This window comes from Billgrantia desiderata, assembly GCF_900108215.1.
Taxonomy (GTDB): domain Bacteria; phylum Pseudomonadota; class Gammaproteobacteria; order Pseudomonadales; family Halomonadaceae; genus Halomonas; species Halomonas desiderata.
In genome coordinates this window covers 1-57671 of sequence record NZ_FNVC01000029.1, presented here as the reverse complement: position 1 = coordinate 57671, position 57671 = coordinate 1, and the positions used below count along the sequence as shown (strand labels likewise).

The 57671-nt window shown below is 65.9% G+C and carries 46 protein-coding genes (1 of these 46 running past the window's edge); 34 read left to right on the top strand and 12 right to left on the bottom strand.

Annotated elements, in window-relative coordinates; translation table 11 throughout:
* The 16 genes from C4S71_RS19830 to C4S71_RS19755 all read left to right on the top strand — a co-directional run.
* On the top strand, window positions 1-74 hold the 3' portion of the coding sequence (locus C4S71_RS19830; protein ID WP_086511009.1) for a carbohydrate ABC transporter permease. 859 nt of this gene lie to the left of the window's left edge; the window shows 74 of its 933 coding nt (coding positions 860-933); the start codon falls outside the window, past its left edge; the stop codon is at window positions 72-74.
* Entirely contained in the window at window positions 71-898 is an 828-nt protein-coding gene (locus C4S71_RS19825) for a carbohydrate ABC transporter permease (RefSeq protein WP_086511010.1), read from the top strand. Before C4S71_RS19830 ends, C4S71_RS19825 begins: the two co-directional genes overlap by 4 nt.
* A gap of 5 nt (window positions 899-903) precedes the next feature.
* Entirely contained in the window at window positions 904-2520 is a 1617-nt protein-coding gene (locus tag C4S71_RS19820) for a glycoside hydrolase family 43 protein (protein ID WP_086511011.1), read from the top strand.
* A gap of 51 nt (window positions 2521-2571) precedes the next feature.
* On the top strand, window positions 2572-3612 hold the full coding sequence (locus C4S71_RS19815) for an ABC transporter ATP-binding protein (RefSeq protein WP_086511012.1): 1041 nt from the start codon (window positions 2572-2574) through the stop codon (window positions 3610-3612).
* Window positions 3613-3633: 21 nt separating this feature from the next.
* Entirely contained in the window at window positions 3634-4536 is a 903-nt protein-coding gene (locus tag C4S71_RS19810) for an aldose 1-epimerase (protein ID WP_103970299.1), read from the top strand.
* Window positions 4537-4679: 143 nt separating this feature from the next.
* Window positions 4680-6014 (top strand): maltoporin, encoded by a 1335-nt coding sequence (gene lamB / locus C4S71_RS19805; protein ID WP_234238407.1) that lies wholly within the window; start codon window positions 4680-4682, stop codon window positions 6012-6014.
* Between the two features lie 79 nt (window positions 6015-6093).
* A complete protein-coding gene (locus tag C4S71_RS19800; RefSeq protein ID WP_103970298.1) occupies window positions 6094-7500 on the top strand; it encodes a sugar porter family MFS transporter in 1407 nt (468 codons plus the stop codon).
* A 303-nt stretch (window positions 7501-7803) separates the two neighbouring features.
* On the top strand, window positions 7804-8574 hold the full coding sequence (locus C4S71_RS19795) for an SDR family NAD(P)-dependent oxidoreductase (protein ID WP_103970297.1): 771 nt from the start codon (window positions 7804-7806) through the stop codon (window positions 8572-8574).
* The gene (locus tag C4S71_RS19790; RefSeq protein ID WP_103970296.1) at window positions 8574-10103 is read left to right on the top strand and encodes a sugar ABC transporter ATP-binding protein; all 1530 of its coding nucleotides are present in this window, start codon (window positions 8574-8576) and stop codon (window positions 10101-10103) included. The genes C4S71_RS19795 and C4S71_RS19790 overlap by 1 nt, the downstream gene beginning before the upstream one ends.
* Entirely contained in the window at window positions 10096-11097 is a 1002-nt protein-coding gene (locus C4S71_RS19785; protein WP_234238404.1) for an ABC transporter permease, read from the top strand. The genes C4S71_RS19790 and C4S71_RS19785 overlap by 8 nt, the downstream gene beginning before the upstream one ends.
* A 52-nt stretch (window positions 11098-11149) precedes the next feature.
* The gene (locus C4S71_RS19780; RefSeq protein ID WP_103970294.1) at window positions 11150-12100 is read left to right on the top strand and encodes an ABC transporter substrate-binding protein; all 951 of its coding nucleotides are present in this window, start codon (window positions 11150-11152) and stop codon (window positions 12098-12100) included.
* Window positions 12101-12163: 63 nt separating this feature from the next.
* Window positions 12164-13219 carry a sugar phosphate isomerase/epimerase family protein gene (locus tag C4S71_RS19775; protein WP_103970293.1) on the top strand — a complete coding sequence of 352 codons (1056 nt, stop codon included), beginning with the start codon at window positions 12164-12166 and terminating at the stop codon, window positions 13217-13219.
* Window positions 13220-13231: 12 nt separating this feature from the next.
* Window positions 13232-14395 (top strand): Gfo/Idh/MocA family protein, encoded by a 1164-nt coding sequence (locus tag C4S71_RS19770; protein ID WP_103970292.1) that lies wholly within the window; start codon window positions 13232-13234, stop codon window positions 14393-14395.
* Window positions 14396-14494: 99 nt separating this feature from the next.
* A complete protein-coding gene (locus tag C4S71_RS19765; protein ID WP_200825333.1) occupies window positions 14495-16294 on the top strand; it encodes an IlvD/Edd family dehydratase in 1800 nt (599 codons plus the stop codon).
* 36 nt (window positions 16295-16330) lie between these two features.
* On the top strand, window positions 16331-17218 hold the full coding sequence (locus C4S71_RS19760; protein WP_103970290.1) for an SMP-30/gluconolactonase/LRE family protein: 888 nt from the start codon (window positions 16331-16333) through the stop codon (window positions 17216-17218).
* A 139-nt stretch (window positions 17219-17357) separates the two neighbouring features.
* Window positions 17358-18476: an alkene reductase gene (locus C4S71_RS19755; RefSeq protein ID WP_103970289.1), complete on the top strand. Its 1119-nt coding sequence runs from the start codon at window positions 17358-17360 to the stop codon at window positions 18474-18476.
* A gap of 24 nt (window positions 18477-18500) precedes the next feature.
* Here the strand turns inward: C4S71_RS19755 and argE are convergent, their stop codons facing one another.
* Window positions 18501-19652, bottom strand: a complete 1152-nt coding sequence (argE, locus tag C4S71_RS19750; RefSeq protein ID WP_103970288.1) for an acetylornithine deacetylase — start codon at window positions 19650-19652, stop codon at window positions 18501-18503.
* A 235-nt stretch (window positions 19653-19887) separates the two neighbouring features.
* Here argE and katG point away from each other — a divergent pair, with 235 nt between their 5' ends.
* Both katG and C4S71_RS19740 read left to right on the top strand, forming a co-directional pair.
* A complete protein-coding gene (gene katG, locus C4S71_RS19745) occupies window positions 19888-22113 on the top strand; it encodes a catalase/peroxidase HPI (protein WP_103970287.1) in 2226 nt (741 codons plus the stop codon).
* A 127-nt stretch (window positions 22114-22240) separates the two neighbouring features.
* Entirely contained in the window at window positions 22241-24745 is a 2505-nt protein-coding gene (locus C4S71_RS19740) for an EAL domain-containing protein (RefSeq protein ID WP_103970286.1), read from the top strand.
* A 91-nt stretch (window positions 24746-24836) separates the two neighbouring features.
* On the opposite strand, the gene C4S71_RS19735 is transcribed toward C4S71_RS19740, so the two are convergent.
* The 4 genes from C4S71_RS19735 to C4S71_RS19720 form a co-directional block, all read right to left on the bottom strand.
* Entirely contained in the window at window positions 24837-25715 is an 879-nt protein-coding gene (locus C4S71_RS19735) for an alpha/beta fold hydrolase (RefSeq protein WP_160113416.1), read from the bottom strand.
* Between the two features lie 98 nt (window positions 25716-25813).
* Complete coding sequence (locus tag C4S71_RS19730) at window positions 25814-26182, bottom strand: YciI family protein (protein WP_103970284.1); 369 nt, start codon at window positions 26180-26182, stop codon at window positions 25814-25816.
* Window positions 26183-26262: 80 nt separating this feature from the next.
* Window positions 26263-29559 carry an AAA family ATPase gene (locus C4S71_RS19725; RefSeq protein ID WP_103970283.1) on the bottom strand — a complete coding sequence of 1099 codons (3297 nt, stop codon included), beginning with the start codon at window positions 29557-29559 and terminating at the stop codon, window positions 26263-26265.
* The gene (locus C4S71_RS19720; RefSeq protein ID WP_103970282.1) at window positions 29556-30878 is read right to left on the bottom strand and encodes an exonuclease SbcCD subunit D; all 1323 of its coding nucleotides are present in this window, start codon (window positions 30876-30878) and stop codon (window positions 29556-29558) included. The genes C4S71_RS19725 and C4S71_RS19720 overlap by 4 nt, the downstream gene beginning before the upstream one ends.
* 132 nt (window positions 30879-31010) lie before the next feature.
* On the opposite strand from C4S71_RS19720, the gene nfi reads away from it, so the two are divergent.
* Window positions 31011-31706: a deoxyribonuclease V gene (gene nfi / locus C4S71_RS19715; protein WP_103970281.1), complete on the top strand. Its 696-nt coding sequence runs from the start codon at window positions 31011-31013 to the stop codon at window positions 31704-31706.
* Window positions 31707-31767: 61 nt separating this feature from the next.
* A complete protein-coding gene (locus C4S71_RS19710) occupies window positions 31768-32334 on the top strand; it encodes a DUF1415 domain-containing protein (protein ID WP_103970280.1) in 567 nt (188 codons plus the stop codon).
* Here the strand turns inward: C4S71_RS19710 and C4S71_RS19705 are convergent.
* Window positions 32331-33221: an aldo/keto reductase gene (locus C4S71_RS19705; RefSeq protein ID WP_103970279.1), complete on the bottom strand. Its 891-nt coding sequence runs from the start codon at window positions 33219-33221 to the stop codon at window positions 32331-32333. The genes C4S71_RS19710 and C4S71_RS19705 overlap by 4 nt on opposite strands.
* A 157-nt stretch (window positions 33222-33378) precedes the next feature.
* On the opposite strand from C4S71_RS19705, the gene C4S71_RS19700 reads away from it, so the two are divergent.
* Window positions 33379-33810: an OsmC family protein gene (locus tag C4S71_RS19700; protein WP_035591632.1), complete on the top strand. Its 432-nt coding sequence runs from the start codon at window positions 33379-33381 to the stop codon at window positions 33808-33810.
* Between the two features lie 50 nt (window positions 33811-33860).
* Here C4S71_RS19700 and C4S71_RS19695 read toward each other — a convergent pair whose 3' ends face one another.
* A complete protein-coding gene (locus C4S71_RS19695) occupies window positions 33861-34532 on the bottom strand; it encodes a gamma-glutamyl-gamma-aminobutyrate hydrolase family protein (RefSeq protein WP_103970278.1) in 672 nt (223 codons plus the stop codon).
* The gene (locus tag C4S71_RS19690) at window positions 34529-35548 is read right to left on the bottom strand and encodes an amidoligase family protein (protein WP_103970277.1); all 1020 of its coding nucleotides are present in this window, start codon (window positions 35546-35548) and stop codon (window positions 34529-34531) included. Before C4S71_RS19690 ends, C4S71_RS19695 begins: the two co-directional genes overlap by 4 nt.
* Before the next feature lie 128 nt (window positions 35549-35676).
* Between C4S71_RS19690 and C4S71_RS19685 the strand changes: the two genes are divergently transcribed.
* From C4S71_RS19685 to C4S71_RS19660, 6 genes are all read left to right on the top strand, one after another.
* Window positions 35677-38025 (top strand): mechanosensitive ion channel domain-containing protein, encoded by a 2349-nt coding sequence (locus C4S71_RS19685; protein ID WP_086511040.1) that lies wholly within the window; start codon window positions 35677-35679, stop codon window positions 38023-38025.
* A gap of 274 nt (window positions 38026-38299) precedes the next feature.
* Entirely contained in the window at window positions 38300-39079 is a 780-nt protein-coding gene (locus C4S71_RS19680; protein ID WP_086511041.1) for a ThuA domain-containing protein, read from the top strand.
* The gene (locus tag C4S71_RS19675; protein WP_086511042.1) at window positions 39076-40125 is read left to right on the top strand and encodes a Gfo/Idh/MocA family protein; all 1050 of its coding nucleotides are present in this window, start codon (window positions 39076-39078) and stop codon (window positions 40123-40125) included. The genes C4S71_RS19680 and C4S71_RS19675 overlap by 4 nt, the downstream gene beginning before the upstream one ends.
* A gap of 179 nt (window positions 40126-40304) precedes the next feature.
* Window positions 40305-41282 (top strand): LacI family DNA-binding transcriptional regulator, encoded by a 978-nt coding sequence (locus tag C4S71_RS19670; protein WP_103970276.1) that lies wholly within the window; start codon window positions 40305-40307, stop codon window positions 41280-41282.
* Window positions 41283-41421: 139 nt separating this feature from the next.
* Complete coding sequence (locus C4S71_RS19665) at window positions 41422-42963, top strand: hypothetical protein (protein ID WP_103970275.1); 1542 nt, start codon at window positions 41422-41424, stop codon at window positions 42961-42963.
* 135 nt (window positions 42964-43098) lie between these two features.
* Window positions 43099-43794 (top strand): CBS domain-containing protein, encoded by a 696-nt coding sequence (locus tag C4S71_RS19660; RefSeq protein WP_103970274.1) that lies wholly within the window; start codon window positions 43099-43101, stop codon window positions 43792-43794.
* A gap of 83 nt (window positions 43795-43877) precedes the next feature.
* On the opposite strand, the gene C4S71_RS19655 is transcribed toward C4S71_RS19660, so the two are convergent.
* Both C4S71_RS19655 and C4S71_RS19650 read right to left on the bottom strand, forming a co-directional pair.
* Window positions 43878-45002, bottom strand: a complete 1125-nt coding sequence (locus C4S71_RS19655) for an aminotransferase class V-fold PLP-dependent enzyme (RefSeq protein ID WP_103970273.1) — start codon at window positions 45000-45002, stop codon at window positions 43878-43880.
* 226 nt (window positions 45003-45228) lie between these two features.
* Window positions 45229-45738 carry a class I SAM-dependent methyltransferase gene (locus tag C4S71_RS19650; protein WP_234238383.1) on the bottom strand — a complete coding sequence of 170 codons (510 nt, stop codon included), beginning with the start codon at window positions 45736-45738 and terminating at the stop codon, window positions 45229-45231.
* A gap of 361 nt (window positions 45739-46099) precedes the next feature.
* Here C4S71_RS19650 and C4S71_RS19645 point away from each other — a divergent pair, with 361 nt between their 5' ends.
* The 5 genes from C4S71_RS19645 to thiO all read left to right on the top strand — a co-directional run bounded on the left by C4S71_RS19645 (window position 46100) and on the right by thiO (window position 51825).
* Window positions 46100-47218, top strand: coding sequence for an ABC transporter ATP-binding protein (locus tag C4S71_RS19645; RefSeq protein ID WP_086512005.1), 1119 nt, complete (start codon window positions 46100-46102; stop codon window positions 47216-47218).
* A gap of 52 nt (window positions 47219-47270) precedes the next feature.
* Complete coding sequence (locus C4S71_RS19640; RefSeq protein WP_086511998.1) at window positions 47271-48332, top strand: ABC transporter substrate-binding protein; 1062 nt, start codon at window positions 47271-47273, stop codon at window positions 48330-48332.
* Window positions 48333-48432: 100 nt separating this feature from the next.
* Complete coding sequence (locus C4S71_RS19635) at window positions 48433-49698, top strand: ABC transporter permease (RefSeq protein WP_200825332.1); 1266 nt, start codon at window positions 48433-48435, stop codon at window positions 49696-49698.
* A 3-nt stretch (window positions 49699-49701) separates the two neighbouring features.
* Entirely contained in the window at window positions 49702-50526 is an 825-nt protein-coding gene (locus tag C4S71_RS19630; protein ID WP_103970272.1) for an ABC transporter permease, read from the top strand.
* Between the two features lie 108 nt (window positions 50527-50634).
* On the top strand, window positions 50635-51825 hold the full coding sequence (gene thiO / locus C4S71_RS19625; protein ID WP_103970271.1) for a glycine oxidase ThiO: 1191 nt from the start codon (window positions 50635-50637) through the stop codon (window positions 51823-51825).
* Here the strand turns inward: thiO and pta are convergent.
* Together pta and C4S71_RS19615 are read right to left on the bottom strand one after the other, a co-directional pair.
* On the bottom strand, window positions 51751-53925 hold the full coding sequence (gene pta, locus C4S71_RS19620; RefSeq protein ID WP_103970270.1) for a phosphate acetyltransferase: 2175 nt from the start codon (window positions 53923-53925) through the stop codon (window positions 51751-51753). The two genes, thiO and pta, sit on opposite strands and share 75 nt — an antisense overlap.
* Window positions 53922-55100: an acetate/propionate family kinase gene (locus C4S71_RS19615; RefSeq protein WP_103970269.1), complete on the bottom strand. Its 1179-nt coding sequence runs from the start codon at window positions 55098-55100 to the stop codon at window positions 53922-53924. The genes pta and C4S71_RS19615 overlap by 4 nt, the downstream gene beginning before the upstream one ends.
* A 160-nt stretch (window positions 55101-55260) precedes the next feature.
* Between C4S71_RS19615 and C4S71_RS19610 the strand changes: the two genes are divergently transcribed.
* Entirely contained in the window at window positions 55261-56196 is a 936-nt protein-coding gene (locus C4S71_RS19610; RefSeq protein WP_103970268.1) for a DMT family transporter, read from the top strand.
* A 119-nt stretch (window positions 56197-56315) separates the two neighbouring features.
* Window positions 56316-56921, top strand: a complete 606-nt coding sequence (locus tag C4S71_RS19600; RefSeq protein ID WP_234238377.1) for a porin family protein — start codon at window positions 56316-56318, stop codon at window positions 56919-56921.
* The last annotated feature ends 750 nt before the right edge of the window (window positions 56922-57671 follow it).

Sequence of the window (57671 nt, the reverse complement as noted above, 5' to 3'; positions counted from 1 at the left end):
TGGTGCTGTTCGTGCTCGCCATCGGCATTGCGCTGTTCTACCAGCGCGCCACGGCGAAGGAGGAGCGGACATGAGCAGCGCAACCTTCCGCAACACCCTGCGCGTGATCGTGTTGATCCTGGTGGCCAGCCTGGTCATCGGCCCGCTGCTGGCGTCCTTCTTCGGCGGCTTCAAGACCAACGCCGAGCTGCGCACCAACCCGCTGTGGCTGCCCGACGCCTGGAATCCGCAGAACTACGTCGCGATCTTCCTCGACGGCAATTTCTGGCGCTACATGGGCAACTCGTTCTTCATCTCGTCGATGACGGTGCTGCTGACCCTGGTAGTGGGCGCGGCGGCGGCCTACGTGTTCTCGCAGATCCGCTTCTTCGGCTCGCGGATGATCCACTCCTACCTGCTGCTGGGGCTGATGTTCCCCTTCGCTGCGGCGATCCTGCCGCTGTTCATCAAGGTGCGCGACCTGGGTCTGCTGGATACCTACTGGGCGGTGATCCTGCCGCAGACCGCCTTCGGCCTGTCGCTGGCGATCCTGCTGTTCAAGGCGTTCTTCGATCAGCTGCCCAAGGAGTTGTTCGAGGCCGCCTACGTCGATGGCTGCAGTTACCTGCGCTTCTTCTGGTCGTTCACCCTGCCGCTGTCGACGCCGATCCTGGCCACCGTGGGGGTGTTCGTCTTCGTGCAGAGCTGGAACAACTTCCTGCTGCCGCTGGTGGTGCTCAACGACCGCTCCATCTACACCTGGCCGCTGGGCATGATGCAGTTCCAGGGCGAGTACCTGACCCAGTGGAACATGATCCTGGCGTTCGTGACGCTGACCATCACGCCGGCGGTGATCTTCTTCCTCGCCGCGCAGAAATACATCGTGGCCGGACTGACCGGCGGCTCCGTCAAGGGATGACACCGATGACCGATACCATCCGCAACCCGATTCTCCCCGGCTTCAACCCCGATCCCTCGATCTGCCGGGTCGGTGAGGACTACTACATCGCCACCTCCACCTTCGAGTGGTACCCGGGAGTGCAGATCCACCACTCGCGGGACCTGGCCAACTGGCGGCTGGTGAGCCGGCCGCTGGCCCGGGCCGCCCAGCTCGACATGCGCGGCAATCCCGACTCCTGTGGCATCTGGGCGCCTTGCCTGACCCATGCCGACGGCTTGTTCTGGCTGATCTACACCGACATGAAGCGCTACGAGGGCAACTTCAAGGATGGCCACAACTATCTGGTCACCGCGCCCGCCATCGAGGGACCCTGGAGCGACCCGGTGTATCTCAATTCCAGCGGCTTCGATCCCTCGCTGTTCCACGATGACGACGGCCGCAAGTGGCTGGTCAACCTCAAGTGGGACTACCGCCAGCGCGAGGGCGGCGATCGCTTCGGCGGCATCCTGCTGCAGGAGTACGACGTCGAGCGCAGGCAACTGGTCGGCCCGATCCGCAACATCTTTGCCGGCACCGAGATGAAGCTCACCGAGGGGCCGCACCTCTATCGCCGCGACGGCTGGTACCACCTGCTGGTGGCCGAGGGCGGTACCGGCTACGACCACGCCGTGACCATGGCGCGCTCGCGCGAGATCGCCGGCCCCTATGAGGTACACCCGGACAACCCGGTGCTGACCACGCGCCAGGATCCGGACAATCCGCTGCAGCGTGCCGGCCACGCCGATCTGGTCGATACGCCGGAAGGCGAGACCTATATGGTGCACCTGTGCAGCCGGCCGCTGCCCGGCACGCGCCGCTCGCCGCTGGGGCGCGAGACGGCGATCCAGCGGGTCGAGTGGGGCGAGGACGGCTGGCTGCGCCTGGCCCATGGCGGCAACGTTCCGGCGCTGGAGGTGGCCCTTGCTGGCGTCGAGACCGGCGTGGCGCAGTGGGAGCCGGCCGAGGAGGAAACCTATGCGTTCGCGCCCGGCGCGCTGCCGGCGGATTTCCAGTGGCTGCGCACGCCCGAGCCCGAGCGGCTGTTCTCGCTCGATGCGCTGCCCGGTTATCTGCGTCTTTACGGCCGCGAGTCGGTGGGTTCCTGGTTCGAGCAGGCGCTGGTGGCAAGGCGCCAGGACAGCTGGCACTGCAGCGCCGAGACCGAACTCGAGTTCGAGCCCGACGACATCCAGCAGTTCGCCGGGCTGATCGCCTACTACAACCGCTTCAAGTTCCACTATCTCGCAGTGAGCCTGAACGATGAGGGCAACAAGGTGCTCAGCGTGATGAGCTGCCACGACGAGTGGCCCAGCGGGCAGCTCGACATCGTCGAGGGCGGCGTGGCGCTCGAGCCCGGCCTGCCGGTACGTCTCGGCCTCGACATCCGTGAGCGCGAGCTGCAGTTCCGCTTCGCCCAGGGCAGCGCCGGGTGGCGGCCGATCGGCCCGGTGCTGGACGCCGGGCTGCTCTCGGACGAAGGCAGCGGTCGCGCCCACGGCTACTTCACCGGCAACTTTCTGGGTATGGCGGCGCATGACATCAGCGGACGCGCCACGCCGGCGGACTTCGCCGGGTTCCGCTATCGCCGCAATACCCGCTGAACCCGATTACGCCCACAACCAAACACAACAGGCGGCAAGAAGAGACATGCTATGGCTGACGTAACCCTGGTCGACATCGAGAAGACCTTCCGTGGCAAGACCACGGTGATCCCCAACCTCAACCTGCGCATCGAGGACGGCTCCTTCACCGTGCTGGTGGGCCCCTCCGGCTGCGGCAAGTCGACCCTGCTGCGCATGATCGCCGGGCTCGAGACGGTGACCCGCGGTGCCATCTCCATTGGCGGGCGCGACGTCACCACCGCCGAGCCCAGCGAGCGCAACATCGCCATGGTGTTCCAGTCCTACGCGCTCTATCCGCACATGACGGTGGCACGCAACATCGACTTCGGCATGCGCCTGGCCAAGGTGCCCACCGAGGAGCGCATGGCGAAGGTGGCCGAGGCGGCACGCCTGCTCAACCTGGAAGAGCTGCTCGAGCGTAAGCCAGCCGAGCTCTCCGGCGGCCAGCGCCAGCGCGTGGCCATCGGTCGCGCCATCGTGCGCAACCCCGGGGTGTTCCTGTTCGACGAACCGCTCTCCAACCTCGACGCGGCGCTGCGCAACCGCATGCGCGTGGAGCTGGCCGAGCTGCACCAGCGACTCGACGCCACCATGATCTATGTCACCCACGATCAGGTCGAGGCAATGACCCTGGCCGACTGCATCGTGGTGATGAACGCTGGCCAGATCGAACAGGTCGGCACGCCGATGAACCTCTACCAGCGCCCCGAGACGCTGTTCGTGGCCGGCTTCATCGGCTCGCCGAAGATGAACCTGATCGAAGGGGAGGTGGCCAAGGCCCATGGCGCCACCACGCTGGGCATTCGCCCGGAGCACCTCGAGGTGAGCCACGAGGCAGGGGAGTGGCGCACCCGGGTGCGGGTGGTGGAGATGCTCGGTGCCGACGCTTTCGCCTATGTCGACAGCGATGCTACCGGCCCGCTCACCGTGCGTCTGCCCGGCGACGCCGAGGTGCGCAGCGGCGACATTCTCTACCTGACGCCGCGCTACGAGCTGCTGCATGCCTTCGGCATCGATGGACGACGCTTGCCGGACGAGGCCCTGGCCAGACCTCGGGCCACCATGGCCTGAACAGAGAGCGAGAACAGCGCAATGACGACGATCACTCTCGACAACGGCAGGCTGCGACTGGTGGTCAACCCGCTGGTCGGTGGCTCCGTGGTGCGTTTCGACAGGCTCACCGAGCATGGCCCCGAGCCGCTGATGCGTCCGGGCAACGACGCCGAGCGCGACCCCAACCGGCTGGCCATGTATCCGCTGGTGCCGTGGTCCAACCGTATCGGCGGGGGCGGTTTCACCTGGCAGGGGCGCCACTACCCGCTCGCGGCCAACCTGGCCGGTGAGCCCCTGCCGATCCACGGCGACGGTTGGCAGCGGGAATGGCGGGTGGAGCGGCAAGCGCAGCACGAACTGCGCCTGACGCTGCGCTCGTTTGAGCAGCCGCCGTTCGACTACCTGGCGGAGCTGAGCTATCGCCTGGCGGATGACACCCTCGAGGTGGTCCTTGCCGTGACTCATCGGGGAGAGACACCGGCTCCCTATGGCCTGGGCCTGCATCCCTGGTTCCCGCGCAGCGCCGATGTGCGGCTCGAGGCTACTGCCGAAGGCGTGTGGGAGGTCGACGCCGACCAATTGCCTACCGAATGGCGCCGGCTCGAGGCGACCGAGAGCTGGAACTTCTCGCGGGGTAAGGGGCTGCCGAGCGGCAAGATCGACAATCTCTTCACCGGCTGGCACGGCCGGGCCGAGCTGCGCTGGCCTGAGCGCGGCGTGACGCTCGAGGTGCGTGCCGACACCTCGCGCTACCTGGTCTTCTCGCCGGGCAAGCAGGCGGATTTCTTCTGCTTCGAGCCGGTTTCCCATGGCGTCGATGCCCACCGTTTCGCTGACTCCCCCACCCAGGGCCTTACCTCTGAAGAATCAGGCCTGGTGATCCTGGAAGAGGGGGAGCGCTGCGAGATGTGCTGCCACTTCCGCTGTCACCCCGCTGACTGAACTCACGTTCGGTACCCGCTCTTTCGATACCCGCTTTTTCGATACCTGCTTTTGACGACAAAGGAGACGACACGCATCGCTTAACCACTTAGTTCAGACTTATTACCAACAACAAGCAGCGCCATCATTCACAGGAGCAAACAATGAAGACAACAGTGAAAACGCCACCTCATGCCAGACACACTCTCTCCCGCCTGGGCCTGATCGGGCTCGGCTGCCTGGCCTTCGCCAGCGCACAGGCACAAGAGGGAGCGATGTCCGGCATCGACTTCACCGGCTATGCGCGCTCCGGCGTCGGCAATACCGCAGGCGGCGGCGACCAGGCCTGCTTTCGGGCCAACGGTGCGGGGGCCAAGTATCGTCTGGGCAACGAGTGCGAGACCTATGCCGAGCTGGGGCTGGGTGCCACTCTGTTCGAAGAGGGCGACAGGTCGTTCTACTTCAACAGCATGGTGGGGTATTTCACCAACCAGCTGAACGATGCCGAGGATACCGAGGTTTCCCTGCGGCAGCTGTACGTTCAGGGCAACAACGTGATCGACGCCCTACCCGGCGCCACCTTATGGGCGGGCAAGCGCTTCTACCGCCGCCATGACGTACACATCAACGACTTCTTCTACTGGGACTCCACTGGCCCCGGTGGCGGTATCGAGAACATCGACGTGGGTACCGGCAGGCTGCATCTGGCGTGGATGCGTGCCACGGGCACCGACGACACCGAATACCCCGATGCCGACAACCGCATCTCCAACGACACTCTCGACATCCGCTGGTCGGACATTCCCGTCAATCCCGGCGGGAGCCTGGTGCTGGGCTACAACTACGGTCGCGCCCAGCTCAGCGAAGCCCAGGAGGCCTACTACCAGGGCAGCGAGGCCAAGCGGGGCCACATGGTAACTCTGCAGCATGAGCAGGAGAGCTGGTTCGGCGGCACCAACAAGCTGGCGCTGCAGTACGCCACCGACGGCATCATCAATGCGGGCACCGGCCAGGGGCGCATGAATGCCGGGGTCTCTCCAGACGTGCCCGGCGGCGAGATGTGGCGTGTGATCAATCACGGCAACGTCTGGCTCGCGCCAGACAGGTTCGACTTGCTGTATGCGGCCATCTACGAGGAGAAGCGCTTCGACGACGACTCCGGGGCCACCTGGATGTCGCTCGGCGTGCGTCCGACCTACTACTGGACCGACAACCTGAGCACGGCGCTGGAGATCGGCCATGACTATGTCGATCCCGAGAACGGCGATCCCAGCCACCGCTTGACCAAGGCCACCCTGGCGCAGCAGTGGTCGGCGGGGGTAGGCGGCTTCGCACGTCCGGTCATTCGCGCCTTCGTCACCTATGCGGACTGGAACGGCGACGCCTTCCAGGCGGATCGCACCAGTCGCTCGATCGATGCGGGCGCGGCGGGCGATGCCATCAACATTGATGACAGCGACGGCGTGACCTTCGGTCTGCAGATGGACGTGTGGTGGTAACGCACGCCAGGACACCCTTCATCGCGGGGCTTCCTCCCCTTGGCGCCCGCACGGGCGCCCTTTTTGCGGAGTACATGTCATGCAGGAACGCAAGGTAATGAGCCGCTCGGCCTATATCTTCATGATCTGCTGTATCGCCGCCATCGGCGGCTTTCTGTTCGGCTTCGACAGCGGTGTCATCAACGGCACGGTCGATGGCCTGCAGGCCGCTTTCGGCTCCGACAGCGTGGGCACCGGCTTCAACGTCGCCTCGATGCTGCTCGGCTGTGCCGTGGGCGCCTTCTTCGCCGGGCGCCTGGCGGACCGCTTCGGCCGCCGTACGCTGCTGATCGTGGCGGCGGTGTTCTTCCTCGTCAGCGCCTGGGGCTCGGGCATTGCCGGTGGTTCCCTGGAGTTCGTCTTCTATCGGGTGCTGGGCGGCATGGCGGTGGGGGCGGCCAGCGTGATGACCCCGGCCTACATCAGCGAAGTGGCACCTGCCGCCTATCGCGGGCGGCTCGCCACCATCCAGCAGGTGGCGATCATCTCGGGGCTGTTCGTGGCCTTTCTCAGCAACTACGTGCTGGCCCATGTGTCGGGCTCGGCCATGGCCGAGCTGTGGCTGGGCTTCGCCACCTGGCGCTGGATGTTCTGGATCGAGCTGCTGCCGGCGGCGGTGTTCCTGCTGGCGCTGCTGTTCATTCCCGAGAGCCCGCGCTACCTGATCAGCAGCGGCAAGCAGAGTGAGGCACGCCGCGTGCTGGGGCTGGTGATGCCCGAGGGCGAGGTGAGCGCCAAGCTGGCAGAGATCGATGCGACCCTGGCCCGCGATCACAAGCCGCGCCTGCGCGACGTGCTCGACCGTACCACCGGCAAGGTGCACGGCATCGTCTGGGTGGGTATCGGGCTGGCCGTGTTCCAGCAGTTGGTGGGCATCAACGTGGTGTTCTACTACGGCGCCGTGCTGTGGCAGTCGGTGGGCTTCTCCGAGGGCGATGCGCTGCTGATCAACGTCATCTCGGGGGCGGTCAGCATCGGCGCTTGCCTGCTCGCCATCGCCCTGATCGACAAGATCGGACGCAAGCCGCTGCTGTGGGCGGGCTCGGTGGGCATGGCCCTGACCCTGGCCTGCATGGCCTTTGCCTTCTCCACGGCGACCCTGGTCGATGGCCGCCTGCGCCTCGGCGATGACATGGGGGTGTTCGCCCTGCTGGCCGCCAACGCCTACGTGTTCTTCTTCAACGTCTCCTGGGGCCCGGTGATGTGGGTGATGCTCGGCGAGATGTTCCCCAATCAGATGCGTGGCTCGGGCCTGGCCATCGCCGGGCTGTTCCAGTGGCTGGCCAACTTCGGCATCACCATGACCTTCCCCATCATGCTGGCCACGATCGGCCTGGCCGGCGCCTACGGCTTCTATGCCCTGTGCGCAGTGGTGTCGGTGTTCTTCGTGCTGCGCCTGGTCAAGGAGACGCGGGGCAAGGAGCTCGAAGAGATGGCTTATGAGTGACGCTGCCGCGTAGCCCGAGCGCACGAGAAGCACCAATCGAGCCGACATCGCCGACTCTCCGGGCGGCGATGTCGGAGTAGGCATGCCTCGGCATCCTGGCACGTGTGTCCTGAGTTGGTTGTCAGACTGAACGAATTGATGAGTATCAGTCCTTCCTAAAGAGGACTGCGATATCGGATGTACGACGACAAATATACTGTTATGGAAGGATAAACAGGGATCGCGACTAACGTCTCATTGACGATTTTTGGTGGGGTGACCAATCTAGTTAGTAAATAAAAAAAACTAAGTGGGAGGTGAAGCATGAACAGCGACGTGACGCGCTACCCCAGCCTCGAGCAGCAGGTGGTCTTCATTACTGGTGGCGGCAGCGGCATCGGCGCTGCGATGACCCGGGCCTTTCACCGCCAGGGGGCCAGAGTCGCCTTCGTCGATATCGACGATGCCGCCAGTCAGGCGCTGGTGGAGGAGCTGCAGGCAACGACCGGCCGAGCTCCGCATTACCACCGCTGCGATATCCGTGACGTGGCGGCGCTGCAGGCAACGATTGCCACCGTGGGCCGCGAATTGGGCCCCATTCATACCCTGGTCAACAACGCCGCCAATGACGACCGCCATGATTGGCAGGATATCGACGTGGCCTATTGGGACGACCGTATGGCGCTCAATCTGCGTCCGATGTTCTTTGCCGCCCAGGCGGCGGCACATCAGATGATCGAAGCCGGCGGCGGGGCGATCATCAACTTCGGCTCCATCAGCGTCAAGACGGCCATTCCCCGGCTGGCGGCCTACGTCACGGCCAAGGCGGCGGTGCATGGGCTGACGCGCAGCCTGGCGCGGGACCTGGGCGAGCGCAATATCCGCGTCAACACCGTGGTCCCGGGATGCATCATGACCCAGCGTCAGCTCGACAAGTGGATCGGTCCCGATGACGAGGCGCGCATCCGTGAGCATCAGTGTCTCAAGGTTCGCCTGTTGCCCGATCATGTGGCCCCCATGGTCCTTTTCCTGGCGGCGGACGACGGCGCCCAGCTGACCGGCCATGAGTTCACCGTCGATGCGGGGTGGGGCTGATGCACACACGGAATCATCCGCTGCTGTCGGCTCGCCGGATCTGCCGCTCGTTTGGCCAGAACCAGGTGCTGTTCGACATCGATCTCGAGCTGGTGCCGGGCGAGGTCCATGCGCTGCTGGGTGAGAATGGCGCAGGCAAGTCGACGCTGGTGCGCATTCTTGCGGGCTATCTGAGTCCCAGCGAAGGTGAGATCCGCCTCGAGGGCGAACTGCGCCGCTACCGCAGCAGCGGCGATGCCGAAGCCGATGGCGTGGTGATGATTCACCAGGAGCTGGCCTTGGCCGAGCAGCTGACCGTGGAGGAGAACGTCTTTCTGGGTCGCGAGATTCGACGCGGCCCCTTCCTCGACCATCGGGCCATGCGCGAGCGCTGCCGTACGGCGCTGGCCGAGCTCGAAACCCGGGTCGACCCGCGGGCCAGGGTCAAGGACCTCAGCACGTCCGATCAGCAGATGGTGGAAATCGCCAAGGCGATCACGCGCGACGTGCGCGTGCTGATCATGGACGAGCCCACGGCGGCCCTCACCGAGCATGAAGTTGAGGTGCTGTTCGCCCTGATCGAAAGGCTGCGCGAGCGCGGCGTGGCGATCCTCTACATCTCTCACAAGCTACGCGAGATCGAGCGGATCGCTGACAGGGTCACGGTGCTGCGCGACGGCCGGCTGATCGACAGTGCACCGATGGCCGGGCGCAGCAAGGAGGAGTTGGCGCGGCTGATGGTGGGTCGCGAGATCAGCGACATGTACCCCGAGCGTACCGCGCTGGCCAGCGACGCGGAGGTGGTGCTGGAGGCCCGCGACATCGTCGTTCCCGGTGCCGTGAAACAGGCGAGCTTCACCCTGCGCCGCGGTGAGGTGCTGGGCTTCGGTGGAGTGGTGGGGGCCGGGCGCACGGCACTGATCGAAGCGGTGCTGGGACTGCGTGCCCGCAGTGGCGGTGAGGTGTTGCGCAACGGCCAACCGGTGGCACTGCGCCACCTGCGCGATGCGGTGCGCCAGCGCATCGCCTATCTCACCGAAGACCGCAAGGGCAAGGGCCTGGTGCTCAACATGGGGCTGCGCCCCAATCTCACCCTACTCAACCTGCGCGCCTACTGCCGCCCGCTGATCGACCGTCGCCGCGAGGAGCAGGCCTTCAAGGAGGCCGTCGAGCGCTTCGACATTCGCTTGCGCACCCAGGCGGCGACTGCCGCCGAGCTCTCCGGTGGCAATCAGCAGAAGCTGCTGCTGGCCAAGGTCATGTCCATCGATCCCGAGATCGTCGTCATCAACGAGCCGACCCGTGGCATCGACGTGGGCACCAAGCACCAGATCTATCACTTCGTGCGGGAACTCACCGAGGCCGGGCGCTCGGTGATCCTGGTTTCCTCCGAGATGGCCGAGCTGATCGGCCTCTCGCATCGGGTGGCGGTGATGTGTGCCGGGGTACTGACAGGCGTGCTCGAGGGCGAGCAGATCAACGAACAAGAAATCATGCAGTACGCATCCGGGATCAAGGGGGTGGGAGCCGATGAACAACGCCGTGCCTGACAACAAATCGCTCACGCAGAGCAGGGTCTCCATCGACCTCAAGACATGGGGGCCTTTCATCGCCTTGCTGGCCCTGGCGATGCTGGGCGTATTGATCAACCCCGCCTTCCTGGGGCTGGACAACCTCTCCAACATGCTCACCCGCAGCGCCTTCATCGGCATCATCGCCATCGGCGCCACCTTCGTGATCACTGCCGGTGGGCTGGACCTTTCGGTGGGCTCGATGGCGGCCTTCATCGCCGGGGTGATGATCATCCTGATGAACAGCCTGGTCGAGCAGTTCGGCCCGGGTCTCACCACCATATTGCTGGGCATCGGCGCCTCGCTGCTGCTGGGCCTGTGTGCCGGTTTCATCAACGGCATGGTGACCACCAAAGGCAAGATCGAGGCCTTCATCGTCACCCTCGGCACCATGGGCATCTATCGTTCGCTGGTGACCTACCTGGCAGATGGCGGGACCCTGTCGTTGGACTGGGGGGTGCGTGACATCTATCGGCCGGTCTACTACGGCCATCTGATGGGCATTCCGATTCCGGTGCTGGTGTTCCTGATGGTGGCAGTGGCCGGCTACATTCTGCTCAACCATACCCGCTTCGGCCGCTACTGCTTTGCCATCGGTTCCAACGAGAAGGTGGCCGAATACAGCGCCATCCATGTCGATCGCATCAAGACCATGACCTACATGCTGCAGGGCGTATGCGTGGCGCTGGCGACCATCATCTACGTGCCGCGGCTGGGCTCTGCCTCTGGCGCCACCGGGGTGCTGTGGGAACTCGAGGCGATCGCGGCGGTGATCATCGGCGGCACCGTGCTCAAGGGCGGGCACGGCCGCATCTGGGGCACGGTAGTGGGAGCGATCATGCTGACCATGATCGGCAACATTCTCAATCTGACCGATGCCATCTCCAACTATCTCAACGGTACGGTGCAGGGAATCATCATCATCGTCGCGGTGTACCTGCAGCGCGCATCGTGGAGGAAGTCGGCGCCATGAGGCGCTCTTATAGCAGCACGATAACAAGCACAAACAGCTAAGGAGCATCAGCATGCCAACCAAGAGGACCCTAGCAGCCTTCGCTGCCGCTGCAGCGTTGGGACTGCCCACTTTCGCCGCCGCTCAGGAGTATACGATCGGCGTCTCCATTCCTGCCGCCACCCATGGCTGGACCGGCGGGGTCAACTTCCATGCTCAGCAGGCGAAAGAGCGCCTCGAGTCGCTCTATCCCGAGATTTCCATCACCATCACCACGGCGAGCGATCCGGGTGGCCAGGCCAACGATCTCGAGGATCTGGTCTCACAGCGCAACATCGATGCGCTGGTGGTGCTGCCCTTCGAATCGGGCCCGCTGACCGACCCGGTGCGGCGGGTCAAGGATGCCGGCGTGTTCGTTACCGTGGTCGACCGCGGCCTCGAGCAGGAGGGTATCGAGGATCTCTACGTCGCCGGTAACAACCACGAGCTGGGACGTGTCTCCGGTGAGTACATTCGTGAGCAACTCGACGGCCAGGGCGACATCGTGGTGCTGCGCGGGATCCCCACGGTGATCGACGACGAGCGCGTGCAGGGCTTCCAGGAGGCCATCGAGGGCTCCGAGATCAACATCCTCGACATGCAGCACGCCAACTGGAACCGTGACGACGGCTTCGAAGTGATGCAGGATTTCCTGGCGCGTTTCGATCGCATCGATGCGGTGTGGGCCCAGGACGACGATATTGCCATCGGGGTGATCGAAGCGGTACGTCAGGCCGGGCGCGAAGACGAACTCTTCATCGTCGGCGGTGCCGGCATGAAGGACATCATCAGGCGAGTCATGGAAGGCGATCGGCTCGTGCCGGTCGACGTGCTCTATCCGCCGGCGATGATCGCCACCGCCATGGACCTGACGGTGCAGCATTTCGTCTCCAATGGTCCGGTGGTCGGTCAGTACATTCTCGGCTCCCCGCTGATCACTCAGGAGAATGCCGAGCAATACTACTTCCCCGATTCACCGTTCTGATCGATCCGAGCGGGCGCTCGGCGCCCGCTCGGTTCACCTGTCGATCATCATCGGAGAGCCATCATGAACACAATCAAAGGACCGGCGATCTTCCTTGCTCAGTTCGCCGGAGACGACGCACCCTTCAATAGCCTGGACAGCATCGCCGCCTGGGCGGCGAACCTGGGCTACAAGGGAGTTCAGCTTCCCAGCTGGGATGCGCGTCTGATCGATCTGAAACGTGCCGCCGAGAGCCAGACCTACTGCGACGAGATCAAGGGCACCCTGGCCGAGCACGGTTTGGCACTGACCGAACTCTCCACCCACCTGCAGGGCCAACTGGTTGCCGTACATCCGGCCTATGACGAGATGTTCGACGGTTTTGCCGCGCCTGAAGTGAGGGGCAATCCACGGGCGCGCCAGGCCTGGGCGGTGGAGCAGCTGCATTTTGCCGCACGTGCTTCACGCAACCTGGGGCTGACCGATCACGGCACCTTTTCCGGCGCCCTGGCCTGGCCCTATGTCTACCCGTGGCCACAGCGTCCGGCTGGCCTGATCGATACCGCCTTCGACGAGCTGGCCAGGCGTTGGCGGCCCATTCTCGATGCATTCGACGAAGTCGGGGTCAATCTCTGTTACGAGATCCACCCCGGTGAGGATCTGCATGACGGCATCACCTTCGAGATGTTCCTGGAGCGGGTTGGCCATCATCCGCGCTGTCATATTCTCTATGATCCCAGCCACTTCGTTCTGCAGCAGCTAGACTACCGCGGGTTCCTGGACGTCTACCGCGAGCACATCCAGATGTTCCATGTGAAAGACGCCGAATTCATCCCCAGCCCGAGACAGGGCGTCTACTCCGGCTACCAGAGCTGGGTCGAGCGCGCCGGCCGTTTTCGCTCGCTGGGCGATGGCCAGGTGGACTTCAAGCACATCTTCTCGTGGATGGCGGCCAACGACTATCACGGCTGGGCGGTGCTCGAGTGGGAGTGCTGCCTCAAGCATCCCGAAGCTGGCGCGCGGGAGGGCGCGGCCTTCATTCGCGACCATATCATCGAAGTCACCGAACGGGCCTTCGACGACTTCGCCGATGGCGGTGCCGACGAGGCGGCCAACCGTCGCCTGCTGGGCCTCGACTGAGGGAAATAAGACATGAGCCAATATCACGACACACCACGCCGGCTGCGTCTGGGCATGGTCGGCGGTGGCCAGGGCGCTTTCATCGGCGGGGTACACCGTATTGCCGCCAGGCTCGACGACCACTATGAGCTGGTTGCCGGCGCTTTCGCCTCCGACCCCGGGCGCAGCCGCGCAGCCGCCGCCGAGCTGCATGTGGCCGAAGAGCGTGCCTATCCCGACTACCGCACCATGGCCGAGGCCGAGCGTCGGCGCGAGGACGGTATCGACGTGGTCGCCATCGTTACCCCCAACCACCTTCACTTCGACGTGGCGCGCACCTTTCTCGAGGCCGGTATCCATGTGATCTGCGACAAGCCGATGACCACCAACCTGGAGGATGCCCAGGCGCTGGCCGCTCTGGTCGAGCGTAGCGGGCTGTTTTTCGGCTTGACCCACAACTACTCCGGCTACCCATTGGTGCGTCAGGCCCGCGACATGGTCGCCGCCGGTGAGCTGGGTGAACTCAGGGTGGTGCAGGTCGAATACCCCCAGGATTGGCTCTCCACCCGCCTGGAGGAGAGCGGCGTGAAGCAGGCCGAGTGGCGCACGGACCCTCAGCGCAGCGGACCTGCCGGCTGTCTGGGCGACATCGGCACCCATGCCTATCACCTGGCACGCTTCGTCACCGGGCTCGAGCTGGAGTCGCTGGCGGCGGATCTGCACACTTTCGTCGAGGGTCGTGCCCTCGACGACAACGTGCACATGATGCTGCGCTTCAAGGGCGGTGCGCGGGGCATGCTGTGGTCGAGCCAGGTATCGCCGGGCAACGAGAACGGCCTGCGGCTGCGGGTGTACGGTAGTCGTGGCGGCCTCGAGTGGAGTCAGGAGGAGCCCAATCGGTTGCTGCATTCGCCGCTGGGCGAGCCGTCACGCATCCTGACGCGCAACGGACCAGGTCTGGGGGAAGCGGCCTTGACCGCGGCGCGCATACCGCCGGGGCATCCGGAGGGGTATCTCGAGGCCTTCGCCCAGCTGTATGGTGATTTTGCCGAGCAGATCCGGGCTCGCCAGGCCGGCCGTTCGGCAGACGCCTTGGCCCTGGGCACGCCGGGGGTGGGCGATGGTGTCGATGGCTTGCAGTTCATTACCCGGGCGCTGGAATCTTCGCAGTCGGGCGGTGCCTGGGTGACTTTCTGAACAATTGGTGATGAGCATGTGGTGCGTGGGGATCCCGTAAGGTTTCCATGGCTGGCTCGGACGCGGAAACTATAGGTGAATATGACTCAGGGGAAGACCATGACCCAACGCAAGATCACGCCCGACCAGTTGCGCTCGCGCTGGTGGTTCGACAACCCCGAATCGCCGGGTACCACGGCGCTGTGCATCGAGCGCTACATGAACTACGGCATCACCCTGGAGGAGCTCGCCGGCGGCAAGCCGATCATCGGCATCTGCCAGTCGGGCTCCGACCTGACGCCGTGCAACCGCCATCACATCGAGCTGGTCAAGCGGGTCAAGGAGGGCATTCGTGCCGCCGGTGGGGTGCCGTTCGAGTTCCCGCTGCACCCGATCCACGAGAACGCGCGGCGGCCCACTGCCGCGCTCGACCGCAACCTGGCCTACCTGGGCCTGGTCGAGGTGCTGCACGGCTATCCGCTCGACGGGGTGGTGCTCACCACCGGCTGCGACAAGACCACCCCGGCGAGCCTGATGGCCGCCGCCACGGTCAACATTCCCGCCATCGTCCTTTCCGGCGGGCCGATGCTCAACGGCTGGCGCGGGCCGGACCGGGTCGGCTCCGGTACCATCATCTGGGAGCTGCGCAAGCGGCTCGCGGCCGGCGACATCGACTATGCCGAGTTCCTCGCCCGAGCCACCGACTCGGCGCCCTCGGTGGGGCACTGCAACACCATGGGCACCGCCTCGACCATGAACTCCATGGCCGAGGCGCTGGGCATGAGCCTGCCCGGTTCGGCGATGATCCCCGCGCCCTACAAGGAGCGCGCCATGGTGGCCTACGACACCGGTGCGCGCATCGTCGACATGGTGTGGGCCGACCTGCGACCCAGCGACATTCTCACCCGCCAGGCGTTCGAGAACGCCATCGTGGTGTGCTCGGCGCTGGGGGGCTCATCCAACGCACCGATCCACATCAACGCCATTGCCCGCCACTCGGGCATCGAGCTGACCAACGACGACTGGCAGACGCTGGGCCATGCCATCCCGCTGCTGGCCAACGTGATGCCCGCCGGGGCCTATCTCTCCGAGGAGTTCCATCGCGCCGGCGGCGTGCCGGCGGTGGTCAACGAGCTGCTCGGCGCCGGCAAGCTCCACGGCGACGTACTCACCGTCAACGGCCGCACGCTGGCCGACAACGTGGCGGGCTGCGAGACTCGCGATCCCGAGGTGATCCGCCGCTACGACAACCCGCTGGTCGAGCAGGCCGGGTTCCTCAATCTCAAGGGCAACCTGTTCGACTCGGCGCTGATGAAGACCAGCGTGATCTCCGCCGACTTTCGCGCGCGCTTCCTCTCCAACCCCGACGACCCCAACGCCTTCGAGGGCAAGGTGGTGGTGTTCGACGGTTCGGAGGACTACCACGCGCGCATCGACGACCCGGCCCTCGACATCGACGAGCACACCATCCTGGTGATGCGCGGCGCGGGTCCGGTGGGCCATCCCGGCGGCGCCGAGGTGGTCAACATGCAGCCCCCCGAGGCGCTGATCAAGCGCGGCATCGAATCGCTGCCGTGCCTGGGCGACGGTCGCCAGTCGGGCACCTCCGGCTCGCCCTCGATCCTGAATGCCGCGCCCGAGGCGGCCACCGGCGGCGGCCTGGCGCTGCTCGAGGACGGCGACCGCCTGCGCGTCGACCTCAATCGCGGCGAAGTGCGCCTGCTGGTCGAGGACGCCGAGATAGAGGCGCGCCGCGAGCGACTGGCGCAGCAGGGCGGTTACCGCTATCCAGGCCACCAGACACCGTGGCAGGAGATCCAGCGCACCTTGGTGGAACCGCTCGACCGCGGCATGACGCTGGCGGGGGCCACCAAGTACCGCGACGTGGCACGCCAGAGCCCACCGCGGGACAACCATTGAGGCAAAGGGAATTCACAGAGCGAACGGAGACGAGCGATGCAGGACGGTGTGATCGAAGTGGCGGTGAAGCTCGACATGAGCCTGGGCGAGAGCCCGGTGTGGTCGGTTGAGCGCCAGACGCTGTATTGGGCCGATATCAACAACGGCCATCTCTACACCTGGCGGCCGCAGGAGGGTGGGGCGCCGACACGCATCGAGCTGGGCGAGAAGGTGGGCTGCGTGGCGCTCGACGAGGCGGGCCTGGTGGCCGCTGCGGCCTCGGGCATCCTGCGCCTGCCGTCGGGCGGCGAACCCGAACGGCTGGCCGACAATCCGGAGTGGAGGCCGGCGGGGCAGGGCAACCGCTTCAATGACGGTCGCTGCGACGCCGCCGGGCGCCTGTGGGTGGGCACCATCGACGCCGACGAATCGAGCCCCAGCGCGGCGCTCTACTGTCTCGACAGGGGTGAGCTGACGCCGCGGCTGACGGGTCTCGGTATCTCCAACGGCCTGGCCTTCAGCCCCGATCGGCGCTGGCTCTACCATACCGACTCGCTGAGCCGACGCATCCTGCGCTACCCCTTCGACCTCGACAGCGGCACCCTGGGCGAGGGCGAGACCTGGGTCGACCTGGAAAGGCTGGGCCTGCCCGGCGTGCCCGACGGCGCAGCGGTGGACAGCGAGGGCTGCTACTGGAGCGCGCTCTACGACGGCGGTCGCATCGTGCGTTTTTCGCCCGAGGGCGAGCTGGTGGCGGAGCACCCGGTGCCGTGCCCGCACCCGACCATGGTGGCCTTCGGCGGGGCCGATCTGCGCACGCTCTACATCACCACCGCGACCCAGCACCTCGACGCCGAGGGCAAGGCGCGCTGGCCGCAGGCCGGCAGCCTGCTGCAGATGAGAACCGGCGTGGCGGGGCTCGCCGAGCCCGGCTTCAAGGGGTAGCTCCTCACCGGCAGCAATAACTTCGCGTGCGAGATGGTCGACGCTTTGTTGCAATTTGTGTCAGCGGGGTTGGAGAATTTCATTAGCGTCCTCATAAAGACAGGGAAGGTCAATTTCGTTCGCCAAAGGAGTCGGCAAGATGTCGCAAACCACCCTATTCACCCCGCTGCAGCTGGGCGGCTTGAGCCTGCCCAACCGCGTGATCATGGCCCCGCTGACCCGCTCGCGCACCCCGGACAGCGTGCCGGGCAAGTTGCAGCAGATCTACTACGGCCAGCGTGCGGGTTCGGGGCTGATCATCAGCGAGGCCACCAATATCTCGCCCACCGCTCGCGGTTACGTCTACACGCCGGGCATCTGGACCGACGAGCAGGAAGCCGGTTGGAAAGGTGTGGTCGAGGCCGTGCATGCAAAGGGCGGACGCATGGCGCTGCAGCTGTGGCATGTGGGGCGTGTGTCCCACGAGATGGTGCAGCCGGACGGCCAGCCGCCCGTGGCGCCCAGCGCCCTAAAGGGAGAAGGCGCCGAGTGCTTCGTCGAGTTCGAGGACGGCAGTGCGGGGCCGCACCCCACCAGCACGCCGCGGGCGCTGGAGACCGACGAGATCCCCGGCATCGTCGAGGACTACCGCCAGGCCGCCGTGCGTGCCAAGCGCGCCGGGTTCGACATGGTCGAAGTGCACGCTGCCAACGCCTACCTGCTCAACCAGTTCCTGGCGACCGGTACCAATCGGCGTACCGATCAGTACGGTGGTTCCCTTGAGAATCGCGCGCGTTTCCCGCTGGAGGTGATCGATGCGGTTGCCGAAGTGTTCGGCCCTGCACGCGTCGGCGTTCGCCTGACTCCGTTCATCGAGCTGTTCGGCCTTACCGACGATGAGCCCGAGGAGATGGCCTACTACCTGGCCGACCAGTTCTCCAAGCGTGGTCTGGCCTACATCCACCTCAACGAGCCCAACTGGGCCGGTGGGAACATCACCTTCCCCGAGGGCTTCCGTCAGGGGATGCGTCAGCGCTTCCGCGGGGGCTTGATCTACTGTGGCAACTACGATGGCGAGCGAGCACGCCGGCGCCTGGAAGACGGTACTGCCGATGCCGTGGCCTTCGGCCGTTCCTTCCTCGCCAACCCCGACCTGCCCGAGCGGCTGCGTGTCGGTGCCAAGCTCAATGAGCCCGATTCGAGTACCTTCTACGGCGGTGCCGAAAAAGGCTACACCGACTATCCCTTCCTGAATAACGGCCACGACCGCCTGGGCTAGCCAGCGCGGGCGGCGGCTCCGACGCTACTGACCGAGCCGCCGCCCCAGTGCCTGCATGAAGCGGGTGCCCGCCGCGAGCTGCTCGATCTCGATGTACTCGTCGGGCTGGTGGGCCTGGCGGATGCTGCCGGGGCCGCAGATCACGGTGGGCAGCCCCACGCGCTGGAACTGCCCGGCCTCGGTGGCGTAGGCCACCGCGCCGCTGGGCTGCTCGCCGAGCAGCTCGCGGCACAGGTCGAGCACTTGGGCATTGTTGTCGTCGGCCAGCGCCGGCACCGTGAGGTTGAGTGCCTCGGTGACGATGCTCGTCTCGGGGGCGCGGCGCTGCATCTCGGCCTCGAGCTCGGCGGCGTAGGCGTTCACCCGCTCGAACAGTTCCTCGAAGCGGTCGCTGGGCAGATGGCGAATCTCCCACTCGAAGGTGCACTCCCGCGCCATGATGTTGATCGCGGTGCCACCGGCGATCTTGCCCACGTGCAGACTGGAGTGGGCGACGTTGAAGGCCCCGTCGACGCGTCCCTCGGCGCGCAGCTCGCTCATCACGTCCTCGATTCTGGTCACCAGCCGTGCGGCCACGTGGATTGCCGACACGCCCTGGTCGATCTGGCTGGAGTGCGAGGCGCGGCCGGTCACGGTGGTGCGCAGGTTGGTAGCGCCCTTGTGGGCCACCACCGGCTGCATCAGGGTCGGCTCGCCGACGATCACCGCCGCGGGGCGGGGGTGGTCGGCCATCAGCCGCTCGATCATGCGTGGCGCACCGATGCAGCCGACCTCCTCGTCGTAGGAGAGCGCCAGGTAGATCGGCTTGTCCAGGCCGCGCTTCAGCCACTCGGGCAGTTCGGCCAGGGCGCAGGCGATGAAGCCCTTCATGTCGCAGGTGCCGCGTCCATAGAGCTTGCCGTCGCCCTTGTCGACCAGGGCGAACGGGTCGGTGGACCAGGGTTGGCCGTCGACCGGCACCACGTCGGTGTGCCCCGAGAGCACCACGCCGCCCACCACCGCCGGGCCGATGCGCGCCAGCAGGTTGGCCTTCTTGCCGTCGTCGCTTTCCACCCGCCAATGCTCGACCCCGTGCTCGTCGAGGTAGCCCTCGACGAAGGCGATCAGTTCGAGGTTGGAATCGCGGGAAACGGTGGCAAAGCCTACCAGGCGTTCGAGCATCTCGGCGGCAGTCATGATTCTCTCCTTCGGGGCATTGCCTGAAGCCTAACACGCCTGCACCCATCGCAGCGGGTGGTCGTCCCAGGATTGGTATGGCGAAAGCCTGACTCAATCGAGTTTGGCGATGTTATTGAAATTTGCTATTGATGCGGTGTGGAAAATCAAGTCTCTCTCTTTCGATTGTGCTGATATACCTATTCTCACCATACAGCCACATTGCACGACAACGCGGCAACAAAGGGAGAGCGTCATGGACCAGAAAATCGACAGCAGCGCAGGCAAGTGTCCCGTCATGCACGGGGCGCGCACCAAGAAGGGCGATACCGGCAATTCCAACCAGGACTGGTGGCCCAATCAGCTCAATCTGAACATCCTTCACCAGCATGCGCCGAAGTCCAACCCGTTGGGTGAGGCGTTCGACTACGCCGACGCGTTCAAGTCTCTCGACCTTCCCGCCGTCAAGCAGGACCTCGAAGCGCTGATGACCGACTCCCAGGAGTGGTGGCCGGCGGACTACGGCCACTATGGCCCGCTGTTCATCCGCATGGCCTGGCACAGCGCCGGCAGCTACCGGGTGGGCGACGGTCGCGGCGGCGCCGGTACCGGCACCCAGCGCTTCGCACCGCTCAACAGCTGGCCCGACAACGGTAACCTGGACAAGGCGCGGCGTTTGCTGTGGCCGATCAAGCGCAAGTACGGCAACAAGCTCTCCTGGGCCGACCTGTACATCCTGGCGGGCAATGTCGCCCTGGAATCCATGGGCTTCAAGACCTTCGGCTTCGCTGGCGGGCGTGAGGACGTCTACCAGCCGGAAGAGGACATCTACTGGGGCGCCGAGGACGAGTGGCTGGCCGACAGCGGCCATGCCAAGAGCCGCTATTCCGGTGAACGCGAGCTGGAGAACCCGCTGGCCGCGGTGCAGATGGGCCTCATCTACGTCAACCCGGAAGGCCCGGATGGCAACCCCGATCCGCTGGCCTCGGCCAGGGACATTCGCGAAACCTTCGCCCGCATGGCAATGAACGACTACGAGACGGTGGCCCTGACCGCCGGCGGCCACACCTTCGGCAAGGCCCACGGCGCCGGCGATCCGGTCAACGTGGGCCCTGAGCCGGAGGCTGCACCCATGGAGGAGATGGGCTTCGGCTGGAAGAGCCGCTACAAGAGCGGCCAGGGCCGCGACACCATCACCAGCGGCCTGGAAGGCGCCTGGACGCCGACACCGACGAAGTGGGACATGAGCTACTTCGACGTGCTGTTCGGCTACGAGTGGGAGCTGACCACCAGCCCGGCCGGCGCCAAGCAGTGGGTGCCGAAGGGGCTTGCCGACAAGGACCATGCGCCGGATGCCGAAGATGCCTCGAAGCGTGTGGGCATCATGATGTCCACCGCCGACATGGCCATGCGCGAAGACCCGGAATACCGCAGGATTTCCGAGCACTTCCACAACAATCCGGACGAGTTCGCCGACGCCTTCGCCCGTGCCTGGTTCAAGCTGACCCACCGCGACATGGGCCCGAAGGCACGCTACCTCGGCCCGGAAGTGCCGGCCGAAGAGCTGATCTGGCAGGATCCGGTGCCCGCCGTGGACCATGAGTTGATCGATGCCCAGGACATCGCCAGCCTCAAGCGCAAGATCCTCGCTTCGGGTCTGAGCGTTGCCGAGCTGGTCTACACCGCCTGGTCGTCGGCTTCCACCTACCGCGGCTCCGACATGCGCGGCGGGGCCAACGGGGCGCGCATTCGCCTGGCGCCGCAGAAGGAGTGGGAGGCCAACCAGCCCGAGCAACTGGCCAAGGTGCTGAAGACCCTGGAGAGCATCCAGAGCGACTTCAATGCCACCCAGGCCGGCGGCAAGCGAGTATCGCTGGCCGACCTGATCGTGCTGGGCGGTGCCGCTGCCATTGAGCAGGCGGCCAGGGACGCCGGTCACGCCGTCGAGGTGCCGTTCTCGCCGGGCCGCACCGACGCCAGCGCCGAGCAGACCGACGTCGAGTCGTTCGAGTGGCTGCGCCCCGAGGCCGACGGCTTCCGCAACTACCGCCGCGCTCGCTTCACCGTCTCCGACGAGGAGATGCTGATCGACAAGGCCCAGCTGCTGGGCCTGAGCGCGCCGGAGATGACCGTGCTGGTGGGCGGCCTGCGGGTGCTCGAGGCCAACTACGGCAACTCGCGCCACGGCGTGTTCACCGACCGCCCCGGGACGTTGACCAACGACTTCTTCGTCAACCTGGTCGACATGGGCACGCAGTGGCAGCCGGCCTCGGTGGATGCCGACGTGTTCGAGGGCCGCGACCGCAAGAGCGGTGAAGTGAAGTGGACTGCTACCCGCGTCGACCTGGTGTTCGGCTCCAACTCGCAGCTGCGTGCCATCGCCGAGGTCTATGCCCAGGACGATGCCAAGGAGAAGTTCGTCGAGGACTTCGTCGCCGCCTGGAACAAGGTGATGAACGCGGATCGCTTCGACCTGGCGTGATCGGTTCAAGCGTAGTAAAAGGCGCCCCGACAGGGGGCGCCTTTTTTCGGCTGGTAGATAAACATTTTTTCAACGTGAATCGCTGAGTCGCCCTCAAGAAGAGAGCCGCGGTGTCGAAGTAGAGTTCATGACCATACTGACCAATCTTATTCTCGACCCGCGCACCCTGGACGCCGTGCAGGGGGAGCACCAGCTCCCGCTGGTGTTGGTGTCCTTGGCAATCGCGCTGGCAGCCTCCTATGCCGGCCTGGATCTCATCAAGCTGGTCAGCAAGGCCAGGCACGCCGGGTGGCGCAGGCTTTGGCTTGTCGCTGGGGCCGGCATCATGGGGCTGGGTGTGTGGAGCATGCATTTTACCGGCATGCATGCCTATCGGCTTGCCTTCCCCGTGCAGCATGACCCGATCCTCACGCTCTTATCCATCGTGCCCGCCGTGGCGGGGAGCCTGGTGGCCATCTTGCTACTGTCGCGTGAGGCCTCAACTCACCGAGAGCTGATGCTGGCCGGCACCAGCCTGGGGCTGGGGATCGGCATGATGCACTATATGGGCATGACCGCCATGCGAATGCCGGCGGTGCTCTACCATGATCTGAAACTCTTTCTGTTCTCCCTGTTCGTCGCTGTCGGCCTCGGCATCCTGAGTGCCTATGCGTATCGCCTCTGCCGTCAGGAGTGGGGCTTGCGGCGGGCCAAGACCTGCGCCTTCATCAGCGCCTTGTTCGTCTCACTGGCCATCTGCAGCATGCACTACGTGGCCATGCGCGCTGCCTGGTTCGTTCCTCATCCAGGTGCGGCTTTGCCACTGCCAACAGCGGAATCGCACTGGCTCATTTATCTCATTGGGGGCTGTGTCGTTCTGGTTGCCTTGCTCACCGTGGTGGCAGCGCAGGCACAGCGGCGGCTTCATGTCAGCGAGCAGCACGAGCACATGACACGACGACGGCTCGTCGAGGTCCTGTCCGCACTTCACGACGGCGTTGCGCTACTGGACGATCAGGCGCGCATTCGGCTCAGCAACGCCGCTCTCGAGAAAATGCTTGGCTGGGACATGGCACGGGCTATGGATCAGTCGGCGTGGAAGCTCGTCTTTGCCGCCAACAGCGAGGTATTCAAGGAAACGCTGCTCAGGGAGCTCTCGGAGAAAGGGGAGTGGAGTGGCATGATCGAAGCCCTGCACAGCAATGGAAGGCGCTTCCCAGCCTGGCTCAGCGTCAGCAGGGTGATCTATGCCGATAGCAACGAGCGGGATTATGTTGCGTTGATCTCCGATCGCTCCGCTGAACAGGCGGCTCAACAACGAATACGGTACCTGGCCTATCACGACACCCTGACCGAGTTACCCAATCGGCGTGCTCTGCAGGAGCGGTTGAATGGGTGTGAACGTCATCCGGGTAGCGAAACGGCCTTGTCGCTGCTGGTGCTGTTCGACATCGACCGTTTCAAGATCCTCAACGACAGCTTGGGTCAGGACATCGGCGATGAGCTGCTGCGTCAGTTGGCGACACGTCTGCGCCAATGGGCTAATGACGATCTTCATGTGGCACGCCTGGACGGCAACGAGTTCGCTCTTTTGGCGCGCTTGAGCGCCACCCATCGGTCTGCTGCCGGGCGTGAAGCGCGAGGGCTTACCGAGCGTGTGCTGGCGTCGCTTAGCGCCGACTATCTGTTGCACGGCCATACCTACCCCTGCCGATTCAGTGTCGGCATGCTGGTGTTCAATCCTCACGGTGACACGACACCGGCGCAGCTGTTCAAGCGTGCCGGCCTGGCGCTGCTCGAGGCCAAGCGGCAGCGCGATGCAGTTCCTCAGCTGTTTCGCCCGGAACTGGAGCAGGAGCGGGAGGCGAGGTTGACGCTGGAGCGTGAGCTGCGACATGCCATCGACAACGGTGAGTTGCGGTTGCATCTCCAGCCCCAGGTCGATGCCGACCGTCATGTGATCGGCGCAGAAGCGTTGGTGCGCTGGCCGCATCCTGCCCGGGGCTTCGTCTCGCCAGGGGAGTTCATCACGGTGGCGGAAGAGAGCGGGCTGATTCTGCCGCTGGGAAGTTGGGTGCTGCAGGAGGGCTGCCGCCTGCTGGGGGAGTGGCGGCACCATTCCGAATTCAGCGCTCTCAAGCTCTCCCTGAACGTCAGCGTTCGCCAGTTCCAGCAACCTGACTTCGTCGATCAGGTGCTCACGGAAATCTATCGTCACTCGGTGGCACCGGGCAGCCTGACCCTCGAGCTCACCGAGTCGCTGTTGCTCAAGGATCCGGAAGGCACCATCGAGAAGATGCTGCTGCTGCGACGCATCGGTGTCAGCTTCGCCTTGGACGACTTCGGCACCGGCTACTCTTCCATGGTCTATCTCAAGGCGCTGCCCCTGGATACCTTGAAGATCGACATTGCCTTCGTTCGAGATCTCAGTCAGGACACCCAGTCGACACCCATTGCCGCCGCCATTGTGGCCTTGGCTCAGAGTCTCGAGCTAGGCGTCATCGCCGAGGGGGTCGAAACGGAGACACAGCGCGCCGTGCTCGCCGGGTTGGGTTGCCACCTGTATCAAGGGTATCTGTTTGGCCGGCCGGTACCCGTCGAAGAGTTTCAGCCCACCCTGCGTGCCCAGGGAGAAGCGCCACCGGTCGCGTAGCAAGGGTGGGGCAATGCCACTCTGCCAACCGGCCAGTTCAGGCCTTGTGCGCGACAGGGCTCATGGCGCCGGGTATCAACTACCCCGGCTGTCATGGCGGCGTGCCGATTACCCGGTCCAGCTCCCGGTTGAATGCCGCGGGCCGGGCCATGTGCAGGAAGTGGTCGGTGCCTTCCATGATTACGGCGTCGAATTCCGGCAGCAGTTGCCGGTTGGCCTCGACGTCGGTCGGCCACAGGTCGGCATTGATGGCGACTACCGGTACCGTCAGCTCCTCGAAGTGCTGCGCCGCTTCCCCATCGATGTGGCGTGCTCCCATGTCCTCGAAGGCGCTGAGGGCGACGTCTGGCACAGCGGCCGTCATGTCCCGTATGACCCAGTCGCGCAGGGCGGCATCGGTCTCCTCGATGAACATCGTGGCCACGAAATGGCGCGCGGCGTCGGTAAAGTCTTCCTGCATTGGCGCCAGCATCTGCTCGAGATCGGACTGGCTCATTTGCGGTGCGACATGGTGAAAGGTGTCGACGCCCACGATCCCGATGACGCGTTCCGGCACCAGACGTGCCGCTTCCACGGCGACCGGTCCGCCCATGGAGTGGCCGATGAGGAGGGCCTGTTCCACATCCAGGTCCTCCAGCACCGCTTTGACGTCCTCGCCGAAGGCCGGCATGGTGAAGTCTTCACGCTCCAGGCCGGAATGGCCGTGACCGGCGAGATCGAGCGTCACCACACGATGTTGCTGCGAGAAGTACGGCACCTGTCCGCGCCAGTAGCGCCCGTCGCCACTCCAGCCGTGGATGAACACCAGCGTCGGTGCGCCGCTGCCCTGCACCTCGTAGGCAATCGGCACGCCGTCTGCCGACGCGGTCATCCGCGGCCAGTTCACCTCGTCTGCCAGCGCCTGACCCGCCATCGCCCACAGCAGTGTCAGGCCCAGGTAGCGCATGCCGTGCAATGCCAACTCCTTCATGCTGCCTCCCTCAATCTCTCCATGACTCATGCAGCATAGCCGAGCCAGGCCGTCTATCGTTGCCTCTTCGAGCGGCTAGGCACTCACCGACCTCCCGCTCAATAGCGGCTTTCGGGTCTCAATTCCTCCTCGACGGGCCTCACCTCGATGGTGCCAAGTCGCGCTGACGGCCAGCCGGCAGCAATCTCCAGGGCTTCCTCTTCTGACGCGACCTCGATCAGGAAGAAACCGCCTAACTGCTCCTTGGTCTCGGCAAAGGGGCCATCGGTCATGATGAGTTCGTCATGACGAATTCTCAGAGTGCGAGCCTTGGTGGCGCTCTGCAAGGCGTTGGTCAGGACCAGTTTGTCCCGTTTCTGCAGGTCGTCCACATAGTCCAGGGTTTCCTGTAGTAGCTCATGCCACTGGGCTTCCGTCATTTCGCTGAATATCCGCTCTTCCTCATAGGCGAGACAGAGGTACTTCATGGGAGACCTCACGTTTGGCGTGCTGACCCGTAGAAGATGGCGCACGGGATGAGCCGGCGCAATGGAAGGACGAAGAGACCTCAAAGGCTGACCAACCTAGCCCGGCTGGTGCCATTGCCCAGCGGTTCGACCTGGATCTGTACCGGGATTCTTTCGTGCATTTCCTGCACGTGGGAGATCACCCCGACGCGGCGGCCGAGGGCCTGCAGGCCGTCGAGCGCTTCCATGGCCAGCGCCAGCGACTGCGGGTCGAGGCTGCCGAAGCCCTCGTCGATGAACAGCGACTCGATGACGAGCTCGCCGGAGGCCATGGAGGCGAGCCCCAGGGCCAGGGCCAGCGAGACGAGGAAGGTCTCGCCGCCGGAGAGCGAATGCACCGAGCGGCGCTCGTCGCCCATGTCGTGGTCCACCACCAGCAGGCCCAGCTCGCTGCCGCCGCGGGCCAGCCGATAGCGGCGGCTGAGGTTGGCCAGGTGGGCGTTGGCGTGCTCCAGCAGCTGCTCCAGGTTGTAGGCCTGGGCGATGCGGCGAAACGCCTTTCCGTCGGCGGAGCCGATCAGTTCGTTGATGCGCCCCCAGCGCACCTGTTCGGCACGGGCGGCTTCCAGCTCGGCCTGGCCCTGCTGCTGGCGCAGGCGCCGGCGGTCGTCGTCGCGCAGGGCGTGAACGGCATCGTCGCGAACCTGCTGGGCTTCCGCCAGTTTGGGCTGTAGTGCCGCCTGCTGGGCATCCAGCGCCTCCCGGAGGCTGGCGATCCGGGCATCGACCGCTTCGCTCAGCAGTTCGGTCTCGCTGTCGGCCAGCACCCGCTCGCGACGGTGCTCGAGCAGGGCATGACGCCGCTCGGCGAGGCTGGCCTCGCTGCGCTGGCGTGCCTCGTCGGCATCGGCAAGCTCTCGTTCCTGGCGGGCGGCCTCTTCCTCAGGCTGTGCCAACAACCGCGCCAGGGTGGTGTCGTCCAACTGCGGATGGGCGTGGCGCCACTCGGCCAGTCGAGCTTTCAGCTCGACCTGCTCCTGACGCAGCCCTTCGATGCGCTCGGCTTCGTGAGCGGCCTGCTGGGTGAGCCGGGCCTGCTCGCGTTCGGCGCCGTGGCAGCGCTCGATGGCCTGGTCGCGCTCACGACGGGCGGCCTCCTGGCCGGCTTCCAGCCGTTGTTGCCAGGCGTCGGCCGAGCCGTGCTCGCCAAGCAGGGCCTGGAGCCGCTCGGCAAGTGACTGCCGCTCCTGGCGCAGAGGTGGCAGTTGGGCGTCGAGCTGGGTCTGGGTTTCCGCCAGCGAGGCGCGCCGGGCCTCATGCTGGGCGCGTTCGAGCTCGACCTGGCGCAGGGCCTCTTCCAGCGGGCTCAGCGCCGCCTCGGCGCGGGCCAGCTCCTGGAGCGTACGCTCGGCCCGTTCACGCTCGGCGGCGCTGTGCTGGCGCTGGTGAGCGAGCCAGGCTTCACGCTCCACAGGCGCAATGTCGGCCAGTTCCGTGTGCAGGGGATGGCCGCTCAGGGCGTGCCGGGCCTGAGCCAGTCTCTCCTCGGCCTGCTGCAGCTCCTGCCGTCCGCGTGTGATCGACGCCAGCGCGGCGCGGTACTCGCCCTCGAGTTCGCTGCGTGTCAGCTGGGCCTGCTCGAAGGTCTGTCTGGCCTCGGCCAGCTGTGCCTCTTCCTGCTCCTGTTGGGCGGCCAGTTGGGCTGCCTCCGGGGTGGCCGGCGGTCGGTGACGGAAGGGGTGGTCGTGGCCGCCGCAAACCGGGCAGGGCTCGCCTTCCCGCAGCGTGTCGCGCAGCCGTGCCACGCTCTCGCTGCGGGCGGCACGGCTGCGCTCGATGAAATCGCGCAGGGTGGCGTAGCGCTGTTCGCTGCTGTCGAGCCGCTCACGGGCAGTCTTGCCCTGAACGGTCAGTTCGGCCTGTCGCTTCTCATCCCCGGCCAGGCGTTCGCTCAGCTGACGCTGGGCCAGTTCGGTGTGCAGAAGCTCCTGCCAGCGGCTGGCCAGTTCCTCCAGCGCCAGGCCGCGGCGGGCGGCACGGTCATGGGTCTGCTGCGCCGCCTGGCGGGCGGCATCGAGTCGTTCGTGACTGCCCATCAGCTGGCGCAGGGTGGCCTGCCACTCGTCGCGCCGGCGTTGCAGCTCGCGCAGCCTGGTCGCGGTGGCCTGGTGCTGCTGGTCCAGTGCCTCTGCCTGCTGGCGGCAGTCGTGATGGCGGGATTCGAGTTCGGCCAGCTGACGCTCCAGGCTGGCCAGCGCCTGGGCGTGCTCGCGCGCCTCGCGCAGGCTCTGTTCGGCCTGCTGGCGGGCCTGGCTGGCGGATTCCAATTGACGGGCGGCCTGATCCCGGGCCTGCTCGGCCTGGGTTTGCAGGACGCGGGCCTGCTCGAGGGCCTCTTGGGTCCGGCGATGTGCCTGCTCCAGCGCGGCGACTTCGCCCGGCAGCGCGGCCTGGCGCAGCAGGTGGTGGCGCTGGGGCGCAAGCAGGCGGCGACAGTCGCGGTCGGCCCGGGCAGCGGCCAGCGCCTGCCAGCGATCCTCGGCATCGCGCTGCTGGTGAATCCCTTCGGCGTAGGCCTGGCGCAGCCGTTCGTCGGCGCTATGCCACTGGCGCTGGGCATCGAGCTCCCTGGCCTGCTGCTGCAGGCCGGTCAGGGCCTGCTCGGCGCTCTCGGCCTGGCGTTCCAGCGCGCTGCGGGCCTCGGGCTCGGCGGGCAGGTCGTCGGCGAGCTTCGTCTGCAGGGCGTCGACGTGCCGCTTCGCCGTGATGGCCCGCCGGTAGGCGGCTTCGGAGATGCGCGAATACTCGGCGGTGCCGGTGAGCCGTTCCAGCAGGTCGCTGCGCTCGTTGTCGTCGGCCTTGAGGAAGGCGGCGAATTCGCTCTGGGCCAGCAGCACGGCGCGGGTGAACTGATCGAAGGTCAGTCCCAGGCGCTCCGGCAACAGCTCGGCGAACTCGCGCTTCTGGGCGGTGAGCAGGCGTTCGTCGTCGAGATCGGTGAGCGATTGTTCGACCGCCTGCAGGCGCCCGCTGGCCTTCTCGCGGGCGCGGCGCACGGCCCAGCGGGCGCGGTAACGACGCCCGTCGCGACCGAGAAAGTCGACTTCGGCGTAGCCGCCGGCGGTGCCACGGCGCAGCAGGGTGCGCGGGTCGGCGGTGCTCACCGTCTCGCCTTCCACGTCGGGCAGCGGCGCGTTCTGGCTGGGCGCATGGCGCAGCCGCGGCGTGCTGCCGTAGAGTGCCAGACACAGGGCGTCGAGCAGGGTGCTCTTGCCGGCGCCGGTGGGGCCGGTGATGGCGAACAGGCCGGCATCGCTGAGCGGAGGAGCCGTGAAATCGAGCTCCAGCGGGCCGGGCAGGGAGGCGAGGTTGGCCAGGCGCAGGGCGAGTATCTTCATGGGCGACGCTCCCCGGTGCGCGGCTCGGTGGGGCTATCGAGCACGTCCTGCAGCAGCTGGTCGAAGTCGGCCAGTACGTCGTCGCCGGGGGGCTCTCCCCACTGCTTTTCCCAGGTGCGCTGAAACAGCTTTCTCGGCCCCAGCTGCTGCAGATCGATTCGCTCCGGCCTGCCATCGGCAGCCTGCTGGGGCAGACGCCGCTCCAGGCGCAGCAGGCGCACGGCCTTGCCTTCGAGGGCCGTTTCCACCCGGGCGCGCAGGTCGGGTACGGGGGCGGTGAGGGTGACGCGCACTTCCAGCCAGGGCCATTGTTCCCGTGGCACGGCTGGGTCGTGGGGCAGCCCCTCGAGCTCCGCCAGCACCGCGTCGAGTTCGCCGGGGCCGACACGCTGCATGGCCAGGGGGCGTGGCACGGGGATCGCTTCCGTGGTGGCCAGGGTTTCACCTTCCAGCACCGCTTCCACCACCTGATGCGGGTAATTCACCTCGCTGAAGTCCAGCGGCAGCGGGCTGCCGCTGTAGCGGATGCGTGCCTCGCCTACCTGCTGGGCGCGGTGCAGATGGCCCAGTGCCACGTAGGCGATGTCGGCGGGAAAGAGCCCGGCGGAGATCGACTCCTCGCCGCCGATCACGATGGGCCGCTCGCTGGCCTCGGAAACGGCGGCGCCGTGCAGGTGGGCGTGGCTCATGGCCACCAGCGCCTGGCCGGGCTGACGTCGCCGGCGGGCGGCGTCGATCAGCTGCTCGTGAACGCGGGAGATGCCGGTCACATAGTCGTTGCGCGCGCTGTCGTTGCGAGCGCTGTCTTTGCCCGGTGTGCCGTGCTCCGTCTGGCCTGCATCGTCGTCGCGGGCCAGGCCGCGGCCGGTGACCTCGGCGGGGCGCAGAAAGGGCAGCGCCAGGCACCAGGCGCGGGTCTCGCCGCTGGTGTCGGTGAGCGGCAGCAGCAGGCGCTCGGCGTCGAGGCTGCCGTCGTCGAGCCAGCTCACCCGGCCCAGGGCGTAGGTGCGCAGGCGGCGCATCAGCGGCGCCGGCAGCTCGATGCGATTGCCGCTGTCGTGGTTGCCGGCGATCAACACGATGTCGAGTGCCGGCAGGCGCTCGTGGGCACTGACGATGAAGTCGTAGAGCAGCGCCTGGGCGGCAAGCGAGGGATTGACCACGTCGAAGACGTCGCCGGCGACGAGCAGGGCGTCGGCCTCGCGTTCGACGAGGGTGTCGAGCAGCCAGTCGAGAAAGAGACGGTGTTCGGCGTGGCGCTCCTGGCCGTGAAAGGTCTGGCCCAGATGCCAGTCGGCGGTGTGGATCAGCTTGAGCACGGTATCCCTCGTCGTCGGTTCTGCGCCGATGATACACGAACGTACCCCGCCCTCGTCGTTGCCGACCGACCTTGGGAAGTGCACCCTGACCGCCTACACTGCGGACCAGCTTACGCTGTGAGGAAGGCAAGGATGACGCCACTGCATGAATGGACCCCCACGCCGGAGAAGGCCATCGCGCTGCAGCGCGAGCTGGCGCCACGCATCGAGCGCGAGGACCGCCTGGCACCGGTGCGTCATATCGCCGGGGTCGACATCGGCTTCGAGCAGAACGGCGAGATCACCCGGGCGGCGGTGGTGGTGCTGGCCTGGCCCGGCGACCCCATGGTCGGCTTCGAGGTGGTGGAGCAGGTGGTGCATCGCGAGCCGACCCGCATGCCCTACATTCCGGGGCTGCTCTCCTTTCGCGAGATTCCCGCGGCGCTGGCGGCCTTCGACAGGCTCGCCACACGGCCCGAGCTGGTGATGGTGGACGGCCAGGGCATCGCCCATCCGCGTCGTCTCGGCGTGGCCTCGCACCTGGGGCTGTGGCTCGACCTGCCGACCATCGGCGTGGCCAAGTCGCGGCTGTGCGGGGTGCACGACGAAGTGCCCACGGGGCGCGGTGAGTGGACGCCGCTGCGCCATCGCGGCGAGACGATCGGTGCGGTGCTGCGCACCCGGGTAGGCGTCAAGCCGGTGTTCGTCTCGCTGGGGCATCGCATCAGCCTGGCGACGTCGCTCGACTGGGTGGTGCAGTGCCTGGGCCGCACCAAGCTGCCGGAGCCCACGCGGTTGGCCGATAGGCTCGCTTCGCGGCGCGGACCCATGCCGCAACCGGGGGATTGAGCCCCCCTGCGCGCAGGCTCGGGTATACTGCCAGGCCATTTTTTTGCCGACGAGGCCCATCATGCCCGAAACCCTGACCCCCGCCTGCGCTGCCACTCGTGACTGGGTCGAGGGCTTCGTCGTGGCCCACAATGTCTGCCCCTTCGCCCGCCGCGAGCTGGTGGGGGAGACCATCCGCTTCGTCGAGGTGGCGGCCAGCGAATGGGAGCCTGCCCTTGAGGCGCTCATCGAAGAGTGCCGTCGGCTCGACGCTACACCGGCCATCGAGACCACCCTGCTGGTGCTGCGCCCGGGGCTCGAGGACTTCGACGACTATCTCGACTTCCTCGCCGTGGCCGAGGCGCTGCTGGTCGAGCAGGGCTACGAGGGGACCTACCAGCTGGCCAGCTTCCATCCCGACTACTGCTTCGACGGCGCCGAACAGGACGACCCGGCCAACTTCACCAACCGTTCACCCTGGCCCATGCTGCACCTGCTGCGCGAGGCGGGGCTCGAACATGCCCTGGCCCACTATCCGGACCCCGAGGCGATTCCCGAGCGCAACATCGAACGCATGGGCCAGCTCGGCAGCGAACGCCTGAGCGCCGAGTTGGCGGCGCTGCGTGGTCAGGTCCCCGACCGAGACTAGACGATGTCGAGCGGCACCTTGCGCCCAGGTGCCGGAAACGCTGCGTCGAGCCGCGCGAGGGCCTCGTCGCTGAGCTCGACCTCGAGGGCGGCGGCGTTCTCTGCGACGTGCTGCGGCTGCACCGCCTTGGGGATGGCGATGACGTCGCGCCGGCCGTTCAGCGGTCGAATGGCCCAGGCCAGCAGCAGCTGGGCGGGGGTGATGCCGAGCCCGTCGGCCACCTCGCGTACCGCGCTGTGCTCGAACAGGTCACGGCGCAGCTGGCCGGCCTGGGCCAGCGGGCAGTAGGCCATCAGCGGCATGCCGAGGCGCTGCATCCGCGGGCGCAGTGCATGTTCGATGCCGCGCGACCCCAGATGATAGAGCACCTGGTTCACCGCACACTCACGGCCACCGGGCAGTGCCACCAGCGATTCGAGCTCCTCCACGTCGAAGTTGGAGACACCGAAGCGACGGATCTTGCCCTGCTCACGCAGGCGCTCGAAGGCTTCCAGCGTCTCTTCCAGCGGGATGCTGCCAGGCCAGTGGAGCAGGTAGAGATCGAGATGATCGGTGCCCAGGCGCCTCAGGCTGCGCTCGCAGGCGTCAATGGCGCTGTCGCGTCCGGCGTTCCAGGGGTAGACCTTGGAGACCAGGAAGGCCTGGTCGCGACGGCCGGCCAAGGCTTCGCCGACCACCTCCTCGGCGCCGCCGTCGGCGTACATCTCGGCGGTGTCGATCAGCGTCAGCCCCAGTTCCAGGCCCTGCTGCAGGGCGCGCACCTCGTCGCTTCGCGGTGCCAGGCCCTCGCCCATGTACCAGGTCCCCTGGCCGATGGCGGGCAGCTCGAGAGCGGGGGCATGAGCGGTGGCGGTTAGGGTCACGTGCGGGGTAGGGTGGTCGGTCATGGTGGACTCGTAAGTATATTTTGGAAAATATTTTCAAAATTATTCGCCAAAGAGATGGCGAAGACAAGTCGATGCGCTATGGTGAGGAAGTGGCAGCGTCCCCTGGCGCTGCCGTCGAAGGTATTGCCAGTTCTCCCATCGCAAGGAGTCGACCGACATGAGCATCAAGAAAACCGGTAGCGCTGTGTGGCAGGGTAGCCTGAAAGAGGGCAAGGGTCAGGTCTCCACCGAGAGCGGTGTGCTGAATGACGTGCCCTACAGTTTCGCCAAGCGCTTCGAAGGTGAAGCCGGCTCCAACCCAGAGGAGCTGATCGGTGCGGCACATGCCAGCTGTTATTCCATGGCGCTCTCCATGATCATGGGTGAAGCGGGGCTGACACCCGAGCGCATTGCCACCGAGGCTGCCGTCACCCTCGAGCAGGACGCCGGCGGCTTCAGCATCAGCAAGATCCACCTCACCACCCGGGTACGCAGCCCGGGCGCCGACGAGCAGGCCTTTCAGGACGCGGCCAACAAGGCCAAGGAGGGGTGCCCCGTGTCCAAACTGTTCAAGGCCGAGATCACGCTGGACGCCTCATTGGAAAGTTGAGTCGTGCTTCGTGCTGCCTGCGGCCACCCTGAGGGTGGCCGCTGTCGTGTTCAGGGCATGGTGCGCCGTGCGGCATCGACCAGGGCGCGAATCAGCCGCTGCTGGGGGCGATTGAAGATCAGCCACTCCGGATGCCACTGCACGCCGATCAGGAATTCGTGGTCGCGGGATTCGATGCCCTGCACCAGTCCGTCACGGTCGCGGGCCACGATCTCGATGCCGCGCCCTGCTTCCTGCACGGCCTGGTGATGCAGGCTGTTGATGCGGCACCAGCTCACCTTGAGGATACGACGCAGCTGCGTGTCGGCCACGATGTCCACGGTCTTGCGCGGCAGCACGGTGCGGCGGCGCTTGAGCCCCTCATGGGTGGTGTAGATGTCGGGGTCCAGGGTGCCGCCCAGGTGGACGTTGAGCATCTGGGCGCCACGACAGATGCCCAGCACCGGTTTGCCCAGCGGGATGAAGCGCTCCATCAGTTCCAGCTCCAGCTCGTCGCGCTGCGGGTCGAGGCGCACGTCGAGCTGCACCTCGCCGCCGTAGAGATGAGCCTGGATGTCGTCGCCGCCGCCGATGATCAGCCCATCCAGGGCCTGTGGCAGCGGCCGTGAGGGAGAGAGGCGCAGTGGCCTTCCGCCGTGTCGCCACACGGCGAACCAATCGAACCACCAGGCGATACGGCTCTTGTAGTCCGACGTGGTGATGCCGATGAGAGGGCGTGTCATGAGGGGGAGCGGACCTCCTTGATCCAGCTGCGCAGCTTGCCTGCCATGCGCGTCATCAATGATTGCGTGTTGAGGCTGACGAAACGACCGGCGCGTTCGCGCAGTTCCTTGCTGTCGGCAGCGAGCCGTTCGACGGCGACCCAGCGGTTCCATTCCATCACGGCTCCCCAGCCGCGCTGCGAGAGCTGAGCGTTGGGCAAACGATAGTGAAAGGTCGGCCTGGGCTTGATCAGGCTGGTGTGAATCAGCGGGTCGGGGTAATCGGGACGCAGGAAGGCGAACAGCGGGTAGAGGTCGAGCTCGCGGTTGCGCGTCGGGTTGAAGCTGATGTAGTCCGCGATCAGCGTATCCAGGTCGGGCGCGTAGTCCGGTGACAGCACCTGGATGGCATAGTGCTTGGGAAAGGGGTTGGCATGCGGCAGCACCTCGCGGGTGATGTCGATGTCGATCTCCTTGCGCAGCCAGGCGGCCATCAGCAGATAGGCCTGCAGCTGGCGCAGCAGGTAGTTGGTCTCCAGGCTTGCCACCTCGGGGTTGAGGTGCAGGCCGAAACCGTACAGCAGGCTGGCATCGGTGCCCTTGGCGCCATGGGCATGCAGCGCCGCGAACAGGTTGTCGAGCTTGTCCAGCTCGTTCCACGGTACCGGCGGACAGACGATCTCGGTTGGCACCAGCCCCATCACCACGTCGCCGATCAGCTCGCGAGTCTTGTGATGAAATTCCATGCGCATCTGATGCCGCTGTCGCTCCCACTCGGTATCGCTGTGTGGCGTCTGCTTCAGCATCCGGTTATCGGGGTGGGCATACTGGGTATCGAGCTCGATGATGAACTCGCCCCAATGGGTATTCACGACCTTGAGACGATGAGGGCTGACCTGCTGTAGCTCGCCACCGAACAGGTCTCGCACCAGTTCGCCTGTCTGCTGAGGGGGGAGCCCGGCAAACTCGATTTCGACACCGATCCGGCGGGGTTTGCCCTGAACGTTCAGCGGCTCGGGTGGTGATTGCGGCAGCATGAAGGCATCCTGTGCGACTCGAGAGTCTGAACGCCAGCCTAGCACAGAGCGGTGAGAAGCCGTCAGGGACCGAACCTTGTTCTACTGTTGTCCCAAGGCTTGGCAGAACGGACAAGGGAGTGTAAGCGATGCCAGTTGGAGTTATCCGAGCGGGGCTTGCCGGTGCCGTGCCGGTCATGATCCGTTTCGGGCTGTTGTTGAGTCTGCTGCTTGCAGCGGGAACGCTGCATGCTCAGACATTGACCTTCGGCGGGCTGGGACAGGAAGAGCAGGCCCCGGGGGAGACCCACGATGCCGAGTCGTTCCAGCAGTCGCTCAATGAAGTGATCGCGACGCTGGAGGACGAGGAGCGTCGCGGCGCGCTGCTCGGTGAGCTGCGCGACATCCAGCAGGCCCACGGTGAGCACGTCGCCGACGACGGTGCCATCCAGCGCCAGGGGTTGCTCGGCGCCTTGGCCGAAACGATCAGCGAGTTCGGTGAGCAGGCCGAGGCGGGCGAGTCGCCCATCGACGACTGGCAGCGCCAACTGGAGCAGGGCTGGGCGGAACTCAGCGACCTGATGGTGGATACCGGCACCAACACGCTGGTGCGTTTCGCCATCGACAGCGCCGTGATGCTCGGCATCTGGGCGGGCCTGCTGGTGATCCTGATCGCCCTGGGCCGGTTGCTGTTCAAGCGACGCGAGCTACCCCTCGATCTGCCGCGCGAGCCGCGCGGTTGGCTGCTGGCGTTGCACTTCCTACGGCGCATGCTGCCGTGGGCTCTCGCGTTCCTGCTGGTGATGGGGCTGGTGCAGGTGCTGCCGCCCAGCCCGGGGCGGACCCTGGCGCTGATCGTGGCCTATCTGGCGCTGTGCGGCCGCACGCTGTCGGTAGTGGTGGAGTGTGTGGTCTCGGTCTTCACTCGCGGCCATCGCTTCCCTGCGGTGCTGATCCTGCAGCGCAAGGCACTGAGGATGCTGTTCGTGATCGGTGCCCTGATCGCGCTTGGCGATGCGCTCAATGCTGCCCGGCTCTCGCTCATCGTGGGTGAGGAGCTGGCAGCGCTGGGCTCGGTGCTGACCAACATGCTGGCCGCCCTGCTCAGCATTCGCTTCATTTTCAAGTTCAAGCGCCCGATTCGGCACCTGATCCGCAACCGCTCCTGGCGCGTACGCCGCGAGGGGGGCACCGGCATCGAGCTGGCGCGCATCGTCGGCGAGCTGTGGCACGTGCCGGCGCTGCTGGTGGTGGTGGGATCGCTGCTGGCCATCTTCGTCACCGTGGGTGACGTGGGGGGCGCCCTGGCGCGTTCGATCGTCTCCGCGGCACTGCTGGTGCTGACGTTGGTGATCACCGGGTTGATCCAGCGTCACGGCGAGCGCCGCGGCAAGCGTCGCCGGCTCAGCGAGTATCGCCGGCGCCTCGAGCGCTTCGGCTATGCGCTCTCCCATGTGGTGGCGTGGATCGTCTTTGCCGAGCTGTCGCTGCAGGTGTGGGGCGGTTCGCTGTTCGGCCTGGGCCGCGAGGGCGTGGCCGGGGTGCGTATCGGCCAGGCGCTGCTGGCCCTGGGCTTCACTGTGCTGTTGGCCTGGCTGGCTTGGATCTTCGCCGACACCGCCATTCAGCGCGCCCTGATGTCTTCCGCCCGCTCGCGGGGGAGGCGCGTCAATCAGGCGCGAGCCCAGACCATCACGCCGATGATCCGCAACGTGATGTTCGCCACCATCGTGATCATCGCCGCCATCGTGGGGCTGGCGAATCTCGGCGTGAACGTCACGCCGCTGCTGGCCGGTGCCGGCGTGATCGGTCTGGCGGTGGGCTTCGGTGCCCAGACCCTGGTGCAGGATCTGATCACCGGCATCTTCATCATCATCGAGGACTCGCTGGCGGTGGACGACTTCGTGCAGATCAACGGCCACATGGGCACCGTCGAGGGGCTGACCCTGCGCACCGTGCGGCTGCGCGACCTGGACGGCATCCTGCACATCATCACCTTCAGCGCCATCCAGTCGATCCACAACATGTCGCGCCATTTCGGCATCGCGCTGATGCGCATCCGCATCCCTCACACCATGAAGATCGACGATGCCATCACTCTGATGCAGGAGACCGCCCAGGAGCTGCGCCAGGACCCGATGATGCGACATCACATCTGGTCGCCGCTGGAGATGCAGGGCATCGACCGCTTCGACGAGGGGGCCGCCGTGCTGCGCATGCGTTTCCGCACCGCACCGGTGATGCAGTGGGACGTGGCGCGCGCCTTCAACCTGCTGCTCAAGCAGCGCATGGAGGCCCAAGGCATCGACCTGGGCATGCCGCGCCTCAGCGTCAGCATGGAGGGCCGGCCGGGCGACCCCATGACGGACGAGCCAGGGCAGAACGATGGCGACCCGGCCACCTTGCGCGATGCCAAGGGGCGGGCGCCGGGCGAGGCCGGCATCGCCGATCCCGAGGGCGAGACCAATCCACAGCGTGCCTCGCCGGACTCGTCGTGAGCAGGCCGTGCTTTCTTCCGCTCAAGGCGGCCTGCTAGCGCAGGCCGTCGATGCTTTGAAGTCAATCTCATGGCGGCCTGCCACCTGTAGCCCGCTGCCCCGCGGCGGCGCCCGAAGCCGTCTCTAGGAAAGTTCCCTGGCACCTGTTCGGATTAGACCATGGTCTTGTGAGTAAACGTTTACCTTTCAGAGGTAAACGTTTACATTGCTGCCGTTACGCTGTGATTCTCGATATCGACAATGCCTGCCCGTCAGGCTCACCAGGAGGCGCAAGATGACCATCAAGGCCACGGTCTGGGGCGAGAACGTCCACGAGCGTACCAATGCAGTGGTGGCTCGGATCTACCCCAGCGGCATGCACACCTGCATCGCCGACGGACTCAACGAGGATCTCGAGATCGAGGCGCGCTCGGTCACCCTGCAGGATCCGGAGCACGGCCTCACCGAGGAGGTACTGGAGAATACCGACGTGCTGCTGTGGTGGGGGCATGCGGCCCACGGTGAGGTGAGCGACACCATCGTCGACCGGATTCAGGCCCGAGTGCTTCAGGGCATGGGGCTGCTGGTGCTGCATTCGGCCCACTACTCGAAGATATTCAAGCGCCTGATGGGCACCACCTGCTCGCTGAAGTGGCGCGAGGCAGGCGAGCGCGAGCGGCTTTGGGTCGTCAATCCGGGACATCCCATCGTGCAGGGCGTAGGCGATTACATCGAGCTGCCCCATACCGAAATGTACGGCGAGCCCTTTGCCGTACCCAACCCGGACGAGGTGATCTTCATCAGCGCCTTCGAAGGGGGTGAGGTGTTCCGCTCGGGGCTCACTTACCGGCGTGGCAACGGCAAGATCTTCTACTTCCGTCCTGGGCACGAGACCTACCCGATCTACCACGACGTCAAGGTGCGCCGGGTGCTCAAGAACGCAGTGAAGTGGGCGCGCCCAGAGGGCTCGCGATGGATCGACGCTTGCCCCAACGTGCCGCCCGAGCGGGCTCCCGACCCGGTGGTGGTGAAAGGCGAGGGGCTGCACAAGCCCGGTGAGGAGGGATTCAAATGATTCGTCTGGCGATCATCGGAGCCGGTAGCATGGCCGGCGAGCATGCCAAGCAGTTTCAGGCCCTCGACGGGGTCGAGCTAGTGGCCGTTTGCGACTTGGATGGCGGCCGGGCGCAGGCCTTCGCCGCACGTCACGCCATTCCCGCTGCCTATACCGATCTCGAGGCAATGCTGGCCCGGGAGGAAATAGATGCGGTGAGCAACGTCACTTCGGACGCCGCTCACAAGGCGACTTCGTTGGCGGCTATCGCTGCCGGCAAGCACATCCTCTGCGAGAAGCCCCTGGCCACCAGCGCCGCCGATGCCGAGGCGATGGCGGCGGCGGCTCGCGAGGCAGGAGTGATCAACATGATCAACCTGAGCTATCGCAATGCGCCGGCCATTCACCAAGCCCGGGAATTGATCGCCTCGGGGGCCCTGGGGCGGATCCGCCACGTGGACGCCAGCTATCGCCAGAGCTGGCTGGTCAGCCACGCCTGGGGGCGCTGGGATCAGGACAGCCAGTGGTTGTGGCGGCTCTCCCAAAGGCATGGCAGCAAAGGGGTGCTGGGCGATGTGGGGATTCATATCCTCGACTTTGCCAGCTTCCCGGTGGGCGACATCACGGCGGTGAATTGCCGGCTCAAGTGCTACGACAAGGCTCCGGACAGCCGCATCGGCGACTATGTGCTCGACGCCAACGATACCGCCCTGATGCGCGTCGAGTTCGCCTGCGGGGCGCTGGGCAGTCTCCATGCCACGCGCTGGGCCACCGGTCATCACAACTCCCTGAGCCTGAGCGTACACGGCGACCGTGGCGCCCTTCGGGTCGACCTGGACGCGGCCAAGGATCGGTTGCACGTGTGCTTGGGTGAGGATGTCCATCCGGCCTGCTGGCGCGAGGTAGTCGCCCCCGAAACCCCCAGCCTCTACCGTCGCTTCATCGACGGTATCGTCAAGGGGCATAACGATCAGCCCGACTTCGCCCGCGGCGCGGCGCTGCAGCGGGTGCTGGATGCCTGCTTCGTCTCCGACGCCGAGGATCGCAGCTTGGCCCTGGCCGGCTGAGCCTGGTCGGTTGCCACCCGCCACGCCACCGCTCAGACCTCGATGGTGGCTTGGCTGGCGCGGCCCGGCTGGCGAGGCGCGCCTGCCTCGCGCCGCTGACGGATTTTTGACACAATCATCGGCCTTCAAGGGCAGGCGACGGCACATTGCAGTCGCTGCACCACGCATGGGGCAGGCAGATGAGCAGAGATTCGTCGCGGTCGGCGACCATCCGGGAAATCGCGCGGCAGGCGGGGGTTTCCATCGCTTCGGTGAGCCGGGCCCTCAACGGTAAGCCGGGACTGAGCGAGGAGTTGCGCGAGCGCATCCTGGCGATCAGCCGGGAAATGGCGTACCGGCCCAGCGCCGCCGCCCGTCAGCTGATCAGCGGCAAGGCGGCGGTGGTGGGCATCTCGCTGGGGCGCCAGGATGTCGAGCTGCATCCTTATTACATCCTGCTCTACCAGCATCTCACCCTTGCCCTCCATGAGCAGGGCATGGTGCCGATCTTCTTTGCTCACGACCAGACGGCGTCGCTGCCCGAACGGGCCGGCGCCGCCATCCTGCTCGGCGAGTTTCCCGGCGATCGGCGGGCCGAACGACTGGCCGAGTCGGGCGTGCCCTACGTGCGCATCGGCGAGCCCGGCGAGGGGTTCTCGGTGGCGCCAGACGATCGTCACGGCTTTGTCCAGATGACCCGCTACCTCATCGAGAGCGGAAGGCGGCGGATCGCTTTCGTGGGCGGCGAGCTGGAGCAGCCCTGCTATCCCCCGCGTCTGGCAGGCTATTGCCAGGCACTGGCCGAAGCGGGCCTGACGGAGCGGTTCTTCAGCCTGCCCCATGACGTTACCTCGGCGTCGCTGACCGCCTATCGATTCTTCGCCCCCAAGCTGGCGAGCTGGGACGCGCCCCCCTTCGACGCCCTGGTGTGTGCCACCGACGAGATCGCCCTGGGCTGCCTGGCGGCCCTGGATGACCATGGCCTCGCCGTGCCCGAGCAGGTGGCCGTGACCGGCTTCGACGACCTGCCGCTGCTGGCGGCCCGCCTGACCACCTTGCGCCAGGACATCGCCGCCATCGCCACCATGAGCGTGGTGCTGCTGGGCGATGCACTGGCCGGCAGGTCGCCGCGCCACGTCTCCATGCCGGTGGAGCTGATCCGGCGCGAGACGGGCTAGTGCCATCCGCACGAATGGCCTGCCGCCTGGGCTGAGTGCCTGATGCCGCTGGTTCGAGATGGAAAGCGGGCCGGCTTTCCCCGTACTATGAAAGTCATACCGCCTTATCCGGGCCTCTGGCACAAGGAGACGGGGCAGCGTGATCACCGTCGAACGCAAGGACAGCTTCCACCTCAAGATTTCCCGCGTGCTGCAGGAGGAAACCTCGCACCGGTTGGATCTGTTCCTGTTCGTTCCCGGCGAACTCGGGCTCAATGAGCATGTCATCTCCGAAGATGCCTTCTACTACAGCGGCATCCACGTCAAGCGCACCTACTACAGCGACAAGCACCACCTGCCGCTGGTGCTCAGCCGCCTGGCCAGCCGCGGCAAGCTCAGCACCGAGCAGTATCGCCTCAGCCTGAGCCTCTATGCCTACCAGTACGTGGTGGCGTTGGAGCGGGCGACCCAGAGCCTGCTCGACACTGCACGCAAGGTGAAGAAGGCCGAGGGCGAGGAGCGGGATGAATCGGGTGAGCCCAGCGCCGAGGAGAGCAAGGGCCGTGACGAGGAGAGTCGCGAGACGCTCTCCGACCCCACCTCGGTGGGGCTCGAGGAGCGTCTCGAGGAGCTCTGCGAGCTGGCCCAGGGCATTCTGCGTCGCCTGCGCCGTAACCGGCCCGGCGAGGACAACCTGCTCAAGTACTATGCCAATATCGACAACTACCTCTCCTGGTTCACCGAGCAGCGGCTGCTGGCGTTGCTGGCCCACCTGCCGCGGGGGCGCAACTACCGGGCCATCCGCGAGCGCCTGCTGGAGATCGTTCAGGCCGAGAGCGAATACCGCGATCAGGAGGAGTACAACGCCTCGCGGGTAACGCGCGATCCGACGCGGATGTCCAACAAGATGCGCCTGCTGCGTCGCCTCATCGAATACCCGGTCACCCTGAAGCAGAAGAGCCAGGAGCTGGGCGGTGCGGAGCAGAAGGCGGTGAAGGGGCTCGCCACCGGCCTGGTCATGATCTTCGTCTCGCTGGGGCTGCTCCAGGCGCGGGATGCCTGGGGCAACATCACCGCGCTGTTCGTGCTGGCCATGGCCGTGCTCTATGCCATGCGCGAGGTGTTCAAGGACGATCTGCGCAATACGCTGTGGCGCTGGCTGCGCAAGGGGCGCCCCAAGTGGCGTCGACAGTACTTCGATGCCACCAGCAATGCCATGGTCGGGCGCCAGCTCGAGTGGTTCGACTACAAGCGCTTCAGCAAGCTCGACGAGCAGATCCAGCGCGTGCGCCAGCGCAACGTGGCGCAGCGCGAGGAGGTGGTGCTGCACTATCGCTCCAGCTCACGCATGTCGCCGACCCGTTTCCTGAGCGGCTATGAGCAGACCCGCGAGACGCTGTCGTTCGATCTCTCGCAGCTGACCCGTTTGATGGACAAGGGCAGCCACCACGTGTATCGGCTCAAGGACGGCCAGGTCACCCGTGAGTCGGTGGAGAAGCGGCACCTGCTCAACCTGGTGGTGCGAGAAGAGGTCGCCCATGCCGAGCCGATTCTGCAGCGCTGGAAAATCGTGATGAGCCGCTCGCGAATCGTCGACGTGGTCAAGGTGCACCAGGAGGGTGGGGAAAAGCGCACGGCCGACAAGGAAGTCCTCGCCAAGGAAGCTCTCGCCAAGGAAGCATTGAATCTTCACCGCATATAAAGGTTTGTCACGTCTGTTTTGCTACAGGTCAAGATGGCTGCTCGTCCGCTCTGCTACTTTGGGGAATGTAGAAAATTGTGACGCCGAGCAAGTCGGACTAGATTTTAAGCAGGGACCAGCCAGGAGGATCCCGTCATGCATGCTGTCGATGTCATGACCCCAAAGGTCATCACCGTGTCACCCGAGACCGACGTTCGGGAAATCGCACGCCTGTTGCTCGAGCACAACATCAGCGCTCTGCCCGTGGTGGAAGACGATGGCAAGGTTCTCGGCATCGTCAGTGAGGGCGACCTGATGCGTCGCGTCGAGAACGGTACCGAACGGCGCAAGTCCTGGTGGCTCAAGTCCATCTTTGCCGGCGCCAACAACGCCAGCGAATACATCAAGTCTCACGCCCGCAAGGCGCATGAGATCATGACGCCAAACCCCATCACCATCGGCGAGGACGAGCCGCTGAACCGCGTGGCCAAGCTGCTGGAAAAGCACCACATCAAGCGGGTGCCGGTGGTGCGTGACGGCAAGCTGGTGGGTATCGTCAGCCGCGCCAACCTGTTGCGTGGCTTCTCGATGACCGCGCCCGATGCCGCGACCCCGGCCACCACCGACGACCGCGAGATCCGCGATGCCATTCTCGAGGAAATCGAAGAGAACACCGGAGTCTGGGTCGATCGCATCAACGTGATCGTGACCGAGGGCGTGGTGCAGGTCTGGGGCCTGGTCGAGAGCCAGGAGGAGAAGATGGCGGTACAGGTCGCCGTCGAGAACACGCCCGGCGTGAAGTCCGTGGAGAACAATCTCGGCATGCTGCCCCGCGGGGTCGGTCACTTCTGACCGTAACGGGCCGTATCGCCAACGTCCAACGCAAGCGGGGCGGCCAAAGGGCCGCCCCGCTTGCGTCTGCAGGCGAACGAAGCTCAGCCGACCTGCTTCAGTGCCGCTTCCAGATTGGCCAGGCTGCGCTCGGTCTCGTGCAGCTTGTCGAGGCCGAACAGGCCGATGCGGAACGCCTGGTAGTTCTCGCCCTCGTCGCACATCAGCGGCACGCCGCCGGCTACCTGCACCCCGGCGGCGGCGAACTTGGCCACGATGCCCGGATCGTCGCTGTAGCAGACCACCACGCCGGGCGCTTCGAAGCCCGGCGCCGCCACGCTGCGGTAGCCGTAGCGTGCCAGCAGTTCACGCACGCCGCGTCCCAGTGCCCACTGCTCCTCGCGCACCTTGTCGAAGCCGTACTCGGCGGTCTCGTGCATGATGTCGCGCAGCCGGGCCAGGCCATCGGTCGGCAGGGTGGCGTAGTAAGCGTGGCCGCCGTTCTCGTAGGTCTCCATGATCCACAGCCATTTGCGCAGGTCGCAGGCAAAGCTGGTGCTGACGGTCTCTTCGATACGCGCGCGCGCCCGCTCGGAGAGCATCACCATGCCGCAGCAGGGTAGCCCGCTCCAGCCCTTCTGGGGGGCACTGACGAGCACGTCGACGCCGATCTCCTGCATGTCCACCCACAGCGTGCCGGAAGCGATGCAGTCGAGCACGAACAGGCCGCCGACCTCATGTGCCGCCGCCGCCACCCGGCGCAGATAGTCGTCGGGCAGCAGCAGCCCGGCAGAGGTCTCCACATGGGGCGCGAACACCACGCCGGGGCGCTCCTCGCGGATGGTACGTTCGACCTCCTCGATGGGGGCCGGCGCGAAGGGCGAGCGGTCGTCCTGCGGATCCAGGCGACGGGCCTTGAGCACCGTGGTCGAGGTGGCAATGGCGCCCATTTCCAGAATCTGGGACCAGCGATAGCTGAACTGGCCGTTGCGCACGATCAGGCAGTGCTGGTTGGTGGCGAACTGCCGTGCCACGGCCTCCATGCCGAAAGTGCCGCTACCGGGCACGATCGCCACGCTGCGAGCCCGGTAGACCCTCTTGAGGGTCGCCGAGACATCGCGCATCACCCCCTGAAAACGTTGTGACATGTGGTTGAGGGAACGATCGGTATAGACCACCGAGTATTCGAGCAGGCCATCGGGGTCGACATCGGGCAGCAGGCCGGGCATGGGAATCTCCCTTCTTCCAAGCGAGTGGCGAAAGCGTCATCGAACCGAAAAGGATATGTCGTTTCCGGGGGCTGGGCCAGCGCAAGGCCTAAGTAATCTTGGAATAGCACGGTGCCGGAAGCGAAAAGCAATGCTGTCAACCGGGGCCGGTCAAGCGAATGGGGGCGGTCAAGAATGGCTCCGATCCACCGCAGGCCGGCGGGCCTGCGGTCGACATAGGGGCGCATCACTTGTGGCAGAAATAGACCTTGGCGGGTGGGATGTTGATCGGCTCGAAGGTGCTCTCCACGCGCGAGAAGATCTGGCGCAGGTCGGAAGAGACCTTGGGGGAGAACTGATAGATCAGCATGGACCCCCCGGCGGCCAGTGCTTTCTGGCTCTGCTGAAGGATTCGCTCGCGGCAGTCGGCCGGCATGGTACTGAAGGGCAGGCCGGCGACCACGTAGTCGGCTGCCGGCAGGCCAAGGCGCTCGAGTTCCTCCTCGATGTTCTCGGCGGAGCCGGCTATCACCTTGAGACGAGGATCGGTCATGGAGCGGTTCAGGAAGTCGACGAAATCGTCGTTGGTCTCGATGACCACCAGCGTTGCGTCGGGGTGCAAGCGACCCAGGATCTCGTGGGTGATGGTGCCCACGCCGGGCCCGTATTCGACGATCACACGTGCTCGTTCCCAGTCCACGGGCTCCAGCAGCCGGCGAATGAGGAAGGATGAACTGGGTATGATGGAACCCAGCATGCGGGGGTGCTTGAAGAAATTTCGTGCAAAGAGTGTCAGTTGGGCTCGTCGTTCAGGGCCTGCCACGACCGGGGGTCGCTCTTGAACCGCCATGGGCATTACCTCCTTCAGTTGTAGCTGAACATGCCTCCACTCTAGGCCAGCCTAGGTCTGCATGAAAGGGCGGGCTTGTCCGGGGGCTCAACCAAACGTCTGAACGGGAGGGAGTCTTGCATGCTGCGTTGAATTACGGCTAAAGAAGGATGTGGAATATACTTGACGATGTTCTTGGCGATGTTTAGCTTGAATGTTGAAACTTTCAGTGAACGTCTTGCATTATTCTTGACGTCTGCACCCCTCTGAAATCGCCATGGGTGAAACGATGCCTCACGACAAGACCAACGAATCGCACCCTCATCCGCCGCCCTTGATTACCTTCACAGGCGTCCAGAAGACCTACGATGGCGAGCATCTGGTGGTCAAGGATCTCAATCTGACGATTCGCCAAGGGGAGTTCGTCACGCTGCTGGGGCCCTCTGGCTCCGGCAAGACCACCTGTTTGATGATGCTGGCCGGCTTCGAGGTGCCGACCAGTGGCGACATCTTCCTGCGCGACCAGCGGCTCAACAGCGTGCCGCCCCACAAGCGCAACTTCGGCATGGTGTTCCAGAACTATGCCCTGTTTCCCCACATGACGGTAGAGGAGAACATCCGCTACCCGCTCAAGACGCGCCGCATGCCGGCCGCCGAGGCTGACCGCAAGGTGGCCCACATTCTCGACATGATCCAACTACGCGACTTTGCCAGGCGCCGGCCCACCCAGCTCTCCGGCGGCCAGCAGCAGCGCGTGGCGCTGGCCCGCTCGCTGGTCTTCGAGCCGCAGCTGGTGCTGATGGACGAGCCGCTGGGAGCGCTGGACAAGCAGCTGCGCGAGCAGATGCAGCTGGAGATCAAACACCTCCATGAGCGGCTCGGGCTCACCGTGGTCTTCGTCACCCACGACCAGAGCGAAGCGCTGACCATGTCGGACCGCGTGGCGGTGTTCAACGATGGCGTCATTCAGCAGATCGACTCGCCGTCCAATCTCTACGAGCACCCGGCCAATGCCTTCGTCGCTCAGTTCATCGGCGAGAACAACACCCTGGCAGGTCGTATTCAGTCGGTGGAAGGGCGCCACTGCCGGGTCAGCTTCGGCGACGGATGCAGCACTGGGGCGCTGATCGGCACGGGGCTTGCGGTAGGCGATGCCACGCGACTGTCGATTCGTCCCGAGCGGGTCAAGCTCAACGGCTCCGCTCAGGGCCTGCCCAATCGGCTCCAGGCCCGCATCCGCGAGTTCATCTACCTGGGCGACCACCTGCGAGTTCGCTGCGAGCTGGCCGGCAACGACGAATTCATGGCGCGGGTCCCGGTGGACGATTTCGAAAGCAGCATGCAGCCGGGCGATGTGATCGAACTCGGCTGGCGAGACGAGGACGTGCGAGCACTCGACGCCTCCTGATCCACAACAACGCAATAATTCAATAACAAAGGCCTTTGGCCGGGAGATAGACATGACTCAACAGCGCTTCCCACTGTCCCGCATCAGCCGCGGCATCGCCCTCGGCGGCCTGGTCAGCCTCGGTCTGGCGGTCTCCGCCAGCGCTCAGGCATTGACCGTGATCTCCTTCGGCGGCGCCTCCGGCGAAGCCATGCAGAACGCCTACTACGGGCCCTTTAGCGAGGAGACGGGCATTCGCCTGACGCCGGGAGATTACAACGGCGAGCTGTCGCGCATCCGCGCCATGGTGGAAACCGGCAACGTCAGCTGGGATCTGGTGGAAATGGAGTCTCCCGAGCTGGTACGCGGCTGCTTCGAAGGTCTGTTCGAGCCCATCGACTGGCAGCGCCTGGGGCTGGGCAGCGTGCTGATCGATGCAGCCTTCGACGAATGCGGCGTGGGTACCTTCGTGTGGTCGACGGTGCTGGCCTACAACGCCGATGCGCTGGACGGCGCACCGACCTCCTGGGCCGACTTCTGGGACGTCGAGCAGTTCCCCGGCACCCGCGGGCTGCGCCGTGGTGCCAAGTACACCCTGGAGTTCGCGCTGATGGCCGACGGCGTGGCCGCCGATGAGGTCTACGACGTGCTGCGCACGGACGAGGGGGTCGACCGTGCCTTCGCCAAGCTCGACGAGATCAAGGACCACATCCAGTGGTGGGAAGCCGGCGCTCAGCCGCCGCAGTGGCTGGTATCCGGCGACGTGGCGATGACTTCCGCCTACAACGGTCGCATCGCCGCGGCTCAGGAAGAGGGCAGCAACCTCGAGATCGTGTGGAACGAGAGCATCTACGACCTCGACTACTGGGCCATCGTCGCCGGCAGTGAGTACGTCGACGAGGCCTATGCCTTCATCGAGTTTGCCAGCCAGCCCGAGACTCAGGCGGCTTACTCCAGCCAGATTCCCTACGGTCCGGTGCACCCGGAAGCCATCGCCCAACTGGACGAGGCCCAGGCGCGACGCATGCCCACCTACGAAGAGAACATGGTGGGGGCGCTGGCCATCGATACCAGCTTCTGGGTCGATCATGGCGAAGAACTGGAGCAACGCTTCAGCGCCTGGGCGGCCCGCTGAGGGACGTCGAGCGGCGGCGGCCTCGGGGTCGCCGCCAGCCCTGCTTCCACGTCGGGCCCGCCATGGGCTGGCCCGACACGCTTGAACCATGGGGAAGGCGATGTCCGCGAACCAGACGGCAACCATGTCGCCGGCAAGGCCTGGCGGTAATCTCAAGGCGCAGCTACGCCGTGCCGAACGGCTGCGCAAGCTCAAGGCCATCGGCCTGGTGGCGCCGCTGGCGCTGTTTCTGATCGTCGTCTTCGTGGTACCCATCGGCAACATGCTGTGGCGCAGCGTCGACAACACCGAGCTCGATTCGGTGATGCCGCTCACGGCAGAGGGGCTGCGCCACTGGGATGGCAGCGGGCTGCCGGACGAGGCCACTCTGGCGGCCTTCGCCGCCGAGCTGCGCGACTCCCGACAGGGTGGGGGACTGGGGCGCATCAGCCGGCGCCTCAACTATGAGGACTCGCGCTATCGCAGCCTGCTGATGAACACCCTGCGTGGCCTGCCGGCGGTCGATGCGGTCGGCCCCGATACCGATTGGGTCGCGACCCTGACCGAGATCGATCCGGCCTGGGGCGAGACCGAGACCTGGCTCGGCATTCAGCGTACCGCACCCACCACCACCGACCGTTACCTGCTGGCTTCGCTCGACCTGGAGCGTAGCGCCGACGGAGAGATCCAGCGCGTCGCCGAGCGCGACCGCCTCTACCTGAGCGTGTTCCAACGCACGCTGGTGATTGCCGGGGGCGTCACCCTGATCTGCCTGGCACTGGGCTTCCCGCTGGCCTATCTGCTGGCCACGCTGCCGGCCAAGACCAGCAACATGCTGATGATTCTGGTGCTGCTGCCGTTCTGGACCTCGCTGCTGGTACGTACTGCGGCGTGGATCATCCTGCTGCAGTCCAACGGCCTGGTGAACCAGAGCCTGCTCTTCACCGGGCTGATCGACTCGCCGCTGCAGCTGGTGTTCAACCGCATCGGGGTGTTCTTCGCCATGGTCCACATCCTGCTGCCGTTCATGGTGCTGCCGCTATACAGCGTGATGAAGGGCATCTCGCCGAGCTACCAGCGCGCCGCGGTATCGCTGGGCGCGCACCCCTTCGCCGCCTTCTGGCAGGTCTACGTACCGCAGACCATCTCCGGCGTGGCGGCCGGCACCATCCTCGTCTTCATCATGGCGCTGGGATACTACATCACCCCGGCGCTGGTGGGCGGGCCGGCCGATCAGATGGTGAGCTATTACGTGGCCTACTACACCAACACCACCAACAACTGGGGCATGGCGGCGGCGCTGGGCAGTTTGCTGCTGGTGGTCACGCTACTGCTCTACCTGGTTTACCACCGCCTGGTGAACCGCAAGCAGCTGATCAGGAGCTGAGCCATGTCGCTACCTCCCTACGCCTCGCCGGTAGAGAAAGTGTGGTTCTGGGTCTTTCGCATCTTCTGCGGTCTGATACTGCTGTTCCTGATCGCGCCGGTGCTGGTGATCGTGCCGCTGTCGTTCAGCAGCGGCTCGTTCCTGACCTATCCGCTGCCGGGTTTCTCGCTGCGCTGGTACGAGGCGATCTTCACCTCCTCGGCGTGGATGGGGGCGCTCAAGAACAGTCTGATCGTGGCGCCGCTGGCCACGCTGCTGGCGATGATCTTCGGCACCCTGGCGGCGGTGGGTCTCAACCGCGCCGAATTTCCCGGCAAGGGACTCATCGTGGCGCTGCTGATCTCGCCCATGGTGGTGCCGCTGGTGATCGTCGCGGTGGGCATGTACTTCTTCTTCGCCCAGGTCGGCCTGCTCAACTCCTACACCGGGCTGGTGCTGGCGCATACGGTGCTCGGTGTGCCTTTCGTGGTGATCACCGTCAACGCCACCCTGCAGGGTTTCGATTTCAATCAGGTGCGCGCCGGGGCGAGTCTGGGCGCCAATCCCATGCGGGTGTTCTTCACCATCGTGCTGCCGCAGATCGTGCCTGGCGTGGTATCGGGCGGGCTGTTCGCCTTCGCTACCTCGTTCGACGAAGTGGTGGTGGCGTTGTTCATCGCCAGCCCCACCGAGCGCACCCTGCCGATCCAGATGTTCTCCGGCATTCGCGAGAACATCAGCCCCGCCATTGCCGCCATGGCCACCATTCTGATCCTGATCTCGACGCTGCTATTGGTTACCATGGAGCTGTTACGACGGCGCAGCGAGAGGCTGAAGGGCAACGCCTGACGCTCCTCGCGCTGTAACCTTGTCGCCTCTGCGCCCCGTTGCGACGGGGCGCAGTCGTGTCCTGAGGCCTGGGCGCCCGCAGTGGCGGGCCATGTATCGGAGCATTGCGTGAACGACTTCCTGATCGTCGGCGGTGGTGTCATCGGCATGCTGACCGCCTGCCAGCTGGCCGAGGCCGGCCATGGCGTTACCCTGCTGGAGCGAGGCCGCTGCGGCCAGGAGGCCTCCTGGGCCGGAGGTGGCATCGTTTCGCCGCTCTACCCCTGGCGCTACAGCGAGCCGGTATCGCAGCTTGCCCGGGGGGCGGGAGAGCGCTATGCCGAGATGGCGGTGCAGCTGCGGGAGGCCACCGGCGTCGACATCGAATACCGCCAGAAGGGGCTGCTCTACCTGAGCGTGGACGACGCCGAGCGCGCTCGCGACTGGGCGCAGCGTCAGGGCTGGCCGCTGGAGCGGGTCGATGCCGACCTCATCTACCGCCAGGAGCCCTGGCTGGTAGAGGGGCTGGGCGAAGGATTGTGGATGCCCAGCCTCGGCAGCGTGCGCAACCCGCGGCTGTGCCGGGCGCTGCGCGCGCGACTGGAGATGTTGCCCAACGCCCGAGTGGTGGAAGAAGCGGCCGTCGAGCGGCTCATCGTCGAGCGGGGGCGGGTGCTGGGGGCCGTTGCCGGACAGCAGCGCATCGCTGCCGGGCGGGTGATCCTGTGCGGTGGCGCCTGGAGCGGGGTGCTGCTGGCCGAGCATGACGTGGCGCTGCCGGTACGCCCGGTGAAAGGCCAGATGATGCTGTTCGCCACGCCGCCCATGCCGGGCGGGCGCCAGCTGCTGGAACGGGTGGTGCTGGCCGATGGCCGCTACCTGATTCCGCGCGGCGATGGCCGGGTGCTGGTCGGTTCGACCCTGGAGCAGACCGACTTCGACAAGAGCACCACCGAGGAGGCGCGCGAGTCGCTGTGGCACAGCGCCGTGGCGATGCTGCCGGCACTGGCCGAGTGCCGGCTCGAACATCACTGGGCCGGGCTGCGCCCGGCGGCACCGGACGGCATCCCCTTCATCGGCGCCGTACCCGGCATCGAGGGGCTCTTCGTCAATGCCGGGCACTACCGCAACGGCCTGGTACTGGCGCCGGCGGCGACCCGGCTACTGGTCGATCTGCTGCTCGGGCGGGAGCCGGCCATCGACCCCGCGCCCTATCGTCCGGCACGGCGTTCCGGACGGCCGGGCTCAACCGCGCTGGGCGGCCTGGATTGCCGTCAGCGCGATGGTGTAGACGATGTCGTCGACCAGGGCACCGCGTGAGAGGTCGTTGACCGGCTTGTTGAGCCCCTGCAGCATCGGCCCCACGCTGACCACCCGCGCACTGCGCTGCACCGCCTTGTAGGTGGTGTTGCCGGTGTTGAGGTCGGGGAACACGAACACCGTGGCACGGCCGGCCACCGGCGAGTCGGGCGCCTTCTGGCGGCCCACGCTCTCGATGGCGGCGGCGTCGTACTGCAGCGGCCCGTCGATCAGCAGGTCCGGTGCCTGCTCGCGGGCCAGCCGCGTGGCTTGGCGCACCTTGTCGACGTCGGCGCCGCTGCCGGACTCACCGGTCGAATAGCTGATCATGGCCACCCGCGGCTCGATGCCGAAGGCCTGGGCGGAGCGCGCGCTCTGGATGGCGATCTCGGCCAGCGCCTCGGCGTCGGGGTCCGGGTTCACCGCACAGTCGCCGTAGACCACCACCTGCTCCGGCAGCAGCATGAAGAAGATCGACGACACCTGGCGATAGCCCGGGGCGGTCTTGATCAGCTGGAAGGCGGGGCGCACGGTGTTGGCGGTGGTGTGAATGGCGCCGGATACCAGGCCATCGACCTCGTCGAGCTGCAGCATCATGGTGCCCAGCACCACGTTGTCCTGCAGCTGATCCTCTGCGGTCAGCTCGTTCACCTTGCCGCGACGGCGCTCCACCATGGGCGCCACGTAGCGGCTGCGAATGTGCTCGGGGTCGAGGATCTCGAGCCCTTCCGGCAGCTCGATGCCGCGGTTGCGGGCGACCTCCTCGACCTCCTCGCGGCGGGCTAGCAGCACGCAGTTGGCGATGCCGCGGCGTTGACAGATGGCGGCGGCCTCCACGGTACGCGGCTCGCTGCCCTCGGGCAGGATGATGCGCCGGTTGGCGCGCTGTGCCAGCTTGACCAACTGATGGCGGAACGCCGAGGGCGACAGCCGACGGGTGAAGCCGCGGCTGAGGTGATCCTTGAGCCATTGCAGATCCAGATGGCCGGCGACGAAGCGGGTCACCTGCTCGGCGCGCTCCAGGTCGTCCATGGGGATGTCGTTGCCCATGCGGCCCAGGTTCTTGGCCGTGGTGAAACTGTCGGTGTCCACCGCCAGCACCGGCATGCCGGTCTTCAGCGCCGGACGACACATCTCGATCATGTTGTCGTTGGGCATGAAGCCGTTGGTCAGCAGCACCCCGGCCATGGGCACGCCGTTCATGGTGGCCAGCGCCGAGGCCAGCACGATGTCGTCGCGGTCGCCGGAGGTCACGATCAGGCTGCCGGGGCGAAATACGTGCAGGGCGTTGGCGGCGCTGCGGGCGCACAGGCTGGTGGAGAGCACGCGGCGGTTGGCGGCGTCGCCCTCATGCAGGAACCTGGCGTCGAGCGCCCGCGCCACGTCGACCACCCGCGGAGCGATCAGCGCCGGATTGTAGGGCACCACGCCGATCAGATGGAAACGGTCGGTAGCCAGCGCCGGCGAGTGGCGGCGCAGTTCGTTCAGAAAGGTGTCGTCGAGCACGACGCTGCTGGTGCCGGGAGCCAGCGTAGGCTCCTCGCCGCCGGGCAGGTTCTGCATGCGCATCAGGATGCAGCCCAGGGTGCGCGCCGAGCCCACGCCGCCGAAGGCGCTGGCGTGCATGTCGAGCTGTTCGGCCAGTGCCTCGGGGGCCGCGGCGTCGCCGCTGCCGATCAGGATGATTCGGGCATTGAGCGCATGGGCCAGTTGGGCGTTGAGCTGGGTGGCGTAGGTGCCATGGGCGGTGGGAACCACCCCTTCCACCACGATCAGGTCCGGCGCGGTGCCATCCTGCCCGCCCACGGCGTGATCGAAGAGTTCGATGACCTGCTCCATCAGCACGTCGAGACGATCCTGGCGCAGCAGGCGCTCCATGTCGGCTTGGGGGATGGGGGCCGGAGGGCGCATGCCGAGGGTGCTACCCACCAGGGCGGTGGAGCGGTCGGGGCCGGGGCCGTTCAGCTCGTCCTGGCGGAACGGCTTGAGAAAGCCGGCCTTCAGACCGATGGTATCCAGCGCCTGCATCAGGCCCAGACAGGCGGAGGTCAGGCCGACCCCCACCCCGGTGGGCACCATCAGCAGCACCTTGGTGTGTGGTCGTACGTCGGGTGGCGTCATGCCGCGGCCTCTTCCAGTCGCTGGCGGGTTTCGGTGGCGATCTGCCCCTCTTCGTCGGTGGGAATGACCCACAGCTGGCGACCGCCGGCGTCGATGCGGCCCTCCTTGCCGCGGATCGTCTCGCTGTTGACGGTGCGGTTGAGCTGCAGGCCGAAGTGGGGCAGCAGGGCGGTCACCCGCTCGCGTACCAGCGAGGAGTTCTCGCCGATGCCGCCGGTGAAGACCAGCCCGTCGAGACGGGGCAGGGCGCAGGAGAGCGCGGCCAGCGACTTGGCGATGCGGTAGCAGAACACCTCGATGGCAAGCGTCGCACCGGGGTGGCCGTCCGCCTCGGCGGCTTCCAGTTCGCGCATGTCGTTGGTCAAGCCCGACAGCCCCAGCAGGCCGCTCTCGCGGTTGAGCACCTCGTCGATGCGCTCCAGCGACCAGCCCAACTGGCGCGACAGGTGGGCGTGCAGGCCCGGGTCGACGTCGCCACTGCGGGTGCCCATCACCAGCCCTTCCAGGGGTGTCAGCCCCATGCTGGTGTCCAGGCTCTGGCCCTTCCACACCGCACAGGCGGAGCAGCCGTTGCCGAGGTGGGCGGTGAGCCAGCCGCCGCCCTCGAGGCCGCTCAGGGCATCGGCACGCCGGCTGACATAGGCATGACTGGTACCGTGGAAGCCATAACGTCGTATGCCATGCTCGCGGTAGAGCGACTCCGGCAGGGCGTAGCGATAGGCCCGCGGCGGCAGGCTCTGGTGAAAGGCGGTGTCGAACACGGCCACCTGGGGCAGGTCGGGAAACAGGCGCCGAGTTGCGGCAAGTCCCGTCAGATTGGCGGGATTGTGCAGCGGAGCCAGGGCGGCGGTCTGCTCGATGGCGGCGACCACCTCGTCGTCGATCAGCGCGGCGCGGGTGAAGCGTTCGCCGCCGTGCACGATGCGATGCCCCACCGCCACCGGCAGGCGCCCCTCCAGCCGCTCGAGGATGGCTTCCAGCGCGCGGGCGTGGTCGGCGCCCGCCAGCGCCTGCTCGAACGACTCGCCGCGGCTGTCGGTTCCCTTCAGGCGGGCGTCGCCGTTACCCAGTCGCTCGGCCAGCCCCGACAGACGTGGGCGGGAAGGATCCTTGGGCACGAGGGCGTACTTGATCGAAGAGGAACCGCAGTTGATGACCAGAACCGAAGTCTCCATCCGTTCTCCCGTTGGCAGGCTGTAGAGGCAGCATAGACGTAAGACTTTAGTCTATCATGCTTTGTTTCGCAGGCTTATTGTTACCTCATCTTGAGGTGGACTGTTGGGTCCGGGCGAGAACGCTGGCATGCTGAGCGCTTCGTCCCGACCGGAACCCGTCATGAGCACTGCGCTTTCCGACCGCACCGCTGATCTCCCGGGCCTGCTGCCCCGCCATCTCGCCATCGGCATCCTGGTCGCCGTTGCGACCCTGTTCGCCAGCAATCACGTAGCGGCACGCCTGGCTTTCGATGAGGGCACCGGCTTGCTGCTGGCCGTGCTGGTGCGCTCGGCAACGGCGCTCGCCGTGCTGGTGGTGCTGTTTCTCTGGCAGCGCAAGCGCTTCACCTTTCCGGCCGGTGCCGGGCGCTGGCAGCTGCTGGCCGGTCTGATGGTGGCCATCCAGAGCCTGTGTCTCTATGCGGCGGTGGCGCGCATCCCCGTGGTCGTGGCCTTGCTGCTGATGAACACCTTTCCCATTCAGCTGGCGCTGCTGACCTGGGCGCTGGGCGGGCCGCGGCCGACGCTGCGCGCGGCGCTGATCATGACGGCGATTCTAGTCGGTCTGGTGGTAGTGCTCGATATTCCCGCCTGGCTGGCTGCGCCCGAGGCGCTTGGTCCGGAGTGGCTGCCGGGCATCGCCTTCGGCCTGGGCGCGGCAGCGGCCTTTTCCGTGGCGCTGTGGACCACCGAGCACCATCTGGGGGAGGTGGGCAGCACCCTGCGCAGCCTGCTGACCATGCTCACGGTGCTGGTATTGATGATCGTCGCCGGCGTACTGCAACTGGTGCCGGGTGGCATGGCCCTGCCGGCAAGTCCCGCGGGGTGGGGTGCGCTCGCTGCACTGGCGCTGCTCTACAGCGTGGCTTTCTCGGTGCTGTTCATCAGCGTGCCGCGGCTGGAGATGGCGCGCAATGCGCCGGTGATGAACGTGGAGCCGGTCGCCTCGCTGCTGCTCGGCTATCTGGTGCTAGGCCAGATGCTGTCGGGCACTCAACTGGTCGGTGGGGCGATCGTGCTGGGTGGCATCGTGGCGCTGAGTCTTTCTCCACGCTAAGGGCGTCTCTTTGTTACGAATCGAAACTATCTTCTGCTTATTCGACTTGCATGGTCGAAAACCCTGTACCACACTGGAGGCGGTGTAAGGAAACACCGTTTCTTAATGGAGGTGCAGACATGAAACTGCTAGCCGTTCCCGCTGTAGCACTGATGGCAGGTACATTTATTTCTTCGGCCCAGGCTCAGCAGACTCAGCCTCAGCCTCAGGCCCAACCTCAAACTCAAGCTCAAACCCAGACCCAGCAGCGTACTCAGGCTCAAGGTCAAGCTCAGCCGCGCACCCAGCAGCAAGCCCATATGCCGATGTATCCGCAAGGGTATATCGGCGCAGATGCCATGTTCTGGGATCTCAGCAACGATGTCGGGCCATCGGGCGATTCCGCCGGCCTGCGCCTGCGCGGCGGTGCGCAGTTCAACGAATTCTTCGGTGTCGAAGCACATCTGGGCACCGGTGGCTCGGACGGCCCGGTTGAGCTGGATCACCTCATCGGTGCCTACGGCAAGGGTATTTTGCCGCTCTCCGATGAATTCCGCCTCTACGGCCTGGCCGGTATCACCGAGGTCGACTTCGACGTGGGTCGTGAAGATGGCCTCTCCTACGGTGCCGGTGCCGAATTCGACATCGCGCCCAACTTCTCCGTCGGCGCCGACTACATGCGCTACCTGGACCGCTCCGATCATACCTTCGATGCGGCAAGTGTCGGTTTGCGTTTCCGCTTCTAAGCGACACCTGAGTCATGTCACGATAGTGGAACGCCGCCGGCCTCGTGGCCGGCGGCGTTTTCGTGTGCGCCAGGCATGGCGCGCAGCGCCTGACTGGCGCTGTTCCTGGGGGTGGTGCCTCGGGATGACTCGGGGGTGAAAGTCCCCTGCACGCCCGGCAAGGGGAAGTGCTAGCCGACGGCAAGGGTGTCCCCCGCGAGGGGGAATCTGAAGGAAGCCCGAGGCAAAACGCTGGCCTGACGAACAGGAAGCGGATACGAGGCGTCATGGTGGGGTGAGGTGGCACGAATCACCAAAGCCCGATACTTGCACAGAACCCCATGACGTAGATCCGACAGGCATAAGCGGGAAGGTCGCGCGTCTTACCCTGGGAGGTCTGGTGGTCTGCCACGGTGCTACCGGCGTCGAGAGGCGACGGGATGGGCCATCAGACGTCAGCAGAGGCCATAGTAAGTGCCGATTCACCCCGGCACCAAGGGCCGAACATGAAGAACCGCGAGTAGGCGATGACGTCTCGAGGATCGATCATGAAGACAGAAAGTGGCGCTGATACCGCCACCCACCCAGAGGGGCAGGGGCGGAACCCCGCGTCCCGGCCGGTGAGCGTCGAGACGGTCCCGGCGTCGTCATCGTGGACGAAAGCGGAGCCCGCCCCGCTCATGGAGGCCGTGGTAGAGAAGGCCAACATGGCGCGGGCTTACCGAAGGGTGATCGCCAACAAGGGGGCGCCGGGTGCCGACGGCATGACGG

Bases quoted from the DNA above. Each gene is read 5' to 3' on its own strand.
- C4S71_RS19770 (WP_103970292.1), top strand. From the start codon at position 13,232: ATGAGCCAATATCACGACACACCACGCCGGCTGCGTCTGGGCATGGTC.
- C4S71_RS19695 (WP_103970278.1), bottom strand. From the start codon at position 34,532: ATGACACGCCCTCTCATCGGCATCACCACGTCGGACTACAAGAGCCGT.
- C4S71_RS19600 (WP_234238377.1), top strand. From the start codon at position 56,316: ATGAAACTGCTAGCCGTTCCCGCTGTAGCACTGATGGCAGGTACATTT.
- C4S71_RS19730 (WP_103970284.1), bottom strand. From the start codon at position 26,182: ATGAAGTACCTCTGTCTCGCCTATGAGGAAGAGCGGATATTCAGCGAA.
- C4S71_RS19700 (WP_035591632.1), top strand. From the start codon at position 33,379: ATGAGCATCAAGAAAACCGGTAGCGCTGTGTGGCAGGGTAGCCTGAAA.
- pta (WP_103970270.1), bottom strand. From the start codon at position 53,925: ATGACGCCACCCGACGTACGACCACACACCAAGGTGCTGCTGATGGTG.
- C4S71_RS19705 (WP_103970279.1), bottom strand. From the start codon at position 33,221: ATGACCGACCACCCTACCCCGCACGTGACCCTAACCGCCACCGCTCAT.
- C4S71_RS19760 (WP_103970290.1), top strand. From the start codon at position 16,331: ATGCAGGACGGTGTGATCGAAGTGGCGGTGAAGCTCGACATGAGCCTG.
- C4S71_RS19755 (WP_103970289.1), top strand. From the start codon at position 17,358: ATGTCGCAAACCACCCTATTCACCCCGCTGCAGCTGGGCGGCTTGAGC.
- lamB (WP_234238407.1), top strand. From the start codon at position 4,680: ATGAAGACAACAGTGAAAACGCCACCTCATGCCAGACACACTCTCTCC.
- C4S71_RS19640 (WP_086511998.1), top strand. From the start codon at position 47,271: ATGACTCAACAGCGCTTCCCACTGTCCCGCATCAGCCGCGGCATCGCC.
- nfi (WP_103970281.1), top strand. From the start codon at position 31,011: ATGACGCCACTGCATGAATGGACCCCCACGCCGGAGAAGGCCATCGCG.
- C4S71_RS19630 (WP_103970272.1), top strand. From the start codon at position 49,702: ATGTCGCTACCTCCCTACGCCTCGCCGGTAGAGAAAGTGTGGTTCTGG.
- C4S71_RS19680 (WP_086511041.1), top strand. From the start codon at position 38,300: ATGACCATCAAGGCCACGGTCTGGGGCGAGAACGTCCACGAGCGTACC.
- C4S71_RS19615 (WP_103970269.1), bottom strand. From the start codon at position 55,100: ATGGAGACTTCGGTTCTGGTCATCAACTGCGGTTCCTCTTCGATCAAG.
- C4S71_RS19825 (WP_086511010.1), top strand. From the start codon at position 71: ATGAGCAGCGCAACCTTCCGCAACACCCTGCGCGTGATCGTGTTGATC.
- C4S71_RS19690 (WP_103970277.1), bottom strand. From the start codon at position 35,548: ATGCTGCCGCAATCACCACCCGAGCCGCTGAACGTTCAGGGCAAACCC.
- C4S71_RS19790 (WP_103970296.1), top strand. From the start codon at position 8,574: ATGCACACACGGAATCATCCGCTGCTGTCGGCTCGCCGGATCTGCCGC.
- C4S71_RS19780 (WP_103970294.1), top strand. From the start codon at position 11,150: ATGCCAACCAAGAGGACCCTAGCAGCCTTCGCTGCCGCTGCAGCGTTG.
- C4S71_RS19725 (WP_103970283.1), bottom strand. From the start codon at position 29,559: ATGAAGATACTCGCCCTGCGCCTGGCCAACCTCGCCTCCCTGCCCGGC.
- C4S71_RS19660 (WP_103970274.1), top strand. From the start codon at position 43,099: ATGCATGCTGTCGATGTCATGACCCCAAAGGTCATCACCGTGTCACCC.
- C4S71_RS19655 (WP_103970273.1), bottom strand. From the start codon at position 45,002: ATGCCCGGCCTGCTGCCCGATGTCGACCCCGATGGCCTGCTCGAATAC.
- C4S71_RS19800 (WP_103970298.1), top strand. From the start codon at position 6,094: ATGCAGGAACGCAAGGTAATGAGCCGCTCGGCCTATATCTTCATGATC.
- C4S71_RS19710 (WP_103970280.1), top strand. From the start codon at position 31,768: ATGCCCGAAACCCTGACCCCCGCCTGCGCTGCCACTCGTGACTGGGTC.
- C4S71_RS19650 (WP_234238383.1), bottom strand. From the start codon at position 45,738: ATGCTGGGTTCCATCATACCCAGTTCATCCTTCCTCATTCGCCGGCTG.
- C4S71_RS19610 (WP_103970268.1), top strand. From the start codon at position 55,261: ATGAGCACTGCGCTTTCCGACCGCACCGCTGATCTCCCGGGCCTGCTG.
- C4S71_RS19635 (WP_200825332.1), top strand. From the start codon at position 48,433: ATGTCCGCGAACCAGACGGCAACCATGTCGCCGGCAAGGCCTGGCGGT.
- C4S71_RS19765 (WP_200825333.1), top strand. From the start codon at position 14,495: ATGACCCAACGCAAGATCACGCCCGACCAGTTGCGCTCGCGCTGGTGG.
- C4S71_RS19815 (WP_086511012.1), top strand. From the start codon at position 2,572: ATGGCTGACGTAACCCTGGTCGACATCGAGAAGACCTTCCGTGGCAAG.
- C4S71_RS19820 (WP_086511011.1), top strand. From the start codon at position 904: ATGACCGATACCATCCGCAACCCGATTCTCCCCGGCTTCAACCCCGAT.
- C4S71_RS19685 (WP_086511040.1), top strand. From the start codon at position 35,677: ATGCCAGTTGGAGTTATCCGAGCGGGGCTTGCCGGTGCCGTGCCGGTC.
- C4S71_RS19670 (WP_103970276.1), top strand. From the start codon at position 40,305: ATGAGCAGAGATTCGTCGCGGTCGGCGACCATCCGGGAAATCGCGCGG.
- C4S71_RS19645 (WP_086512005.1), top strand. From the start codon at position 46,100: ATGCCTCACGACAAGACCAACGAATCGCACCCTCATCCGCCGCCCTTG.
- C4S71_RS19810 (WP_103970299.1), top strand. From the start codon at position 3,634: ATGACGACGATCACTCTCGACAACGGCAGGCTGCGACTGGTGGTCAAC.
- C4S71_RS19675 (WP_086511042.1), top strand. From the start codon at position 39,076: ATGATTCGTCTGGCGATCATCGGAGCCGGTAGCATGGCCGGCGAGCAT.
- C4S71_RS19735 (WP_160113416.1), bottom strand. From the start codon at position 25,715: ATGAAGGAGTTGGCATTGCACGGCATGCGCTACCTGGGCCTGACACTG.
- argE (WP_103970288.1), bottom strand. From the start codon at position 19,652: ATGACTGCCGCCGAGATGCTCGAACGCCTGGTAGGCTTTGCCACCGTT.
- C4S71_RS19795 (WP_103970297.1), top strand. From the start codon at position 7,804: ATGAACAGCGACGTGACGCGCTACCCCAGCCTCGAGCAGCAGGTGGTC.
- C4S71_RS19740 (WP_103970286.1), top strand. From the start codon at position 22,241: ATGACCATACTGACCAATCTTATTCTCGACCCGCGCACCCTGGACGCC.
- C4S71_RS19775 (WP_103970293.1), top strand. From the start codon at position 12,164: ATGAACACAATCAAAGGACCGGCGATCTTCCTTGCTCAGTTCGCCGGA.
- katG (WP_103970287.1), top strand. From the start codon at position 19,888: ATGGACCAGAAAATCGACAGCAGCGCAGGCAAGTGTCCCGTCATGCAC.